This is a genomic window from Aureimonas sp. AU12, assembly GCF_001463705.1.
GTDB lineage: Bacteria > Pseudomonadota > Alphaproteobacteria > Rhizobiales > Rhizobiaceae > Aureimonas.
In genome coordinates this window covers 1-57671 of sequence record NZ_BBWH01000041.1, presented here as the reverse complement: position 1 = coordinate 57671, position 57671 = coordinate 1, and the positions used below count along the sequence as shown (strand labels likewise).

47 protein-coding genes, 1 tRNA gene and 2 pseudogenes are annotated in these 57671 nt (G+C 68.5%); 33 read left to right on the top strand and 17 right to left on the bottom strand.

All coding sequences use genetic code 11. The annotated features are described in order from the left end of the window. Window positions 1-252: 252 nt before the first annotated feature. The 12 genes from rpmI (at window position 253) to AUL33_RS16590 (ending at window position 13166) form a co-directional block, all read left to right on the top strand. Window positions 253-453: a 50S ribosomal protein L35 gene (gene rpmI / locus AUL33_RS16645; protein WP_062210724.1), complete on the top strand. Its 201-nt coding sequence runs from the start codon at window positions 253-255 to the stop codon at window positions 451-453. Window positions 454-489: 36 nt separating this feature from the next. After that, window positions 490-906: a 50S ribosomal protein L20 gene (gene rplT / locus AUL33_RS16640; protein ID WP_062210722.1), complete on the top strand. Its 417-nt coding sequence runs from the start codon at window positions 490-492 to the stop codon at window positions 904-906. 207 nt (window positions 907-1113) lie between these two features. After that, on the top strand, window positions 1114-2196 hold the full coding sequence (pheS, locus tag AUL33_RS16635) for a phenylalanine--tRNA ligase subunit alpha (RefSeq protein WP_062210720.1): 1083 nt from the start codon (window positions 1114-1116) through the stop codon (window positions 2194-2196). A 7-nt stretch (window positions 2197-2203) separates the two neighbouring features. Then, window positions 2204-3256 (top strand): glycosyltransferase family 2 protein, encoded by a 1053-nt coding sequence (locus AUL33_RS16630; RefSeq protein WP_082652678.1) that lies wholly within the window; start codon window positions 2204-2206, stop codon window positions 3254-3256. Window positions 3257-3316: 60 nt separating this feature from the next. Further along, window positions 3317-3733 carry a hypothetical protein gene (locus AUL33_RS16625; protein ID WP_062210717.1) on the top strand — a complete coding sequence of 139 codons (417 nt, stop codon included), beginning with the start codon at window positions 3317-3319 and terminating at the stop codon, window positions 3731-3733. A gap of 59 nt (window positions 3734-3792) precedes the next feature. Continuing rightward, complete coding sequence (gene pheT, locus AUL33_RS16620) at window positions 3793-6219, top strand: phenylalanine--tRNA ligase subunit beta (protein ID WP_062210715.1); 2427 nt, start codon at window positions 3793-3795, stop codon at window positions 6217-6219. Between the two features lie 40 nt (window positions 6220-6259). Next, the gene (locus tag AUL33_RS16615; protein WP_062210712.1) at window positions 6260-7246 is read left to right on the top strand and encodes a Gfo/Idh/MocA family protein; all 987 of its coding nucleotides are present in this window, start codon (window positions 6260-6262) and stop codon (window positions 7244-7246) included. 151 nt (window positions 7247-7397) lie between these two features. Next, entirely contained in the window at window positions 7398-8468 is a 1071-nt protein-coding gene (gene mepA, locus AUL33_RS16610) for a penicillin-insensitive murein endopeptidase (protein WP_156419453.1), read from the top strand. A gap of 126 nt (window positions 8469-8594) precedes the next feature. Further along, window positions 8595-9620 (top strand): glucokinase, encoded by a 1026-nt coding sequence (locus AUL33_RS16605; protein ID WP_062210706.1) that lies wholly within the window; start codon window positions 8595-8597, stop codon window positions 9618-9620. A gap of 136 nt (window positions 9621-9756) precedes the next feature. Beyond that, window positions 9757-11565, top strand: coding sequence for an ABC transporter ATP-binding protein (locus AUL33_RS16600; RefSeq protein ID WP_156419452.1), 1809 nt, complete (start codon window positions 9757-9759; stop codon window positions 11563-11565). Window positions 11566-11671: 106 nt separating this feature from the next. Then, a complete protein-coding gene (gene dapB / locus AUL33_RS16595; protein ID WP_062210702.1) occupies window positions 11672-12490 on the top strand; it encodes a 4-hydroxy-tetrahydrodipicolinate reductase in 819 nt (272 codons plus the stop codon). Window positions 12491-12545: 55 nt separating this feature from the next. Next, window positions 12546-13166 (top strand): 2,3-bisphosphoglycerate-dependent phosphoglycerate mutase, encoded by a 621-nt coding sequence (locus AUL33_RS16590; protein ID WP_062210699.1) that lies wholly within the window; start codon window positions 12546-12548, stop codon window positions 13164-13166. A gap of 95 nt (window positions 13167-13261) precedes the next feature. On the opposite strand, the gene AUL33_RS16585 is transcribed toward AUL33_RS16590, so the two are convergent. From AUL33_RS16585 to nhaA, 3 genes are all read right to left on the bottom strand, one after another. After that, complete coding sequence (locus tag AUL33_RS16585; protein WP_062210696.1) at window positions 13262-15646, bottom strand: EAL domain-containing protein; 2385 nt, start codon at window positions 15644-15646, stop codon at window positions 13262-13264. 555 nt (window positions 15647-16201) lie between these two features. Beyond that, window positions 16202-17392, bottom strand: a complete 1191-nt coding sequence (locus tag AUL33_RS16580; RefSeq protein WP_062210693.1) for an OpgC family protein — start codon at window positions 17390-17392, stop codon at window positions 16202-16204. A gap of 271 nt (window positions 17393-17663) precedes the next feature. Beyond that, window positions 17664-18857 (bottom strand): Na+/H+ antiporter NhaA, encoded by a 1194-nt coding sequence (nhaA, locus tag AUL33_RS16575; RefSeq protein WP_062210690.1) that lies wholly within the window; start codon window positions 18855-18857, stop codon window positions 17664-17666. A gap of 376 nt (window positions 18858-19233) precedes the next feature. Between nhaA and AUL33_RS16570 the strand changes: the two genes are divergently transcribed. Continuing rightward, window positions 19234-19422, top strand: coding sequence for a hypothetical protein (locus tag AUL33_RS16570; RefSeq protein ID WP_062210687.1), 189 nt, complete (start codon window positions 19234-19236; stop codon window positions 19420-19422). 155 nt (window positions 19423-19577) lie between these two features. On the opposite strand, the gene AUL33_RS16565 is transcribed toward AUL33_RS16570, so the two are convergent. Beyond that, window positions 19578-19889, bottom strand: coding sequence for a hypothetical protein (locus AUL33_RS16565; RefSeq protein ID WP_062210684.1), 312 nt, complete (start codon window positions 19887-19889; stop codon window positions 19578-19580). Window positions 19890-19954: 65 nt separating this feature from the next. On the opposite strand from AUL33_RS16565, the gene AUL33_RS16560 reads away from it, so the two are divergent. From AUL33_RS16560 to AUL33_RS16540, 5 genes are all read left to right on the top strand, one after another. After that, a complete protein-coding gene (locus AUL33_RS16560) occupies window positions 19955-20239 on the top strand; it encodes a hypothetical protein (protein WP_062210681.1) in 285 nt (94 codons plus the stop codon). A gap of 362 nt (window positions 20240-20601) precedes the next feature. Next, the gene (locus AUL33_RS16555; protein ID WP_062210678.1) at window positions 20602-21642 is read left to right on the top strand and encodes a LacI family DNA-binding transcriptional regulator; all 1041 of its coding nucleotides are present in this window, start codon (window positions 20602-20604) and stop codon (window positions 21640-21642) included. Between the two features lie 153 nt (window positions 21643-21795). Further along, the gene (gene xylA, locus AUL33_RS16550) at window positions 21796-23085 is read left to right on the top strand and encodes a xylose isomerase (protein ID WP_062210744.1); all 1290 of its coding nucleotides are present in this window, start codon (window positions 21796-21798) and stop codon (window positions 23083-23085) included. Between the two features lie 192 nt (window positions 23086-23277). Continuing rightward, entirely contained in the window at window positions 23278-24339 is a 1062-nt protein-coding gene (chvE, locus tag AUL33_RS16545) for a multiple monosaccharide ABC transporter substrate-binding protein (RefSeq protein ID WP_062210675.1), read from the top strand. A 298-nt stretch (window positions 24340-24637) separates the two neighbouring features. Continuing rightward, entirely contained in the window at window positions 24638-27472 is a 2835-nt protein-coding gene (locus tag AUL33_RS16540) for a PAS domain-containing protein (RefSeq protein ID WP_082652679.1), read from the top strand. Window positions 27473-27626: 154 nt separating this feature from the next. Here AUL33_RS16540 and AUL33_RS16535 read toward each other — a convergent pair whose 3' ends face one another. Together AUL33_RS16535 and AUL33_RS16530 are read right to left on the bottom strand one after the other, a co-directional pair. Next, window positions 27627-29432, bottom strand: a complete 1806-nt coding sequence (locus tag AUL33_RS16535) for a PAS domain S-box protein (protein ID WP_062210669.1) — start codon at window positions 29430-29432, stop codon at window positions 27627-27629. A 468-nt stretch (window positions 29433-29900) separates the two neighbouring features. Further along, window positions 29901-29975 (bottom strand) — tRNA-Gly (locus tag AUL33_RS16530). Between the two features lie 240 nt (window positions 29976-30215). On the opposite strand from AUL33_RS16530, the gene AUL33_RS16525 reads away from it, so the two are divergent. The 4 genes from AUL33_RS16525 to AUL33_RS16510 all read left to right on the top strand — a co-directional run bounded on the left by AUL33_RS16525 (window position 30216) and on the right by AUL33_RS16510 (window position 32920). Then, window positions 30216-30842, top strand: coding sequence for a prolyl-tRNA synthetase associated domain-containing protein (locus AUL33_RS16525; RefSeq protein WP_082652676.1), 627 nt, complete (start codon window positions 30216-30218; stop codon window positions 30840-30842). Then, on the top strand, window positions 30839-31870 hold the full coding sequence (gene trxA / locus AUL33_RS16520; RefSeq protein WP_062210663.1) for a thioredoxin: 1032 nt from the start codon (window positions 30839-30841) through the stop codon (window positions 31868-31870). The genes AUL33_RS16525 and trxA overlap by 4 nt, the downstream gene beginning before the upstream one ends. A 120-nt stretch (window positions 31871-31990) precedes the next feature. Next, the gene (locus AUL33_RS16515; protein ID WP_062210660.1) at window positions 31991-32671 is read left to right on the top strand and encodes an LON peptidase substrate-binding domain-containing protein; all 681 of its coding nucleotides are present in this window, start codon (window positions 31991-31993) and stop codon (window positions 32669-32671) included. 54 nt (window positions 32672-32725) lie between these two features. Then, window positions 32726-32920 (top strand): Trm112 family protein, encoded by a 195-nt coding sequence (locus tag AUL33_RS16510; protein ID WP_062210742.1) that lies wholly within the window; start codon window positions 32726-32728, stop codon window positions 32918-32920. 415 nt (window positions 32921-33335) lie between these two features. Here the strand turns inward: AUL33_RS16510 and cysN are convergent, their stop codons facing one another. From cysN to AUL33_RS16475, 7 genes and pseudogenes are all read right to left on the bottom strand, one after another. Next, entirely contained in the window at window positions 33336-35120 is a 1785-nt protein-coding gene (gene cysN / locus AUL33_RS16505; protein WP_062210658.1) for a sulfate adenylyltransferase subunit CysN, read from the bottom strand. Next, window positions 35120-36049: pseudogene (gene cysD, locus AUL33_RS16500) on the bottom strand (sulfate adenylyltransferase subunit CysD); the annotation flags it as partial. The gene cysN and the pseudogene cysD, both read right to left, overlap by 1 nt. Before the next feature lie 75 nt (window positions 36050-36124). Next, a complete protein-coding gene (locus AUL33_RS16495; protein ID WP_082652675.1) occupies window positions 36125-36922 on the bottom strand; it encodes a phosphoadenylyl-sulfate reductase in 798 nt (265 codons plus the stop codon). A gap of 4 nt (window positions 36923-36926) precedes the next feature. Continuing rightward, entirely contained in the window at window positions 36927-37439 is a 513-nt protein-coding gene (locus AUL33_RS16490) for a DUF934 domain-containing protein (RefSeq protein ID WP_062210652.1), read from the bottom strand. Then, a complete protein-coding gene (locus tag AUL33_RS16485) occupies window positions 37436-39115 on the bottom strand; it encodes a nitrite/sulfite reductase (protein ID WP_062210649.1) in 1680 nt (559 codons plus the stop codon). The genes AUL33_RS16490 and AUL33_RS16485 overlap by 4 nt, the downstream gene beginning before the upstream one ends. A gap of 90 nt (window positions 39116-39205) precedes the next feature. Next, window positions 39206-39544: a DUF2849 domain-containing protein gene (locus AUL33_RS16480; RefSeq protein ID WP_062210645.1), complete on the bottom strand. Its 339-nt coding sequence runs from the start codon at window positions 39542-39544 to the stop codon at window positions 39206-39208. Between the two features lie 216 nt (window positions 39545-39760). Further along, on the bottom strand, window positions 39761-41020 hold the full coding sequence (locus tag AUL33_RS16475; protein WP_062210641.1) for a ubiquinone biosynthesis hydroxylase: 1260 nt from the start codon (window positions 41018-41020) through the stop codon (window positions 39761-39763). A gap of 230 nt (window positions 41021-41250) precedes the next feature. Here AUL33_RS16475 and AUL33_RS16470 point away from each other — a divergent pair, with 230 nt between their 5' ends. The 3 genes from AUL33_RS16470 to AUL33_RS16460 all read left to right on the top strand — a co-directional run bounded on the left by AUL33_RS16470 (window position 41251) and on the right by AUL33_RS16460 (window position 44104). Beyond that, entirely contained in the window at window positions 41251-42132 is an 882-nt protein-coding gene (locus tag AUL33_RS16470) for an acyl-CoA thioesterase II (RefSeq protein WP_062210637.1), read from the top strand. 239 nt (window positions 42133-42371) lie between these two features. Further along, a complete protein-coding gene (locus AUL33_RS16465; protein WP_062210633.1) occupies window positions 42372-42710 on the top strand; it encodes a P-II family nitrogen regulator in 339 nt (112 codons plus the stop codon). Between the two features lie 17 nt (window positions 42711-42727). Then, on the top strand, window positions 42728-44104 hold the full coding sequence (locus AUL33_RS16460) for an ammonium transporter (protein ID WP_062210630.1): 1377 nt from the start codon (window positions 42728-42730) through the stop codon (window positions 44102-44104). 101 nt (window positions 44105-44205) lie between these two features. On the opposite strand, the gene AUL33_RS16455 is transcribed toward AUL33_RS16460, so the two are convergent. After that, complete coding sequence (locus tag AUL33_RS16455; RefSeq protein ID WP_062210628.1) at window positions 44206-44517, bottom strand: GNAT family N-acetyltransferase; 312 nt, start codon at window positions 44515-44517, stop codon at window positions 44206-44208. A gap of 354 nt (window positions 44518-44871) precedes the next feature. Between AUL33_RS16455 and AUL33_RS16450 the strand changes: the two genes are divergently transcribed. The 3 genes from AUL33_RS16450 to AUL33_RS16440 all read left to right on the top strand — a co-directional run bounded on the left by AUL33_RS16450 (window position 44872) and on the right by AUL33_RS16440 (window position 49490). After that, window positions 44872-48186 (top strand): DNA translocase FtsK, encoded by a 3315-nt coding sequence (locus tag AUL33_RS16450; protein ID WP_062210625.1) that lies wholly within the window; start codon window positions 44872-44874, stop codon window positions 48184-48186. A 268-nt stretch (window positions 48187-48454) separates the two neighbouring features. Beyond that, complete coding sequence (locus AUL33_RS16445; protein ID WP_062210622.1) at window positions 48455-49135, top strand: outer-membrane lipoprotein carrier protein LolA; 681 nt, start codon at window positions 48455-48457, stop codon at window positions 49133-49135. A 94-nt stretch (window positions 49136-49229) separates the two neighbouring features. Continuing rightward, complete coding sequence (locus AUL33_RS16440) at window positions 49230-49490, top strand: hypothetical protein (RefSeq protein ID WP_156419451.1); 261 nt, start codon at window positions 49230-49232, stop codon at window positions 49488-49490. Window positions 49491-49524: 34 nt separating this feature from the next. On the opposite strand, the gene AUL33_RS16435 is transcribed toward AUL33_RS16440, so the two are convergent. Then, the gene (locus tag AUL33_RS16435) at window positions 49525-50406 is read right to left on the bottom strand and encodes an alpha/beta fold hydrolase (RefSeq protein WP_062210616.1); all 882 of its coding nucleotides are present in this window, start codon (window positions 50404-50406) and stop codon (window positions 49525-49527) included. A gap of 194 nt (window positions 50407-50600) precedes the next feature. Here AUL33_RS16435 and AUL33_RS16430 point away from each other — a divergent pair, with 194 nt between their 5' ends. The 4 genes from AUL33_RS16430 to AUL33_RS16415 all read left to right on the top strand — a co-directional run bounded on the left by AUL33_RS16430 (window position 50601) and on the right by AUL33_RS16415 (window position 55936). Beyond that, window positions 50601-51404 (top strand): exodeoxyribonuclease III, encoded by an 804-nt coding sequence (locus tag AUL33_RS16430; protein ID WP_062210615.1) that lies wholly within the window; start codon window positions 50601-50603, stop codon window positions 51402-51404. 262 nt (window positions 51405-51666) lie between these two features. Further along, window positions 51667-52506, top strand: a complete 840-nt coding sequence (locus AUL33_RS16425; protein ID WP_062210613.1) for a hypothetical protein — start codon at window positions 51667-51669, stop codon at window positions 52504-52506. Between the two features lie 180 nt (window positions 52507-52686). Then, the gene (locus AUL33_RS16420; RefSeq protein ID WP_062210610.1) at window positions 52687-53430 is read left to right on the top strand and encodes an EAL domain-containing protein; all 744 of its coding nucleotides are present in this window, start codon (window positions 52687-52689) and stop codon (window positions 53428-53430) included. A 367-nt stretch (window positions 53431-53797) separates the two neighbouring features. Continuing rightward, the gene (locus tag AUL33_RS16415; protein ID WP_062210607.1) at window positions 53798-55936 is read left to right on the top strand and encodes a TonB-dependent siderophore receptor; all 2139 of its coding nucleotides are present in this window, start codon (window positions 53798-53800) and stop codon (window positions 55934-55936) included. A gap of 22 nt (window positions 55937-55958) precedes the next feature. On the opposite strand, the gene AUL33_RS16410 is transcribed toward AUL33_RS16415, so the two are convergent. Beyond that, window positions 55959-56438 carry a cyclic nucleotide-binding domain-containing protein gene (locus AUL33_RS16410; protein WP_062210604.1) on the bottom strand — a complete coding sequence of 160 codons (480 nt, stop codon included), beginning with the start codon at window positions 56436-56438 and terminating at the stop codon, window positions 55959-55961. A gap of 249 nt (window positions 56439-56687) precedes the next feature. Beyond that, window positions 56688-57371, bottom strand: coding sequence for a response regulator transcription factor (locus tag AUL33_RS16405; protein ID WP_062210599.1), 684 nt, complete (start codon window positions 57369-57371; stop codon window positions 56688-56690). Window positions 57372-57451: 80 nt separating this feature from the next. Between AUL33_RS16405 and AUL33_RS22265 the strand changes: the two are divergent. Beyond that, a pseudogene (locus AUL33_RS22265) lies at window positions 57452-57671 on the top strand (hypothetical protein); the annotation flags it as partial.

Below are 57671 nucleotides of genomic sequence, written 5' to 3'. Positions count from 1 at the left end.
GCCGATCCCCTCGCCACTCCCCGTCTCGGCTGTGCCGGGGAGTGGCGAGGGGATCGGCCGATGCGCCGGCACGGAGTTGCATCGTCGGTGATCGTCGGCTATGGAGCCCTCGTTCATGTGAACCGGCCGGCAGGGCATGCCGTGCCGGTTCTAATGCTGTCGCGACCCTCGAGCCGTTCGAGGGGTGCCCGACCCGGTCCCTCGCGGGATCGAACCGTGGCCGCTCGCGATCCTAAATCCTAGGAGAGCAAAATGCCCAAGATGAAGACGAAAGCCAGCGCCAAGAAGCGCTTCCGCATGACCGCCTCCGGCAAGGTCAAGGCGGGAGCGGCAGGCAAGCGCCACGGCATGATCAAGCGCTCCAACGACTTCATCCGGAACGCGCGGGGATCGATGATCCTGTCCGACGCCGATGCGAAGATCGTCAAGGTCTACATGCCCTACAACCGCTGAGCGGTTCGGTCTCGAGATTTTTAAGGAGCGACTACCATGGCACGTGTCAAACGGGGCGTAACGTCCCACGCCAAGCATAAGAAGGTTCTGAAGGCCGCCAAGGGTTTCTACGGCCGCCGCAAGAACACGATCCGCGCCGCCAAGGCCGCCGTCGATCGGTCCAAGCAGTTCGCCACGCGCGATCGCCGCGTCAAGAAGCGGAACTTCCGCGCCCTCTGGATCCAGCGCATCAACGCCGGCGTGCGCCAGCACGGCCTGACCTACGCGCGCTTCATCGACGGCCTGTCCAAGGCCGGGATCGAAGTCGACCGCAAGGTCATGTCGGACATCGCCATCCACGAGCCGGAGGCCTTTGCCGCCCTCGTCGAGCAGGCCAAGTCCGCGCTGGGCTACATCAAGGACCACAGCGAGACCGCGCATGCGCGCGCCGTCGGCGAGAAGATCGCGGCTTAAGTTCGCCAGCGACATTTCGCGGACCTGTCTCGGGTTCGAGAGACCGAAGGCCCGCTCCCTGATCCGGGGAGCGGGCCTTTTCCGTTGGCGGAGCCACCCGTCTTTCCATCGGCGGCGCGCCGCGATAGACAGGCCGCCTGTCCGGCGGACCGGCCCGAAGCCGGGCGCCGCCGCCGTTTTCTGGACTCCAAGCCTGAGGGTGATCCGATGAGCGATCTCGCCGACATCGAGACCCGTTTCCTCCGCGACATCGATGCGGCCGGCGACGAGGCCGCGCTCGAGACCGTGCGTCTGGCCGCGCTCGGCAAGAAGGGCGAGATCTCCGAGCGTCTGAAGGGCCTCGGCAAGATGAGCCCGGAGGAGCGCCGCGACGCTGGCCCCGCCCTCAACGGCCTGCGTGACCGGGTGCAGGGCGCGCTCACCGCCAAGCGCGACGCGTTGACCGAGGCCGCCATCGACGCGCGTCTGGCCGCCGAGCGTCTCGACGTGACGCTGCCGGTGCGCGCCTCGCCGGTGTCGCGCGGGCGCATCCACCCGATCAGCCAGGTCATCGACGAGATCACCGCGATCTTCGCCGACATGGGCTTCCGCATCGCGGAAGGGCCGGACATCGAGACCGACCGCTACAATTTCACGGCGCTGAACTTCCCCGACGGGCATCCGGCGCGCGAGATGCACGACACGTTCTTCCTCAAGCCCGACGCCAACGGCGAGCGCAAGCTGCTGCGCACCCACACCTCGCCGGTGCAGATCCGCACGATGGAGACGCAGAAGCCGCCGATCCGCATCGTCATTCCCGGCAAGACCTACCGGCAGGATTCCGACGCCACCCACACGCCGATGTTCCATCAGGTGGAAGGGCTGGTCATCGACACGTCCGCCAACATCGCCAACATGAAGTGGGTGCTGACCGAGTTCTGCAAGGCGTTCTTCGAGGTGCCCTCGCTGAACATGCGCTTCCGCCCGTCCTTCTTCCCCTTCACCGAGCCCTCGATGGAAGTCGACATCCAGTGCGACCGCTCCGGCTCCGAGGTGCGCTTCGGCGAGGGGACGGACTGGATGGAGATCCTCGGCTGCGGCATGGTGCACCCCAACGTGCTGCGCGGCGTCGGGCTCGATCCCGACGTTTACCAAGGCTTCGCCTGGGGCATGGGCATCGACCGCATTGCCATGCTGAAATACGGCATGCCCGACTTGCGCGCCTTCTTCGACGCCGACATCCGCTGGATCGAGCATTACGGCTTCCGCCCGCTCGACATGCCGACGCTGTTCGGCGGCCTCAGCCAGTAGCGGCGCGATGCCGGGCGCCGCTCCCTATCCCCAGCCCGACCCGTCGGCCTGGGGGCCGATCCTTCGCGCCGGCTGGACGGAGCAGCTGGCGCTGCGTCTTCGCGACGGGCGATACCGCCGGCGCGGACGGCGCATCGCCGAGGCCGTGCTGACGCCGGTGGCCGGGACGCCCGCGCCGGTGGCGCCCGACGCCCTCGTGCTGATCTGCGTCGTTCGCAACGCGCGCGCCTATATCGGCGCCTTTCTCGACCATTATCGCGGGCTCGGCGTCGCCCGCTTCGCGATCGTCGACGACCGCTCCGACGACGGCACGCGCGAGATCCTCGACGCTGCTGATGACGTCGACCGCTTCGCCTCCGACCAGACCTACCGCGAGGCGGCGGGTGGCCTCGCCTGGCGCGACGCGCTGATCGAGCGCTACGGGCGCGGACGCTGGTACGTCTCGGTGGATGCCGACGAGTTCCTCGTCTATCCCGGCTCCGAAACCCGCAAGCTCCCGGCCTTCGTCGCCGATCTCGCGCGCGCCGGGCTGACCCGCGCGCTGGCCCCGATGCTCGACCTCTACCCGCAGGGGCGCCTTGCCGACGCCGCCTTCGACCCGGCGCGCCATCGCCATCCCGCGGAGGTCTCGCCGATGATCGACGGCGACGGCTATCATGTGGCGCGCGAGAAATTCTCGCTGGCGATCCGCGGCGGCCCGCGCACCCGGATCTTCGGCGGCGAGAACCGCCTGTCGAAGTTTCCCCTCATCTTCGCCGACCGCGCCACCGCCTATCGCGGCGGCTCGATCCACGGGCCGCTGCCGGTGACGCGCAACTTCTCCGCCCCCGCCGCCGTGCTGCTGCACTTCAAGTTCTCGGCGGCCTCGCTCACCGAGTTCCGCACCTTCGTGGCGGAGGGCGGCCATTTCGGCGGATCGATGTTCTATCGACGGATCACCGAGCGGGCCGATTTCGGCGAGGACCTCTCGCTCGCCTATCCCGGCTCGATCCGCATCGAGGGATCCGCCGATCTCGTGCGCCGCGGCTTCATGGTGGATCTCTCAGGCCCCGCGGTTTGACGCGCGCGCCCAAGCCGGGCATCACAGCCCCGACATGCCCCTCACGAGGAGACCACGCCCATGGCCGGCGGAACCGCTGACAAGGCCCGCTTCGCGATCGTCGAGATCATCGCCGTCGTCGCCGGCGCGGTGATGGGCACGCTCGTCATGGCGCTGTTCGGCTGGCTCTTCCTGTCGCTGGCCTTCGCCACCGTCGCCGCCGTGCCGGGCACCTACATCCTGTCGCTCGTGACGGTCGCGATCTTCGCCGCGCTCTACGCTTACCTCCCGGGCACCCCGGCGACGCTGGCCTCGCTGGCGGTGGGCATCCTCCTGCCGACGGTCATCGTCAAGTTCGCCTTCGACACGGCGATCGGCCTCGGCAACCTGCTTCTCCTCAGCCTCGTCTTCGCGCTCGCCGCGCTCTCGGTCTATCGCTTCGTCCATGCGAGCGGCCTCGTACGCCGCGCCGCCGCCGACGTCGCGGACCGCACCTGATCACCTGACCTTTCGCCGTTTCGCGGCCCCGGCCGCTCTTAAAAATCCCCAGGCCCGTCATGAAATTCACCCTGTCCTGGCTCAAGGACCATCTCGACACCGACGCCCCGCTCGAGGAGATCGCGGAGCGCCTGACCTCGCTCGGCCTCGAAGTCGAGGCGATCGACGACAAGGCGAGCCTTCGCGCCTTCACGATCGCGCGCGTCCTCACCGCCACGCGCCATCCCGACGCCGACAAGCTGCAGGTGCTGAGCGTCGATGCCGGCCCCGCCGTCAACGGGGGGAAGCCGTTGCAGGTCGTCTGCGGCGCGCCCAACGCGCGCGCCGGGCTCATCGGCGTCCTCGGCCTGCCCGGCACCTACGTGCCCGGCCTCGACACGACGCTCGGCATCGGCAAGATCCGCGGCGTCGAGAGCCACGGCATGATGTGCTCGGAGCGCGAGCTGGAGCTTTCCGAGGAGCATAACGGCATCATCGACCTGCCCGAGGATGCGCCGGTCGGCCAGTCCTTCGCGGATTACGCCGATCTCGCCGATCCCGTGATCGAGATCGGCCTGACGCCGAACCGGCCCGACGCCACCGGCATTGCCGGCATCGCGCGCGATCTCGCAGCCGCCGGCCTCGGCACTTGCAAGACCCCTGACGTCGAGGAGATCGAGGGTGAGGGCGACTGCCCCGTCGCGCTTCGGATCGAGAGCGCGGTCTGCCATGGCTTCGCGCTGCGCCTGATCCGGGGTGTGAAGAACGGCCCGTCGCCGGGCTGGATGCAGAAGCGCCTGACCGCCATCGGCCTTCGCCCGATCAACGCGCTCGTCGACGTCACCAACTACCTCACCTTCGACCGCGGCCGTCCGCTGCACGTCTTCGACGCCGCGAAGGTGGCAGGCGTTCTGGTGGTTCGCGGGGCGCGCGCCGGCGAGGAGATCGTCGCGCTCGACGGCAAGACCTACGCGTTGCCCGAGGGCACCTGCGTCATCGCCGACGACAACGGCGTCGAGTCGATCGCCGGCATCATGGGCGGCGAGGCCTCGGGCTGCGACGAGGGCACCACGGACGTGCTCGTGGAATCGGCGCTATGGGAGCCGATCGCGATCGCCCGCGCCGGCCGCGCGCTCGGCATCATCACCGATGCCCGCTACCGCTTCGAGCGCGGCGTCGATCCCGCCTTCGCCGAGCCCGGCCTCGATCTCGCGACCGCGCTGATCCTGGAACTCTGTGGCGGCGAGCCGACGCGCGCGACCGTCGAGGGCATGACGCCCATCGAGCCCAAGCGTCTGCACCTGCCCTTCACGGAGGTGAAGCGCCTGACGGGCCTCGACGTCGAGCCCGAGCGCCAGGCCCGGATCCTGACGCGCCTCGGCTTCACGGTGGAGAGCGCCGACATGGTCATAGGAGGGGGCGCCGAGGTGACGGTTCCCTCCTGGCGCCCCGACATCGACGGCAAGGCCGATCTCGTCGAGGAGGTCATGCGTCTCGTTGGCGTCGATCGCATCGAGCCCCAGCCGCTGCCGGCGCTGGCCGGCGTCGGCGAGCGCATCCTGACGTCCGCGCAGATCCGCGACCACGCGGCGCGGCGCGCGCTCGCCGCGCGCGGCATGGCCGAGGCCGTGACCTATTCCTTCGTCTCAGCAGAGGCCGCCAGCGCCTTCGGCGGCGGATCCGAGGCGCTGCGCCTCGAAAACCCGATCGCCGCGGATCTCTCGGACATGCGGCCCTCGCTCCTGCCGAACCTTCTGGCCGCCGCGCACCGCAACGCGCAGCGCGGCCAGGGCGACACCGCGCTCTTCGAGGTCGCCGCGCTCTACCGCTCGCCCGAGCCCGAGGGCCAGCGCCGGGCCGCCGCGGGCGTTCGCCGCGCCACCGCCGGTCATGCGGGGGCGGGGCGCGACTGGGCGGGCCATGCCGCGCCGGTCGGCGTCTTCGACGCCAAGGCCGATGCCATCGCCGCGCTGGAAGCGGCGGGCGTGCCGGTGGACCGTCTCCAGTTCGAAGCCCCGGCCAGCGCCTGGTATCATCCGGGCCGCTCGGGCAAGATCAAGCTCGGACCGAAGACGGTGCTGGCCGAATATGGCGAGTTCCATCCGCGCACGCTGAAAAGCCTCGGCATCACCGGCGCCTATGCCGGCTTCGAAGTCTTCCTCGACGAGGCGCCGGAGCCGCGTCGCAAGCCGACGCGCACCAAGCCGGTGCTGACGCTCTCGCCCTTCCAGCCGGTGCGCCGCGACTTCGCCTTCGTGGTTCCCGCCGATGTCGACGCCTTGAAGGTGGTGCGCGCCGCCGAGGGCGCCGATCGCAAGCTCGTCGGCGAGGTCCGCGTCTTCGACGTCTTTACCGGCGCCTCGCTCGGCGAGAACGCCAAGTCGGTGGCGATCGAGGTGACGCTCAATCCGCTCGAGCGCACCCTCACCGACGAGGATCTCGACGCGGCGACGCAGAAGATCGTCGCGGCGGTGGCCAAGGCGACGGGCGGAACGCTGCGCGCCTGACGCGCGGCGACGCCGAGGATCGACGAAGGAGGGACGAGCCATGCTGCGTTGGGGCATCCTGTCGGGCGCGAAGATCGCCCGCGAGCAGATGATACCGGCCATCCTGAAGGCGGAGGGCTGCCGCCTCCAGGCGATCGCCAGCCGCGAGCGCGAGCGGGCCGAGCATCTCGCCTGGCACTTCGGCGCGCCCGACGCCTTCGGCTCCTACGAGGCGCTGCTCGAATCGCGCGAGGTCGACGCCGTCTACGTGCCGCTGCCGACCGCCCAGCACGTCGAATGGGCGATCCGCGCGGTGAAGGCCGGCAAGCACGTGCTGGTGGAGAAGCCGCTGGCGCTGAAGGCCGGTGAGATCCAGCCGCTGATCGAGGCCCGGGATGCCGCCGGCGTCCAGGTCGCTGAAGCCTTCATGGTGCGCTACCACCCGCAATGGGAGACGGTGCGCCAGTGGATCGCTGAGGGGCGCATCGGCCGGCTGCGGCACGTGCAGGGCGCCTTCTCCTACTACAACGTCGATCCCGCCAACATGCGCAACCAGCTCGATCTCGGCGGCGGCGCGCTGCCCGATATCGGCGTCTATCCGGTGGTGACGACACGGCTGGCGACGGGGGCCGAGGCCGTCGCGGCGCGCGCGCGCATCGAGCGCGACGCGAATTTCGGCACCGACATCTTCGCCGACTGCGACGTCGATTTCGGTGACTTCCACCTCTCCTTCTACATCTCGACGCAGATGGCGGCGCGCCAGACCATGGCCTTCCACGGCACCGAAGGCTTCATCGAGGTGGACGGCGCCTTCAATGCCGGGCTCTACCAGCAGGCCGCGGTGCATCTCCACGACCGCGCCCACGGCACGACGCAGACCGTTCGCTTCGGCGCCGCCGACCAGTACCGTCTGCAGATCGAGGCCTTCGCGCGCGCCGTGGCGGGCTCGGGCGAGGCGCTGTTCAGTCTCGAGCAGTCCGTGTTGAACCAGCGGGTGATCGACGCGCTCTACGCCTCGGCGGACGCCGGCGAGGCCCGGCCGGTCTGAGCTTAGATCCTCGGATCGCCGCGTTCAGCTTCGAACCACCTGCCGGCCTTAGTTTCGGCCGATCTGTCCGGCTCTCGTGCCGGACGGGACGACAGGGAACTTGAGCATGCGCGGATCGGCACGAGGAAGCGGACGGAACGTTCGGCGCGTGATGGGCGCGGCGCTGCTGGCTGTCGCGAGCGCCTTGCCCGCCGCGGCGCAGACGCCGGCCAAGGACCTCTTTTCCGCCGAGACCGGCCCCTCGGCGGCCAAGCCCCAGAGCATCGGCTTCTATTCGAAGGGCTGCATCGCCGGCGCCCTCGAAATGCCGAAGGACGGGCCGACCTGGCAGGTGATGAAGCCCTCGCGCCACCGCGCCTTTGCCCATCCCACGATGATCGCCTTCCTCCAGCGCCTGTCGCGCGACGCGGCGGCCGAGGCGAACTGGCGCGGGCTCCTGTTCGGCGACATGGCGCAGCCGCGCGGCGGCCCGATGAAGGACGGCCACGCTTCGCACCAGATTGGTCTCGACGCCGACATCTACCTGACGGAGATGCCGAACCGGCGCCTCTCGCGCGACGAACGCGACACGATGCCGCTGCCCTCGGTGATCGATAAGACGACGCGCCACATCGATCTCAGGCGCTGGCGCCCGGAGATGGGCAAGCTCATCCGCACCGCCGCCGAGGAGCCCGAGGTGCAGCGCATCTTCGTGCATCCCGGCATCAAGGAGCAGCTCTGCAAGACCGCCGGGCGCGACCGGGCGTGGCTCAACAAGGTGCGGCCGATGTACGGCCACGACTATCACTTCCACGTCCGCATCGTCTGCCAGCCGGGCTCGCCCAATTGCGAGCCGCAGGAATCGACGGGCACGGGTGATGGCTGCGACAAGCTCGACTGGTGGTTTGACGTGGCGCTCCAGCCGCCGAAGCCCTCGTCGAAGCCCTACCGCAAGCCGCCGCCGATCTTCATGTCCGGCCTGCCGAAGGCCTGCTCCGCCGTGTTGAAGCAGCCCGATGCCGGGGTGTCCGCCTCGGCTCCGTCGCCCGTCCCGGCCGCCGCGCGCGAGCCCGTGCCGGTCACCGCCTTCGAGGCCGCGCCCGAGCGCGCGCCGACACCGGCCCCCGCCGCCGCGCCCCGGCGCCTTCCGCCGCCGCCGGCAGCGGGCGCGCCCGACGGGTTCGACGCCGATGCGCCCGAAGCCGGCGGCATGCCGATGCCGCGGTTCCGTCCGGGCGGCTGAGGGCCGGCATCGATCCTCCGCGATTGTTTTGCACTGCATCAAGGCGGGACTCGATTCCCGCCTTTTGCCGGTCACGCTCGGGTGCTAATCGTCGCGCGGATTCAAACGATGAGATCCGGTGATCCAATGACTCCGACGCTCGACAGCTCCGAAGCGCTGAAATTTCCGATCCTTATCGGCGATATCGGCGGCACGAACGCCCGGTTCGCGATCCTGCTCGATGCCTTCGCCGAGCCGAAATCCTTCCCGATCGTCCAGACCGCCGACTATCCCAACATCGACGAGGCGATTCAGGCGACGGTGCTGGACAAGACCTCGGTGCAGCCGAAATCGGCGGTGCTCGCGGTCGCCGGGCCGATCGACGGCGACGAGATCGACCTGACGAACTGCCCCTGGGTGGTGCGCCCGCGCGTTCTCATCCGCGATCTCGGCTTCGAAGAGGTGCTCGTCCTCAACGATTTCGAGGCGCAGGCGCTCGCCGTCTCCGCCCTGCCGGAAACCGGCCGCAGCCAGGTCGGCCGGGGCACGGTGAAGGAGGGCGCCAGCCGCGTCGTGGTCGGGCCGGGCACGGGGCTCGGCGTCGCCGGGCTGGTGCGGGCGCGCAAGATGTGGATCCCGGTGGCGGGCGAGGGCGGCCACATCGACCTTGGGCCCCGCACCGAGCGTGATCGCGCGCTCTGGCCGCATCTCGAAGCGATCGAGGGCCGCATTTCGGCCGAGCAGATCCTCTGCGGTCGCGGCCTCGTCAATCTCTACCGCGCCATCTGCGCCGCCGACGGGACGGCTCCCACGCACACGACGCCCGCCGAGGTGACGGAGGCCGCCGTCAACAACAGGGACGCGGCGTCCGGCGAGGCGGTGCAGCTCTTCGCCGTTTATCTGGGGCGCGTCGCGGGCGATCTCGCCCTCGTCTTCATGGCGCGCGGCGGCGTCTACATCGCCGGCGGCATCTTCCAGCGCATCATTCCCATCCTGAAGGCTGCCGAAATGCGCGCCGCCTTCGAGGACAAGGCGCCCCACACCGCGTTGATGCAGGACATTCCGCTCTTCGTCATCACCCAGCCGCTGGCCGCGCTGGCCGGGCTCGCCACCTTCGCCCGCACCCCGCGCTTCTACGGGCTCGAAACCGCCAACCGACGCTGGACCCGCTGAAGCCCGGCGCAGCTCTCGCACGGAACGGCTCCATCGTGCCCGAGAGGCTCGCCGTCCGTGCCGGCGCGAGGGCGGTAGCCGCTCCCGCCGAGAGACGCTATAGAGCGGGCAATCCCGCAACCAGCCGGCCCGTGCGTTGACGAAGAAGAAGAGCCTTTCCCTGTCCGACAAGAGCGAGCGCGGGCAGGCGATCCGGCTGCTGCGTCGCATCATCGCCGAGAACGGGCGAGAGCATGTGCGCGGCTATGTGGTCGCGGGCATCTGCCTCGTGCTCGTGGCGCTGTCGACCGCCTTCCTCGCGTGGATCATGCGCGACGTCATCGACCGTATCTTCGTCGAGGGCGACCGGACGGTGTTGTTCACGCTGCCGTTTGCGGTGTTCCTGTCGTTTCTCGTGCGGGGCCTCGCCACCTACGGGCAGGGCGTGATCCTGGCGCGCATCGGCAACGACGTGGTGGCGCGCTACCAGCGGCGGCTGTTCGCCCATCTCACCGAGCTCTCCGTCGATTTCTTCGGCCAGAACCGTTCGGCCCAGCTCGCCGCGCGCATCAACCAGAACGTCTCGGGCGTGCGCGACACGCTGAACCTGACGATCACCTCGCTGGCGCGCGATCTCCTGACGCTGATCTTCCTGATCATCGCGATGATCTGGCAGGACTGGGTGCTGTCGCTCATCGCGCTGCTCGCCGGCCCGCCGATCGCCATCATGATCTCGGGACTCTCGAAGAAGCTGCGCAAGGCGACGCGCCAGTCGATCGACCTCAATGCCCGCGTGCTCGGCTCCATGCAGGAGACGGCGCAGGGCATCCAGGTGGTCAAGGCCTTCACGATGGAGCGCCTGCTGCGCGATCGCACCGAGGTGCTGATCCAGTCGGCGGAGGAGCGCTCCAACCGCATCGCCGTGATCACCGAGCGCTCCGGCCCGATCACCGAGACGGTGGCGGGCATCGCGGTCGCCGCCGTCATCGCCTGGTCGGGCTACCGCTCGATCGCCTACGGCTATTCGCCGGGCGCGATGTTCGCTTTCATCACGGCGCTACTGCTCGCCTACGACCCGGCGCGGCGCCTCGCCAAGCTGCAGGTGCAGATGGAGCGCGCGCTCGTCAACGCCGCGATGATCTACGAGATCCTCGACGAGGCGCCGCGCCAAGCCGACCGCGCCGGTGCCTCGGCGCTGATCGTCACCGGCGGCGAGGTCGCGTTCGAGGACGTCGTCTTCGGCTATCATCCCGGCGAGCCGGTGCTGCGCGGCATCTCGTTCACGGCGCAGGCCGGGCGCACCACGGCGCTGGTCGGGGCGTCGGGCAGCGGCAAGTCGACGATCGTGGCCCTCATCGAGCGCTTCTACGATGCTTCCGGTGGGCGCATCCTCATCGACGGGCAGGAGATCGGCGGCGTCACCAAGGCCTCGCTGCGCGGCCAGATCGCCTACGTGCCCCAGCACCCCACCCTCTTCGAGGGCTCGATCCGCGACAACATCCGCTTCGGCCGGCCCGAGGCCGACGATGCCGAGGTGGAGGAGGCGGCGCGCCGGGCGCAGGCCGAGGAGTTCATCCTCGCCCAGCCGCTCGGCTACGACACGCCCGTCGGCGAGAACGGCGTCACGCTTTCGGGCGGCCAGCGCCAGCGCCTGTCGATCGCCCGCGCGCTCCTGCGCGATGCGCCGATCCTGCTCCTCGACGAGGCGACCTCGGCGCTCGATACCCGTTCGGAGACGCTGGTGCAGCGCGCGCTCGACGCCGCGATGGCCGACCGCACCGTGATCGTCGTGGCGCATCGCCTCTCGACCATCGTCAAGGCCGACCAGATCCTCGTGGTGGATCGCGGGCGCATCGCCGAGCGCGGCAACCATGCCGAACTGGTGCGCCGCCCGAACGGGCTCTATGCCCGCTTCCACGGGCTTCAGGCGAGCGGCGACGAGGACCGGGTGGACGCGGCGCTCTAGGAGCCGAGACGGCCGAACGGCGGTTCCCGCGACAGGGGGCGGCCGGGCGCGCTAGACTGCGCATCCGCCGGGGAGCGATCCCGAGGCAAGGGTTGAGGAGACGGTGATGGACGCGATGAAGCTGGTGATCGTCGGGGCGGCGGGCCGCATGGGCCGCACCCTCGTTCGCGTCGTCGCCGAGACTCCCGGCGTTCGCGTCTCGGCCGCCGTGGAGCGCACCGGCTCGATCGCGCTCGGCAGCGATTGCGGAGAGCTCGCGGGCGCCGGCCATGCCGGCATCACCATCACCGAGGATCTCGACGCCGCGCTGGCCGGAGCCGACGGGGTCATCGACTTCACCGCGCCGGCCTTCAGCGTCGCCCTCGCCGCGCTCGCCGCACGGCGCGGGCTCGTCCATGTCATCGGCACGACCGGGCTCGGCCCCGCCAACGAGGCGGCGATCGGCGAGGCGGCGCGGGGCGGGGCGCGGGTCGTCAAGTCCGGCAACATGAGTCTCGGCGTCAACCTCCTGGCCGTGCTCGTGGAGCAGGCGGCACGGGCACTCGGCCCCGACCTCTTCGACATCGAGATTCTCGAGATGCATCACCGCCACAAGGTCGACGCGCCTTCCGGCACGGCGCTGCTGCTCGGCGAGGCCGCCGCCACCGGGCGCGGCGTCGATCTGAGCGAGGCTTCGGTGCGGGTGCGCGACGGCCACACCGGCGCGCGGGAGGCCGGCACGATCGGCTTCGCTACCCTTCGCGGCGGCTCGGTGATCGGCGAGCACAGCGTGGTGCTGGCCGGCGAGGGCGAGCGGATCGAACTCGTCCACCGCGCCGAGGACCGCGCGATCTTCGCGCGGGGCGCGGTGCGCGCTGCGCTCTGGGCGAACGCGCAGGCGCCCGGCCTCTATTCCATGCGCGACGTTCTCGGCCTCGCGCGCTGACCCCTCGACGCCCCCTTCTCAACGACCCCTTCCCCGCGCTCAAGGAGCCCCCGCGATGTCCCGAACCCTCGTCCTCGTCCGCCACGGCCAGAGCGAATGGAACCTCAAGAACCTCTTCACCGGCTGGCGCGACCCGGACCTGACCGAGAAGGGCGTGGAAGAGGCCAAGGCCGCCGGCCAGCGCCTGAAGGCCGCGGGCCTGCATTTCGACATCGCCTTCACCAGCGTCCTGTCGCGCGCCCAGCGCACGCTCTCGCTGATCCAGGGCGAACTCGGGCAGGAGGATCTGGAGACGATCCGCGATCAGGCGCTCAACGAGCGCGACTACGGCGATCTGTCCGGTCTCAACAAGGACGACGCGCGCGCCAAGTGGGGCGAGGAGCAGGTCCATATCTGGCGCCGCTCCTACGACGTGCCCCCTCCGGGCGGCGAGTCGCTGAAGGACACGGGCGCCCGCGTCTGGCCCTACTACATCCACCGCATTCAGCCGAAGGTGCTGGCGGGGGGCACGGTGATCGTGGCTGCCCACGGCAACTCGCTGCGCGCCCTCATCATGGCGCTCGACGGCCTCACCGGCGAGGAGATCGTGGCGCAGGAACTCGCCACCGGCGTGCCCGTCGTCTACCGGCTCAACGCCGACTCGACCGTCGCCTCGAAGGATATCCTGACGGCTTGACACCGACCCGCGAGCGGGCGGCCGCATCCCGGCCCTCCGCTCGCCACCGCCGTCACCGCCGTCACCGCGCACTTGTCGTACGGCGGCGAGCGAGATCAGGCCCGCCGGGCCTGCGCCGGTCTGGCGACACGATGCGCCAGCTCACCGGCCGCCTTCGCGTCCATCGGGCGCCCCAGGAAGTAGCCCTGGCCGGTGCCGCAGCCGAGGGCCACGATCCGCTCGAGCTGCGCGGCGGTCTCGATGCCTTCCGCCGTGGTCTCGATCGACAGTTCGCGCGCCATGCCGACCACCGCGCGCACCACCGCCGCGGCGCCGGCATCCTCGTCGGCGTCCAGACCCCCGCCACTGACGAAGCTGCGATCGATCTTGATGCGATCGATCCTGAACTCGCGCAGGTGCGCGAGCGAGGAATAGCCGGTTCCGAAATCGTCCATCGCCAGCCGGATGCCGAGCGCCCGGAACCCCGCCAGGAGGGTCGCGATCTGTCCGCCGTTGTCGACCATGGCCGTCTCGGTGATCTCGATCTCGATCTGCTTCGGCGACAGACCGTAGTCCGTCATCGCCCGGTGGATATGGGCGAGGATGGCGGGCGTGCGCAGCTGGACGGGGGAGACGTTGACGGAGACGTAGAGGCCGCTCGGCCAGGACGCGGCTTCGCGCAGCGCCTCGTCGATCACCCAGGCACCGATCCGGTCGATCGCGCCGCTGGTCTCGGCGATCGGAATGAACTGGGCCGGCGAGATCATCCCGCGCTCGGGATGGCGCCAGCGGATCAGCGCCTCGTAGCCCGCAAGATGGCGATCGGGCAGCGCATACAGGGGCTGATAGTGGAGTTCGAGCTCGCCTCGCTCCACGGCCGTCGCGAGATCGTCGGCGAAGGCCTGACGCTCGGCGGCTTCCTCGAACATGCCGTCCTGATAGACCTCGACCCGGCCACGTCCGCTGGTCTTGGCCTTGTAGAGCGCGAGATCGGCGCGCCGCTGCACCGTCGAGGCATCGTCGGAGGCGAGGATCGAAGCGATGCCGATGCTGCAACCGATCCTGACGACATGGGTTGCGATCGCGAACGGCATCGCCATCGTATCCACGATCCGGTTCGACAGGTCGACCGCCCGGTCTGGATCCATCGGCAGGAGCACGGCGAACTCGTCGCCGCCGAGACGAAAGGCCTGGTCGTCCCCCGACAGGGCCATCCGCAGCCGCACGGCGACCTGAACGAGAAGATCGTCGCCCGCCGCATGCCCGAACTTGTCGTTGACGCCCTTGAAGCCGTCGAGGTCGATCATCAGAAGATTGAAGGCGCCGACGCCCGTCGCATCCTCGATCGTGTCGGTGAAGAGGCGGCGGTTGGCGAGGCCCGTCAGGGCGTCGTGATAAGCCATGTGGGTGATCTTCTTCTGGCCTACGCGCGCTTCCGTGACGTCCTCGTAGGTCAGGATCGCACCTCCCGCGCGCAGCGGTCGGCAGACGATAGCGATGACCCGTCCGTCGTCGAGTTCCTGCTCCAGCCGCGTCGTCTCGGATCCCGCGAACCATGCGGCATGGTTCTTGACGACCCGCTGGATGCGGTCGGCGTCCCACCCGAAGCGCAGGCCGATATGGGCGAGAAACGTGGCAAGCGGCATCTCGAGGCGGATGTCCTGATCGGACAGGCGGAAGATCTCGCCGACGCGGGCATTGAAAAGCGTGATGCGGCCCGTGGACGATACGGCGACGAGACCGTTCGACATGTTGGAGAGCGCCTCGCTCGCATTGGCCCGCGAGCGATCGTCGATCATGCCGCTGGCGAAGCCCGCGCCGATGATGACGAGGGCGACGCCGGCGACGGCGAGCGCCAGCGCGCGAAGGGCGGCGGGATTGGAGAAGGATCCGTCGATCACCATCGGCTCGACGCGGAACGCGGTCATTCCCGTGAAGTGCAGGCCGACGATCGCCAGCACCAGCAGCGCCGTGCCGATGCGCGCGTTGCGCGGGGCGCGCGCGAGGCGGATCACGAAGAGGGCGGCCGCGGACAGGCTGCAGGAGATGACGATGGACGCCACGAGGTAGGGCAGGTTCCAGCTCGCGATTCCCTCGACGCGGTACCCGAGCATGCCCGTATAATGCATCACGACGATCGCCAGCCCCACGATGGCCCCCCCGGCGAGGGACGCGGAGCGACCCGCCGAGGAGGCGATCAGGAAGCCGATGCCTGCGCCGACCATGGCCACGAGCAGGGAGACGATCGTCAGGACGGGGTCGAAGCCGATGGATATGCCGGGATCGTAGCCGAGGATCGCGATGAAGTGGGTGCACCAGATCGATCCGCCGGTGATGAGCGCGGTCAGGACCAGCCAGGCCCCTCGTTCCGGCCACTGCGTGTCCGCCGCCCGATGGAACAACCGCACCGTGACCCATGAGCCGACCACGCAGACGAGGGCCGCAAGCGCGATCAGCCACGGATTGTGGTCGTTCGCGATGCAGGAAAGGACGGTCATCATGGGCAGGCGGTTCCGCGAGTGGTGCGTGCCCACCCTCGCCAAACCGAGTTGACATAAGTTGAAGCGATCATCGGCCGTGCGGACTTGTCTCGGTCGAGCGAGGCGTCTTCGAGATGATCGCGTTCGATCCACTGGGCAGCAACTGGATCAATGAACCCAGCTGCGCTCAGTTACGGCCTGAAATCTGGCGCGTTCACTCAAGAATAAAAAGCCCGTCGATCGAAGATCCGCATCAGATCGGATCGGTCGCGCAAGCGCCTGCTCGGCGAAAATCGAAAATCGACCGTACCCTTCTTGCGCCGCTCTCTCACCGCCTGTCTTGAAGCGTCGACTGGGAGGAACGTTGTTCATCTCCTGACGATCAGCAGGCCTGAAGGTGATGCGGTCCAACACTGGAGAACCATGCGCTGCTAACGGAATTGTGTTGGAAAAGTTCGGTTTCCGATCGCGATCCGGAAGTAATGAGCAACTCCCACGAGAGTATCGCATCTCTGGGTTCTGTTTTTTATCAGCAACGATCGCATGGAAACTCAGCCGACACCGAGCGACTGTCTCTCAAGCCTGGCGCGCTCCGGGGCCGAGGCGACCGAAGAGGCGGGCGCGTTCGCGGTAGAGCGCCGGCAGGGCGAGGAGCGCGATGCATCCGAGGGCGATCGCGGTCTTCAGCGGCTGGCCGAACTTCGGCGTCTCGAAATCCACGAAGCGCACGAGATAGACGATGACGACGTGCCAGACGTAGACCTGCAGCGAATGTCGGCCCAGCAGTCGCAGGAACGGCAGCCGGAAGAGGCGCGAGAGAAGGGCGGCGAAGGCGCGCACCCGCCGCGAGGCGTGGCCCGGTCCCGCAACGAGGAGCCATGCGATCCCGGAGGCAGCGGCGGCGAAGTTCAGGAAGTAGACGAGGCCGAATTCAGAGCGGTTCTCGTAGCTCTGGAAGGGGCCGAGCATGTCGATCGGCATGGAGTCGTGGGCGGTCGCGAAACGGAAGGGCAGGAAGAAGAGGCAGACCGAGAGCGCGGCCAGCGGAACGAGCCTGTCGTCGGACCGAAAGACCCGGGTCCAGTCGATCCGGTTCGTCGCCGTGAGGACGCCGAAGACGAGGCCGAACGTGAACACGACCTGCCAGGCCATGAGGTTGAAGTTGACGCGAAGGCCATGGCCGCTGTCGCCGGCGAGCCATGTGTTCAGCGCCGCCGTGACCGGACGCTGGATCGCGAACTGCGCCGCCAGCCACAGGAGCAGCGAGCCGATGAGAACCTCTGGCCAGCGCTGGGCGAGACAGGCCCGAACGAGGAAGGGCGCCGCCAGCATGTAGACGATGTACTGGGGCAGGATGTCCATGTAGGTCGGCTGAAACAGGAGCAGCGCCGCACTGGCCATGCGGACGGGATTGCGCCAGTCGAGATCGCCGATCCAGTCGACCCAGGCCAGCTGGGCGGCGGGCACCAGCAGGACCATGGTCATGGCGAAGGCCAGAAGCAGCAGGGTCCGGCGGTAGAGGTCGCCCGCGCGCCGCCAGATGGTGCGCGCCGTGGCGGCAAAGCCGAGGCGCTCCATGCGGGCTGCATAGACGAGACCGACGAGCAGGCCGGACAGGAAGACGAACCCCTGCGCATCCTCGACGAAGGCAAGCTGGCGGTGGTTGATCTCCACCAGCCAATAGCCGCCGTCGAATGCGAGGTGGTTGATCAGCATGAAGACGAGGAAATAACCTCGCAGCCCGTCGATCACGTCCAGTCGCTTCATCGTTCTACCGTTCAAGGGGCGGCTCGCGTCTCGTCTCGCCCGGACCTCTTCTTCGCGTTGTCGACGACCTTCGATCCGCTGGGTTCTTCGGGGCTCGGGGCCGCTTCCCGCGGTGAAGCGATCCCGCTCCTGTTGGAGACGCTCTAGCTCACGCCGACGGCGAACCGCAACCGCGGATCGAACTGTGGTTCCCCGTGCCTTGCCGCAGGACGCCGAAACCCGAGCCCTCGCGCCGGGTTTCGAATGCGTACGGCTGGGTCCGGCCCGACCCTCAAGCGCGAGACCCATGGTTTGCCCGTCCCGGGGCCGACGCCAGGACCGCCGCCCCCATGATGCCTGAGAGAACGGAGCCCATGATGACGCCGAGCTTCACTTCGTCCTGAAGAAGGGGCGAAGTCGGGAAGGCGAGGAGGCCGATGAAGAGGCTCATGGTGAAGCCGATGCCGCACAGCAGCGCCACACCGTAGAACTGGCGCCACGTCGCGCCCTCGGGAAGCTTGGCGAGCCCCGCTCGGATCGCGATCCACGACACCCCGAACACGCCCGCCTGCTTACCGAGGAAGAGCCCGGCGGCGATGCCGAGCGGCACGGGATCGAGCAATGCGGCTGGCGTGAAGCCGGCAAACGAGACGCCGGCATTGGCGAAGCCGAAGATCGGCACGATGACGAAGGCGACGGCGGGCTGGATGGCGTGTTCAAGACGGATGAGCGAGGAGTTGCCGGTCCGCCGGTCGACGGCGAGCGGGATCGTCAGCGCGAGAACGACGCCCGCCAGCGTTGCGTGGATGCCCGACAGGAAGACGAGGACCCAGAGCGCGACGCCCGGCACGAGATAGGCCGAGAGACGATGCACGTCGAGGCGGTTCATCACCATCAGCCCGGCAACGACGAGCCCGGCGCCGGCGAGCGCCGGGACGTTCAGGTCGGCCGTGTAGAAGAGGGCGATGATGACGACGGCGCCGAGATCGTCGATGATGGCGAGCGCCGTCAGAAACACCTTCAGCGACAGGGGCACGCGCGGCCCGAGCAGCGACAGGACGCCGAGCGCGAAGGCGATGTCGGTGGCCGCAGGGATGGCCCAGCCGCGCAGCGTCTCGGGCGAGCCGCCGTTGAAGGCGAGGTAGACGAGCGCCGGCGCGGCCATGCCGCCGAGCGCCGCCAGCCCCGGAAGAACGCGCTGCGGCCAAGTGGCGAGCTGACCGGTCAGCACCTCCCGCTTGATCTCAAGTCCGACCATCAGGAAGAACAGCGCCATCAGCGCGTCGTTGATCCAGTGCAGCACGGAAAGGCCGCCGACATCGGCGTGGAGCGTGTCGAAATAGGCGGTGCCCCAGGGCGAGTTCGCGACGACGAGGGCGAGCGTCGCGGCCGCCATCAGGATAATGCCGCCGAACGCGGCATTCTCGACGAAGGCGCGCAGGAGCGATCGCTTCCGCGGCTGCGGCGCAGGGGTGTGTCTGGACATGGGTCTGCAGTCCCTCGGAAAAGGTTTCGCCGTTCTCCGTCGGTTTAGGGGGCATCCCATGGCGCACGCAGCACACGCCAGTGGCTACAATTCTATCGTCGAACCGGCTGAAAAGCCATCGAAAGCGACGTCGATCGCGTGTGACCACCCGCAAGCGAGAGAATGGCCTGGTACACGTCTCGCCTCGGCTGAGAACTCCCGAACCCTCGGAAAGCCTGCCTCACGCAAACCCGTCAATTTGCCGCAGAGCCGCCGGCCCGGCTTTCCCGCGGTTGCCGGACGAGCGGCCGACCGGGACGCGGGTCGGGCCTTTATCGCCGGGACGAGGCCGGTTATCGTCACCGATCGATGTCGTCGATGCGACAGGAGGCCGGCCATGTATGTGGATTATCGAAACTGGCGGCCACCCGAGCCCTGGAAGCCCGAGCGCCCGAAGCGGCGCCTGACGAAGCGCCAGGAAAAGACGATCGTCGGCATCGTCGGCTTCAACATCCTGATGCTGCTGTTCGGACCGCTCGCCGGCTTCACCCTGTTCGACGCGGCCTGGGCTCTCTTCACCCGCTGACGAGAGCGGCGGCGCGACCCAACATCGCGGCGCCAGAGCAGGGCCAGAGCAAGGCCAGAGCAGGGAATGCATCGGGCTGGACGACGCCGCTCGCTGCATCCCATGGGGTTCTTCGCCGTCGATCGGCAAGGCGGTGGTCAGTCGGTCACGCCCGTTCAGGCCAGATCGAGGGTCGAGCGTTCGATCCGGGCCGTCGTCTCGTCTTCGCCGTCGATCTCGCCGGACTCCGGCTTCAAGTCGTCCATCGCGGGATCGTCCGCCTGCTCGTCGCCGAGCAGATCGCGCTCGTTGCGATCGGAATGGCGGATCTCCTCGATATCCGGAGTGATCGGGCTGATGCCGGGGGTGTTGCTCATGATGGTCTCCAGCGCGGGTTGGCTTTCGATCAAGCGCGATTTGCGCTTCATGGTTCCGCGCGCGGGCTCGCGGGATTGGGTGCAACGCAGCGAGCGGGGCGCCGTCGCCATCCGCGCCGTCCGACCCATCTATCGCCGTCGAACCCGCGCGGCACGCGCGTCAGGAGACGATCGCGATGACCCCCGAGACCCACGTCTATTTTCCACGCACCGGAGCCGAATCCACCCGCTTCATCCTTGTTCGCCTGTTCGAGAAGTCCGGCGAGGCCAAGGCCGAAGCCTCGATCGCCGGTCCCGTCGGAGACGGCGAGGACGTGCGCGAGGCGCCGGTCGAGGGCGATCCGCAATCGGTGTTGCGCGACGCGCGCGAGCGGGCCGGGCTGACGGGCCTCGATCTGCGGATCGAACTCGACGGCGTCGAATGGAACGGTGATCTGGGGTCGCTCGTCGATCCCCAGTAAGCGGATCCTCGTCGCGCGGTCGCCGGATGGAAACGCTTCCTTCATCATAATCGGGCTATTCCTGTGTCGGCGAGCGGAAGTGGTGTTGAGTACCGCTCGCCCCTCTTCCCTTCCGGAAAGAGACGTCGGCTTCGCCGTTGCGGCGACCCGTTTTGCGAAGGGGCCGCCTTCCCATGGGAACCCGGGTACGCCCGGTTTCGGCCCGTTGCGCGAAGCCCGTTCCCTTCATCCCATCCAGAGCCGGCTCGAAGTCGAATCGGGCGCCGAAGCGGCGGAAACGGTTGAGCGAGCGTGCGCGGGGCTTCATGCTGGGCACGACCCGTTTCCTTCGGGAACCGGGTGAAGTGGCAGGAGACATCGGCATGGCGGAACGGGAGGAGGGCGGCGTCGCCACGTTGCGCGACGTGGCGCGGGAGGCCGGCGTCAGCCTGGCGACGGCCGATCGCGTCGTCAACCGGCGGCCCGGCGTGCGGGCGGCGACGATCGCCCGCGTCGAGGCGGCGGTGGAGAGCCTGCGCTTCGAGCGCCATCCCGGCGCCGCGGAACTGGCGCGCCGCGTGCGCTTCAAGGTCTCCGCGGTGCTGCCGCGGGGCACCAACCCGTTCATGGCGCGGCTGGCCGAGGAGTTGCGGCAGGCCGCGCGCACGCTCGGCGCCCGCCGAATCGATCTCGCGCTGATCGAGGCGGACGGCTTCCGGCCGGACCGGCTGGCCGCGGCGATCGCGCGCGCGGCGGCGGCAGGCGACGCGGTGATCGCGGTCGGTCTCGACGATCCCGGCGTCCTGGCCGCGATCGATGCGGCGCAGGCCTGCGGCGTTCCCGTAGTGACGCTCGTCTCCGACGTGCCGGGCTCGGCCCGCCATCGCTATGTCGGCATCGACAATCGGGCGGCGGGACGCGTCGCGGGCGCGCTGGCGGGCCGCTTTTTGGGTGCGGCGCCGCGCAGCGTCGCCGTGCTGCTCGGCGCCCGCGCGCTGCGCGATCACCGCGACCGGCTCGACGGATTTGCGGAGGCGCTGACTGAGCGCTTTCCGCATCTCGCGATCTCCGGCATCGTCGAGGGGCAGGACGATGCCGACGCCGCGCATGCCGCGATATCGGCGCTTTTCGCCTCGGGCGCGGCGCCCGCCGCCGTCTACAGCGCGGGGGCCGGCAATGCCGGCCTCGTGCAGGCGCTTCGTGATGCCGGCTCGACGGCGCTGGTGATCGCCCACGAACTGACGGCCGAGACGCGCCCGCTGCTCGAAGACGGTGCGCTCGACGCCCTCATCGTCCAGGATCCCGGCCACGAGGCCCGCTCGGCGGTGCGCGTCGTGCTCGCCGCCCTCAACGGTACCGGGGTCGACGAGGACCAGGAGCGCATCCGCATCGAGATCCTGCTGAAGGACAATCTGCCGTTCTGAGCGAACGCGACCCTGCCCGACCTGACATCGCGAGGAGGGGGATTGCCGTCCCGATCCAGTTTGAGGTACGTAACTCAAGACGGCGAATCCGCAGAGGTGTCGTCGAAACGGTTTCGGGAGGACGGCATGGCGGGCGCAGACAATTTCTTCGACATGGGCGAGGCCGCGCGCTTCGTCGGCGAAGGCTCGACCGATCCGCTGCAGTTCCGCTTCTACGACAAGGACCGCACGGTCATGGGCCGGCGGATGGAGGACCAGCTCCGCTTTGCCGCCTGCTACTGGCACTCGTTCACCTGGCCGGGCGGCGATCCCTTCGGCGGCGAGACCTTCCTGCGCCCCTGGATGGCGGCGGGCGACCCGATGGCCCGCGCCCGCGAAAAGGCAGACGTCGCCTTCGATCTCTTCCGTCTGCTCGACGTGCCCTTCTTCACCTTCCACGATGCGGACGTCGCGCCCGAGGGCGAGACGCTGCAGGGCTCGATCGACAATCTCAACGCCGTCGCCGACCTCTTCGAGGAGAAGATGGCGAGCGCCAAGGTGCGGCTCCTCTGGGGCACGGCGAACCTCTTCTCGAACCGCCGCTACATGGCGGGCGCCGCCACCAACCCCGATCCCGACGTCTTCGCCTATGCCTGCGGACAGGTGAAGGCGGCGCTCGACGTGACGCACCGGCTGAAGGGCGAGAACTACGTCTGCTGGGGCGGGCGCGAGGGCTACGAGACGCTGCTGAACACCGACATGGGCCGCGAGCTCGACCAACTCGGTCGCTTCCTGTCGATGCTCGTCGAGTACAAGCACAAAATCGGCTTCCAGGGTCCGATTCTCATCGAGCCCAAGCCCAAGGAGCCCTCGAAGCACCAGTACGACTTCGACACGGCGACCGTCTTCGGCTTCCTGCAGAAATACGACCTCACCGCCGACGTGAAGCTCAACCTCGAGCAGAACCACGCCATTCTCGCCGGTCATTCCTTCGACCACGAGGTCAAGCTCGCCTATGCCAGCGACCTGTTTGGCTCGCTCGACATCAATCGTGGCGACGATCTCCTGGGCTGGGATACCGACCAGTTCGCGATGGACGTGAAGGAGATGACGCTCGTCTTCCACGAGGTGCTGAAGCACGGCGGCATGACCACCGGCGGGCTGAACTTCGATGCCAAGATCCGGCGCCAGTCGATCGATCCGCAGGATCTGGTGATCGCGCATGTCGCCTCGATGGACGCCTGCGCCCGCGCGCTGCTGGCCGCCGAGCGCATGCTGACGGACGGGGCGCTGGAGACGCCGCTCGCGGCGCGCTACGCGGGGTGGGACGCGGCGGAGAACCGTGCGATCCTCGCCGGCGAGCGCACGCTGGAGGCGGTGGCGAGCCGGGGCCTGACGCTCCAGCCGCAGCCGCGCTCGGGCCGGCAGGAATATCTCGAGGGTGTCCTCAACCGCTACGTTTGAGCGAGGGAGGACGGGTCGGGCGGATGCGGGGGCATGGGCCCGCCTTCGCCGGACGCCGAAGGGACTGGAATTCGTTCGCCGCGATGGCGTCCATGGAGGGACGCCAGCGTCGCGGACGGGGCAGTGGTTGGACGAAACCTTGAGGGGCGAGGCGGGAAACCTCGGCCCCTGATCTCTGGGAGGAGACGCATCATGACATCCATCAGGACACTTCTGGCCGGCGCTGCGATGGCGCTGACGCTTGCCGCGCCTGCGCTGGCGCAGGACAAGGGCGCCATCGGCGTCGCCATGCCCGACAAGACGGTCGCGCGCTGGATCGACGACGGCAACAACATCGTCAAGCAGCTGACCGAAAAGGGCTACGCGCCCGACCTGCAATATGCCGACGACGACATCCCGACGCAGCTTAGCCAGATCGAGAACATGGTGACGAAGGGCGCAAAGGTCCTCGTGGTCGCCTCGATCGACGGCACGACCCTCACGGACATCCTTGGCCAGGCGCATGCCAAGGGCATCAAGGTCATCGCCTATGACCGCCTGATCCGCAATTCGCCGGATGTCGACTACTACGCGACGTTCGACAACTTCCAGGTCGGCGTCATCCAGGGCACCTCGATCGAGCAGAGCCTCGGCCTGAAGGACGGCAAGGGCCCGTTCAACATCGAGCTCTTCGGCGGCTCGCCGGACGACAACAACGCCTTCTTCTTCTACAATGGCGCGATGAGCGTGCTGCAGCCCTACGTCGATTCCGGCAAGCTCGTGATCGGCTCCAAGCAGGAAGGCATGGAAACGGTCGGCACGCTGCGCTGGGATGCGGCGACTGCGCAGTCGCGCATGGACAACATCCTGTCGGCCTACTACTCCGACAAGGCGGTGGATGCGGTGCTGGCGCCCAACGACGTGATCGCGCGCGGCGTCATCTCCTCGCTGAAGGGCGTCGGCTACGGCTCGGGGACCCGCAAGATGCCGGTGATCACCGGCCAGGACGCCGAGCTGCCCTCGATCAAGTCGATCATCGCCGGCGACCAGACCTCCACCGTCTTCAAGGACACGCGAGACCTCGCCAAGGTGACGGTCGACATGGTGGACGCGATGGCGGCGGGCACCGAGGTCACCGTCAACGACACCAAGAGCTACGACAACGGCTCGAAGGTCGTTCCGTCCTACCTGCTGAAGCCCGTCCTCGTGACGAAGGAGAACTACAAGCAGATCCTCGTCGACGGCGGCTACTACACCGAAGACCAGCTGAAGTAGGCATTTCTCGACATGTCGAGGCGCCGGTTCCGGATCCGTCCGGGGCCGGCGTTTCGCGTTGGGGCCTTCGCCGAATGGCGCGCGGAACGCCAGGGCCGGCGGCCGGGAGTGTCGCGGCCCGCATCCGCATGCAACGAAGTGCGGCGCTTCGCATTCGCCGCAGAGGAGATCGCCACGGACGGGGCGGGCAGCGCGACGCGCGAGGGGGCGCCGTCGATTGGCGTGGCCTGCGGTTGCTGATAGGTCGCTTCTCGGCGATCGCGAATGGGGGGACGGCGTGGGCGAAGAGACAGAAGCGGTGTCCTGGCCGACCGATGCTTGGAAGGGCGAGACCGGGGCCCTCGCCCGCGACTTCGACTGGAGCGCGACGCCGCTCGGCCCCCTGTCCGGATGGCCGCGGGCGCTTCTCGCCATCGTCTCCTTCGCGTTCGAATCCGCCCAGCCCGCCTATATCGCATGGGGGCCGGACCTCACCTCGATCTACAACGACGGCTACATCCCGTTTCTCGGCACGAAGCACCCGCAGGCCTTCGGCACGCCCTACCGCTCGACCTGGGCCGAGATCTGGGAGGAATACGCCCCGGTGGTCGAGGCAACGCTCGAGGGGCGCTCGCAGCGGTTCGACGACCAGCCGATCGCGCTCGCCGGGCGCGAGCGCGACGTCACCTATTTTTCCTTCTCCTATACGCCGCTGCGCGACGACGAGGGCCGCGTCGTCGGGCTCCTGACGATCGCCACCGAGACCACCGAGAAGGTGCTGGCGCTGCGATCGGTGGAGGACGAGCGCGGGCGTCTGGCGCAGATGTTCGAGCAGGCGCCGAGCTTCATGACGCTGCTGCGGGGCCCCGAGCACCGGTTCGAGCTGGCCAACGCCGCCTATCTGCGCCTCATCGGCGAGCGCGACGTCGTCGGGCGCACCCTGCGCGAGGCACTGCCGGAAACGGTGGCGCAAGGCTATGCCGATCTCCTCGACCGGGTGCGCGCCAGCGGCGAGGCGTTCTCTGCGGCCGGCGCCGCCTATGCGGCTCAGGAAGAGCCCGGCGGCCCCCTGGTCGAGCGCTTCGTCGACTTCGTGTTCCAGCCCGTCCTCGATGGGGAAGGCCAGGTCGATGCGATCTTCGTCGAGGGCTCCGACGTCACCGAGCGGATGCGCGGCATCGCCGCGCTGAAGGACAGGGAGCAGCGCCTCAGCGCGCTGGCCGCGGCCTCGTCCGAAGCCTTCTTCTCGATGGATCCGGACTGGCAGCGGCGGCGACCGCTTCTGGACGGCAGGATCCTGCCGGATCAGGTCGAACCCGACGCGAATTGGCTCGACGATCTCGTCCACCCCGACGACCACATCCTCGTTGTCGCCGCGGTCGGGCAGGCGATCGGCACCAAGGGCCTGTTCCAGTGCGAGCACCGGGTGCTACGCGGCGACGGCAGCACCGGCTGGACGCTCGCGCGTGCCGTGCCGCTCCTCGATGCCGACGGCACCGTGCGCGAATGGTTCGGCGCGGCCACCGACGTGAGCGAGCGACGACAGGCCGAGGAGGACCTGCGGACGCTCACCGCGGCGCTGGAACTGCGCGTCACCGAGAGAACCCGGGAGCGCGACCTCATGGCGCGTATCCTGGAAAACACAGACGCCTTCGTCCATGTGGTCGATCTCGACTATCGCTGGCTGGCGATCAATCCGGCGGGCGCGCGCGAGTTCGAGCGGGTCTTCGGCGTCTGGCCGAAGGTCGGTGACCGCATGCTCGACCTTCTCGCCGACCAGCCCGACCAGCGGGCGGGGGCAGAGGCCGTCTGGTCGCGCGCGCTGGGCGGCGAGGAGTTCACCGCGGTCGCCCGCTTCGGCGATCCCGAGACCGCCGGCGGCTACTACGAGATGAAGTTCAGCGTGCTCCTGGACGAAAGCGGACGGCGCGTCGGAGCCTCGCAGATCGTCACCGACGTCTCCCGGCGCATCGCCGACGAGACTGCGCTCGCCGACGCGCAGGAGCAGCTGCGCCAGTCGCAAAAGATGGAGGCCGTGGGCCAGCTCACCGGCGGCATCGCTCACGACTTCAACAATCTTCTCGCCGGGATTTCCGGCAGCCTCGACCTCATGCAGGCGCGCATCGCGCAAGGGCGCGTCAACGATCTCGACCGCTACATGGTGGGGGCGCAGGGCGCGGCCAGGCGCGCCGCGGCACTGACCCACCGCCTTCTCGCCTTTTCACGCCGCCAGACGCTCGAGCCCAAGGCCACCGACGTCAACCGTCTGGTGTCGGGGCTGGAGGATCTCGTGCGGCGCACCGTCGGCCCGGCGATCACGCTTGAGACGGTCGCCAGCGGCGGGCTCTGGTCGACCCTCGTTGATCCCAACCAGCTCGAGAACGCGCTTCTCAACCTCTGCATCAACGCCCGCGACGCCATGCCCGATGGCGGCCGCCTGACGATCGAGACCGCCAACCGCTGGCTGGACGAGCGTGCGGGCCGCGAGCGCGATCTGCCGCCCGGCCAGTACGTCTCGCTCTGCGTTTCCGACAACGGCACGGGCATGGCCGCCTCGATCATCGAACGGGCCTTCGACCCGTTCTTCACCACCAAGCCGATCGGCGTCGGCACCGGTCTCGGCCTGTCGATGATCTACGGTTTCGTGCGCCAGTCCGGCGGTCAGGTGCGGATCTATTCCGAGGTCGGGCAGGGCACGATGGTCTGCCTCTACCTGCCGCGCCACCATGTCGACGAGGTCGCGGACGCGCCGATAGCAGCCCTGGTGCCATCGTCGGCTGATGCCGGCGAGACCGTGCTGGTGATCGACGACGAGCCGATCGTGCGCATGCTCGTGGTCGATATCCTCGAAGATCTCGGCTACGTCGCGCTCGAGGCCGGCGACGGGCCGCAGGGCCTGAAGGTCATCGCCTCGGATGCGCGCATCGACCTCCTCGTGACAGATGTCGGCCTGCCCAACGGCATGAACGGACGGCAGGTCGCCGACGCCGCACGCGAGCTGCGCCCCGGTCTGAAAGTTCTGTTCGTCACCGGCTATGCCGAGAACGCCGTTCTCAGCCATGGCCATCTCGACCCCGGCATGCAGGTGGTGACGAAGCCCTTCGACGTGAACGCGCTGGCGACCCGCATCAAGACGATGATCGCCGGCGGTTAGAGCATTTCCAACGAAAGCCGAGCCGGCTTTCACGTTGGGGCAGTGCGACAAACGGCAACCGCTGTCGGCCCCAGGATCTGGATCGGATATCAGGTTTGCCGGCTTATCGATGTGCGAAGCGAGCGACCAGCCGTTTTCGAACGCTTCTCGTCCGTCAGCCGGCGGTCGGCTTGATCGCACCCTGCAGGTGATAGTGCAGGCCCGTGGCTTCGAAGCCGATCGCGCTTTCGCCGGAGAAGTAGCTCGGCACGATGCGCTCCATCAGCCGCGAGCCGAAGCCGCTGCGGGTGCGCGGGATCACCGACGGGCCGCCGCTCTCGCTCCAGTCGAAGGCGAATGCGCCCTCCGGCGACAGCGTCCACGACACGTCGACGCGGCCCTGCGGCGTCGACATCGCGCCGTATTTCACGGCGTTGGTGCACAGTTCGTGCAAGGCGAGCGACAGCCCGAGGGCCTGCTGGGCGGTCAGGGTGAGGCTCGGGCCGGACACGCGGATCTGTTCGTCGTCGGGGCGGTGCGGGCGCAGCGCGCCCTCGACGACGTCGTGGATCTCGGCCTCTTCCCAACTCGTGCGGAACAGGATGTCCTGCGCCAGCGACAGGGCGCCGAGCCGTCCGCCGATCGCCTGCGCGGCATCGGGCAGCGTCGGCGCGCTGCGCAGCGTCTGCGAGACGATCGCCTGCACCATCGCCAGCGTGTTCTTCATGCGATGGGCGACCTCCTGGGCCAGCTCGTCGCGCTGCTCCTCGGTCCGCTTGCGATCGGTGATGTCCACGGCCGCGCCCGAGAATCGGATCGGCTTGCCCGCGGCATCGCGCACCAGCTTGCCGCGCGCCAGCAGCCAGCGGACGGACCCGTCGTCCTGGAAGACGCGATACTCGGACGAGAAATCCGACGCACCGTCGAAGAGGCGCGCCAGTTCCACCTCGAAGGCGGGCATGTCGTCGGGATGGAAGTTGCGCGTGTAGTCGGCAAGCGGCGCGCCTTCGGCAGCGCGTGCGGGATCGACCCGGTAGATGCGGGCGAAATGCTCGTCGGCATGGACGAGGTCGGTCTCGAGATCCCACTCCCAGGTGCCGATCATGCCGGCGGCGCCGAGCGCGAGGTTCAGCCGTGCCTGGCTGCGGGCGAGGAGGGTCTGCGCCTCGCGGGTCTGCGACACGTCGCGTGAGACCGACAGCAGCTTTTCCGGCTTGCCGTCGGGCCCGGGGATCGCGGTCACCTGAACGTCCCAGGTCCGCGTGTTGCCCTTCATCGTGTCGGCGATTCCCTGGAAGCGACCGACGCCGCCGGCGCGCGCCGTCTCGAGCGCCGCCTTCGCGGCGGCGTTGCCCTCGTTCTGCCAGAAGTCGGGCCAGGGGCAGCCGACGATGGCGTTGAAGTCGGACACTTCCATGACACGCTGGCCGCCCTCGCTCATGAAGGTGAGGTTGGCGTCGAGATCGAGGACCTTGATGCAGTCGTCGGATGCCGCCAGGACCGAGCGCATGAACTCGGCGTCCGCGCGCTGGCGCTCGGCGTCGAGGCGCTGCTTCGTGCGATCGCGCAGAATCTTGAGATAGCCGACATGGCGTTCGTCGGCATCGCGCAGCAGCATGATCTCGCCCGAGGCGAAGAAGCGGCTTTCGTCCTTGCGCTGGTGCCAGCGCTCGTCGGCACCGCGGCCCGCCTGGCGCGCCGTGCGCATCTCGCGTTCCGGCACCCCCTCGTCGGCATCCTCGGGAATGAAGAACAGGCGCGCGGGCTTGCCGCGCATCTCCTCTTCCGTCCAGCCGAGGATCCGCTCCGCGCCGATATTCCAGGACGTGACGAGACCATCGAGATCGAAGGTGATGATGGCGAAATCGATGGCGCTGTCGACGATCTGCCGGTGCAGGGCCTCGCGCGCCTGCGCCTCGCGCAGCGCCTGCTTCAGCGCTTTGACGGACTGTCCATCCCCGCTGCTCTTCGAAACGTCCAAGATCGATGTCTCCGCGGGGTCTGCGCTTGCCCCCGCTGCGGTTTACACCGCGACCGGGGCAGGTGGCAAAGTTTCGGCACGATTTTTCACGGCGATCCGCCCGCCTCGACGATTTGGTTGCGGCCGATCCCCGAATGCCGCGCGAGCGGCGAGGCGCCGGCGTCGACCTCGCACCAAAGCGGCATCGCCTTCGCCTCGAAACGGGCCCAAGCCAGCCGAACCGCTTCGTCCCTAGAGGCTGCCATGCGCGGCGGTTCTACGTCCCGCACGGCAAACGATTCATCTCGGCCGCAGGCGGCGACAAGCCGAACGCGTCGACAGCGAAGCTGCTCGCATCCTTGACTCGAGACGAGGCCGCCGATCGCTCATCGACCAAAGCCGGCTCGACGTTCAGCGCTCACGGACAACATCCGCCATCACCAGGACAATGGCAGAACCTGCAAAAATTTTTGAGTGAGATTTTTGAATTGGAGCGGGCGATGGGATTCGAACCCACGACCCCAACCTTGGCAAGGTTGTGCTCTACCACTGAGCTACGCCCGCCCGCTCCCCGCTGCCGTCGCCCTGTTGAGCGTCCGCTGCGGATGAGCGGCTTATCGCCGATTCGATCGGGCTTTGCAACAGGGAAATGACGTCGATCGTCGGAGATCGTCGCGGTCCCGTGCGGCGGGCTTGAACACCCGCTCCAGAGGCGCCTTGACGCCGCAAGCAGAGACGGCAGATCTGAAGTCTCGTCGGGACGGTCCGCTCGGCTTCCCACAGGTTCTTCGACGGAGACGCAGCATGAAGCCCCATTCACCGCCGGAAACAGATCCCGCGTCCGGCGCAGCGGCAGCGCTGCCGGATGGCGGAGATCGGGCCTGCCCCGACCCGGTGCTTGCTGCATTGGCGCCGTCGCTCGCCGCCTTCCTCACCGAGGTCGGCCTGAAGACGCGCACGCTCGAACACGAGCCCGTGCACACGGTGGACGAGTCGCAGGCGCTGCGCGGGGCGATCCCCGGCGCCCACACGAAGAACCTCTTCCTCAAGGACAAGAAGGGCCGGCTGTTCCTCGTGGTGGCCGACGAGGACTGCGCGGTGGACCTGAAAGTTCTGCACACCCGGATCGGCGGGCAGGGGCGTCTCTCCTTCGCCAGCCCCGACCAGATGCGCGAGCGGCTCGGCGTCGAGCCGGGCTCGGCCACCGCCTTCGCCCTTCTCAACGACCGCGAGGGCGCGGTGCGGCTGGTGCTTGATGAGGGGCTGCTTGTATCCGATATCTGGAACTGTCATCCCCTGACGAACCGGGCGACCACCTCGATCGCCCGTGACGATCTCATGGCCTTCTTCGCGCGCACCGGGCACGAGCCGCTCATTGCCATGCTGGGAACGGCCGACCACGACGACGCTTCGAACGGACGGTCCTCATGAGCAACAACCCCTACGGTGCCGGCCTTGGCGGCGGATACGGGCAGCAGACCACCAGCACCGCCGGGGCACAGCCCGGCCGCGCCGCGCCCGTGAGCGCGGCGGGCGGTGGCTTCGCTGCCGCCGGATCGACCGGTCCGGCCCCCGCCGGCGACCTCGTCATAGAGACGACCACCGCGACCTTTGCCGCCGACGTCATCCGCGAATCGCGCAATCAGCCGGTGCTCGTCGACTTCTGGGCGCCCTGGTGCGGGCCGTGCCGGCAGCTGACGCCCATCATCGAGCGCGCCGTGCAGGCGGCGGGCGGGCGGGTCAAGCTCGTGAAGATGAACATCGACGAGCATCCCTCGATCGCCGGGCAGCTCGGCGTCCAGTCGATTCCCGCCGTGTTCGCCTTCGTCGACGGCCAGCCGGTGGACGGCTTCATGGGCGCGCTGCCCGAGAGCGAGGTGAAGGCCTTCATCGATCGACTGACGGGCGGGGCCGCGGGTGCTCCCGGCGGCGATCCGGTGGCCGAAGCGCTGACGCAGGCCGGCGAACTCCTCACCTCAGGCGATGCGTCGGGGGCGGCCCAGATCTTTGCGGCCGTTCTCCAGCACGACCCCGAGAACGCCAAGGGCGCGGCGGGCCTCGCCGAGTGCTATCTCGCGGCGGGCGATACCGAACGCGCCAAGGCGGTGGTCGACCAGCTGCCGCCGGAGATGCTGAACGACGCCGCTTTCGCCACGGTGAAGACCAAGCTGAAGCTCGCCGAGGAACTCGCAGGCCTGGGCGATGCCGCGACGCTGCAGGCGCGCCTCGAAGGCGACGCCGACGATCACCAGGCGCGCTACGATCTCGCCCTCATCGCGCAGGCCAAGGGCGACCGTGCCACCGCCGCCGGGCATCTTCTGGAGATCATCCGCCGCGACCGCGCCTTCGACGACGATGGCGCCCGCCGCAAGCTCCTCGAGTTCTTCGACGTCTGGGGGCCGACCGATCCGGCGACGAAGGATGCGCGCCGTCATCTGTCGTCGCTGCTGTTTCGCTGAGCGCGCCGCCCCCTTGTCGGGTTCGATCCGGCGAGGGGGCGGCCGGCTGCGTCGAGGTCGCATGCCCTTGAGTTCGGCGACGGGCGCGCCAGTTCCGGGGTTCGACGAGGGAGAAGCGCTTTGGTTCAGGCTGGAAACATCAACTACCGCAGGGAAAGCGATCTTCCCGCGACGGTCGCGGTCTTTCCGTTGTCGGGAGCCCTCCTGCTGCCGGGCGGGCAGATGCCGGTCAACATCTTCGAGCCGCGCTATCTCGCGATGATCGACGAGGCGATGGCGGGCGGGCGCATCATCGGCATGATCCAGCCCCGCCTCGACGGCGGGATGAACGAGGCCGGCGAACCCGAACTTTGCGCCGTCGGCTGCCTCGGCCGCATCACGTCGCTGACCGAGACCGGCGACGGTCGCTATCTCCTCAACCTGCAGGGCATCGTGCGCTTCCGCATTCTCGAGGAACTCGGCGAGAAGAAGCCTTACCGTGTGTGCCGCGTCGCACCCTTCGCAGCCGATCTCGATCCGGGCGAGGGCGCCGAGGATGTCGATCGTGATTCGCTTCTCAAGGCGTTCCGGCTCTATCTCGACGCCAACCAGCTGGAGGCGGACTGGGAGAGCGTCGTGAAGGCATCGAACGAGACGCTGGTGAATGCGCTGTCGATGATGTCGCCCTATGGCGCCGCCGAGAAGCAGGCGCTGCTCGAAGCGCCCGACCTGAAGACCCGGGCCGCGACGCTCGTGGCGATCACAGAGATCTCGTTGGCGCGCGAGAATTCCGAGGACGGCGGTGGCCAGATCCTGCAATAGGCGTGGGGGCTTCGCGCGCCTGCGCCGATGCTGCGCAAGACGGGAATGACGATCATGAGTGAGCACATCGCGCAAACCAGCCGGCCCGATCCCAAGCTCCTGGAGCTTCTGGTCTGCCCGTTGACGAAAACGACACTGCATTACGATGCCGAGCGCAGCGAACTCGTGTCGCAGGCCGCCCGTCTCGCCTATCCCATCCGCAACGGCATCCCGATCATGCTGCCGTCCGAGGCGCGCGAACTCGATTGAGATCGTGTCGGGTCGCGTGATTCGATCGGAGATCGCATGCCGGCGGGCGAGCGGGACAAGGTGACGACGGACCGCAAATGACAGTCAGTGCCGTGGCCCCACCATAGCTGGCTAAAACGAGCGGGATCTGTCGCACGCGTGCCCTCTAGCGCAGCCGTCAGCCAACCGGGACGCCGGATGCGACGGCACAACGATCTGAACCGTTCAGATCGCCCAACCCACAACCCCCAACCCCGACGACCGGAGACCCTGTTCATAGGTTGCCATGGAAGCGCGGCTTTCTTCGAAGACCTGATGGGCGCTTCTACCCGCCCGAGCTATCCCGGCGGCCATCAAGTCTGCCGCCGCCTGTTCGGCATCTTGAGGCATCGTCACCGACGCCCCGATCTCAGTTCGTCTCCGATCCGCGACGCGGTCAGATGCCGGCGCCGTCGCCGACGTCGGTGGGATCGAGCGGGCGCGTCTCCGTTTCGGCGGGCACCATGATCCGGCGCAGGAGCGGACGCAGCGCGAAGTCGAGCGCGCCGAGCAGCACCGCCTTCCAGAGCGCCAGCCCCAGGATCAGCGCGATGATCGCGACGCCGATCGCAGCGGCGGCCCGGAAGGCCGTGACGCCGCGCGCGCGCGCCGCGTCGGCAGCGAGGGAGGGGCCGAGCCATTCCGCCTTCAGGCGCTCGCCCGCCGTGCGCGGCGGAGCCGTGCTCGCCAACGGCGGCGGCACGGGCGCGGCGGGGGCGACGTCCGGCTCGCGCGGCACGCTGGTGACGATGCCGAGCGCCACCGTCTCGTTCGTCAGTTGGTCGACGAGAATGAAGGCGCCGAGTTCGCGGCTTTCCGCGTAGGTCGTCGAGACCGGGGGCCGGTCGAAGGCCAGCGTGATGCGGCCGATCTCGTTCATCAGGAGCGCGTTGGCCGGGCGCGGCTCGTAGGAGTGAATGTCCACCGCCTCGTTGAGCGAGCGCACGTTGGCCGGCGTCTGCGCCGAGCCGATGCGCGCCACGAAGCGCCCACCCGGGATCAGCGGCCGCTCCACCATCCAGAGGATCTCGGCTTCAACCACCTTGTGGGCGGCGATCGGATCGTCGGCCCGCACGATGACGTCGCCGCGCGAGGCGTCGATCTCGTCGTTGAGGGTGAGCGTCACCGCCTCGCCGTCGGCGGCCGAGTTCACCTCGCCGTTCGGCCCGTAGACGGCGCGCACCGTCGAGCGGGCCCGGCTCGGCAGCGACAGGACCGTGTCGCCCTTGGCGATGCGTCCGCCCGCGATCGTGCCGCAGAAGCCGCGGAAGTCGAGATTGGGGCGGTTCACCCACTGCACCGGCAGGCGGAAGCGGTCGGAGCCCGAGACGAGCGTCTTCGGCTGCACGCTCTCCAGCGTCTCGAGCAGCGTCGCGCCCCGATACCAGGGCGTGTTGACGGAGCGGGAGATGAGGTTGTCGCCGTTCTTGGCCGAGAGCGGGATGTAGGTGACCTCGGTGAAGCCGAGGAGCGGACGCAGCGCCTCGTAGCCGGCGACGATGGCGTCGAAGGTCGCCTGGTCGAAATCGACGAGGTCCATCTTGTTGATCGCCACCACCACCGACTTGATGCCGACCATGGAGGTGATGAAGGAGTGCCGGCGGGTCTGCGGCAGGATGCCCTTGCGGGCGTCGACGAGGATCACCGCCAGTTCGGCCTGGCTCGCGCCGGTGGCCATGTTCCGGGTGTACTGCTCGTGGCCGGGCGTGTCGGCGATGATGAAGGCGCGGTGCGCCGTCGAGAAGTAGCGATAGGCGACGTCGATCGTGATGCCCTGCTCGCGCTCGGCGGTCAGCCCGTCGACGAGGAGCGCGAAGTCGAGATCCTCGCCCGTGGTGCCGAACTTCTTCGAATCGCGCTTCAGCGCGTCCATCTGGTCGTCGAAGACCGAATTGGTGTCGAAGAGCAGGCGCCCGATCAGGGTCGACTTGCCGTCGTCCACCGAGCCGCAGGTGATGAAGCGCAGAAGCGAGGCCTTCGGCGCGGTGATCGCCAGCGCATCGGGGATGAGCGCCGCGGAGATCACGGCCTCGTCCGGGGCGGGGCCGGCGAAGATCTCGGCTTCCGCGATGGCGGCGGGGCGGGCCACCGTGTCCAAGACGGCGTCGCCCTCCGGCGAAGCGTCGAAGTCACGTGCCGGATCGAGGTCGCGGGAGGTGTCGGGCCGGATCGTGGCGGACATCAGAAATATCCCTCCTGCTTCTTTTCTTCCATGGAGGCGCCGCCGTCGCGATCGATGACGCGGCCCTCCCGCTCGGAGGAGCGCGAGGCGCGCATCTCGGCGATGATCTCGGGCAGCGTCGCGGCGGTGGAGCGGACCGCGCCCGTCAGCGGATAGTCGCCGAGCGTGCGGAAGCGCACCACCATCTCCTCGATCTCCTCGCCCGGCAACAGCTTCATCCGGTCGTCGTCGCGCATGATCAGCGTCCCGTCGCGCTTCACCACGGGGCGCGGCTTGGCGAAGTAGAGCGGCACCACCGGAACGTTCTCGAGCGCGATGTAGTCCCAGACGTCGGCCTCGGTCCAGTTCGACAGCGGGAAGACGCGGAAGCTCTCGCCCTGGCGCTTGCGCGTGTTGAAGAGGTGCCAGGGCTCCGGGCGCTGGTTCTTGGGCTCCCAGCGGTGCTCGGCCGAGCGCAGCGAGAAGACGCGCTCCTTGGCGCGGCTCTTCTCCTCGTCGCGCCGCGCGCCGCCGAAGGCCGCGTCGAACTTGTGGATGTTGAGCGCCTGCTTCAACGCCTCGGTCTTCATCACGTCGGTGTGGACGCGCGAGCCCGAATCGAACGGATTGATGCCGGCCTTCAGGCCTTCCTCGTTGGTGTAGACGATGAGGTCGAGGCCGTAATCCTTGGCGATACGGTCGCGAAACTCGATCATCTCCCGGAACTTCCAGGTCGTGTCGACATGCATGAGCGGGAAGGGCAGCTTGCCCGGGGCGAAGGCCTTCATCGCCAGATGCAGCATCACAGCCGAATCCTTGCCGATCGAATAGAGCATCACCGGATTCTCGGCGGTGGCCGCCACCTCGCGGATGATGAAGATCGATTCGGCTTCCAGCCGCTGCAGATGGGTCATCGGGTTCATCGGTGGTGCATCTCCGGCCGTCGGCGCCCTTGCGGCGCGTCCGGCATCATCGCGGAAGCGCCCGACCGGGAAGGGCCGGGCGAGAAAGGGGTCAAGGCGGGGTCAGGACGGGATGGTCTCGAATGCGCTGTCGCCCGGGGCGGGCCCGCCGTCCTCGGCGCGCACCGGCTGGCCCTCGCCGTCGACATGGAGGCCGCATTCCTTGCGGGTCTCCTCCTCCCACCACCAGCGGCCGGCGCGCTCGACCTCGCCGGGGCGGATCGCCCGCGTGCAGGGAGCGCAGCCGATGGAGAGGAAGCCTTGCGCATGCAGTTCGTTGACGGGAACCGCGTTGTCGTCGGCAAAGACGCGGATCTCGTCACGCGTCCAGTCGAAGAGCGGGTTGGCCTTCACGATCTGCCGGGCGCCGTCGAAGGTCACGAAGTCGAGCCGCTCGCGGTTGACCGACTGGTCGCGGCGAAGACCGGTGATCCAGGCCGCCGCACCCTCCAGCGCGCGGGCCAGCGGCTCCACCTTGCGCACGCCGCAGCAGGCCTTGCGCATTTCCGGCGCGAAGTAGAGCCCGTTGATGCCCTGGTCGTCGATCAGCTCTTCGAGCGCCTCGGCCTGCGGGTACTTGGCCTTGATGCGGCGCCCGTATTTCTCTTCCGTGCGCTGCCAGAGCGTGTAGGTCTCGGGAAAGAGGCGGCCGGTGTCGAGCGTGACGACGCTGATCGGCAGGGCGTTCGAGAAGATCAGATGGGTGATCATCTGGTCTTCCAGGCCGAGGCTGGTGGTGAAGACGATGCGGCCGGGCACCTCCGCCACGAGCCGCTTGAGGCGGTCGAGCGGCGAGAGCGCCGCGAAGGCCTCGTTGAGGCCGGCTGCGATCGCATCGAGCGGATCGGAACGGTGGTCCATGACGTCAGGCTCCCCGTGCGGCGGCGAGGCGCTTCTGAAGGATGCTCGCATCCTCGCCGTAGCCGGTCTGGTAGTGGTCGTGGACGATGGATCGGGCCTTGGTCCACTGCTCGGCGGGCTGGCGCGCGGCCATCTCGGGCGGCAGCGCCACCTCGTCGAAGCCGCAGGCGAGCGCCTCGGCGAACTGGTCGGCGATGATCGGCCCGCTGGCGCGCAGCGTGCCCGAGAAGCCAGCACGCCGCAGACGCTTGGCGAGCGACAGGCCGCGCCCGTCGGAGAAGGACGGGAAGCCGATCGAGATCAGCGCCAGCGCGCCGAAATAGGGCTCGATGGCCGAGACCTGCGTGTCGTTGGCGACGTGCAGCCCGAGCGGGGTGTTGCGCCGGTCGGCGATCGCCTGGTCGATCACCGTCAGCGGCACGATCACCGCGCCGGCCTGCAGCGAGAGTTCGGTGCCGTCCTCGATGCGTACGAACGCGTCGTCCTTCGGCCCGGCGGCATCCAGAAGCAGGCTCATGCCGGCTCTCCGACGCGAGCGACATAGGCGGTGAAGCCCTGCTTGAAGGGCTCGAGGCCCGTGCGGCGCACGGTCTCGATGAACTCTTCGCCGCCTTGCCGCTCGCTCATGTAGACGGCCACGAGCGCCTCGATGGCGCCGGGCACCTGGTCGCCGTCGATGCCGGGCCCGACGCGCTCGCCGAGCGCCGCATGCTCGGAGGCGTCGCCGCCCACCGTGATCTGGTAGTTCTCGCGGCCGGACTTCTCCAGCCCGAGAATGCCGATATGACCGACATGGTGGTGGCCGCAGGCGTTGATGCAGCCGGAGATCTTGATCTGCAGGGGGCCCAACTCGCGCTGGCGCTCTTCGCTCGCAAACGTGGTGGCGATATCCTGCGCGATGTTGATCGAGCGGGCGGTGGCGAGCGCGCAATAGTCGAGGCCGGGGCAGGCGATGATGTCCGTGACGAGCCCGGCATTGGCGGTGGCGAGCCCCGACGCCTTCAGCGCCTCGAACACGGCCGGGACGTCGTCCTGGCGCACATGCGGCAGGACGAGGTTCTGGACATGGGTGACGCGAAGCTCGTCGAAGGAATAGCGCTCGGCGATATCGGCGAAGGCGCGCATCTGCTCGTCGCTCATGTCGCCGGGCACGCCGCCGACGGGCTTCAGCGACACGGTGAGCGCGATGTAGCCGGGCTGGCGATGGGCGAAGCCGTTCTGTTCGACGAAGCGGTCGAGCTCCGGGTTGCCGGCGCGGGCCGCGGCCAGCGCGTCGGAGGCGGCCGGCAACGTCTCGTAGGCGGGCGGGGCGAAGTAGCGGGCGATGCGCTCGACCTCTTCGGCCGGCGCGTTGATCGTCGGGCCGTTCAGCTGCGCGTATTCGTGCTCGACGCGGGCCTTGAACTCGTCGGTGCCGATCTCGTGGACGAGGATCTTCACCCGCGCCTTGTACTTGTTGTCGCGGCGCCCTTCCGAATTGTAGACGCGCATCACCGCCTCGAGATAGGCGAGGAGCTCGGCCTTCGGCAGGAAGTCGCGGATCACCTTGCCGACCATCGGCGTGCGACCGAGACCGCCGCCGACGATCACCTCGTAGCCGACCTCGTTGGTCTCGCCGTGGCGCAGGACCCGCAGGCCGATGTCGTGGACCTTGATCGCCGCGCGGTCGTGCTCGGCGCCGGTCACCGCGATCTTGAACTTGCGCGGCAGCCAGGAAAATTCGGGGTGGAGGCTCGACCACTGCCGGATCAGCTCGCCGGTCGGGCGGGGATCCTCGACCTCGTCGGCGGCGACCCCGGCGAACTGGTCGGCCGTGACGTTGCGGATGCAGTTGCCGGACGTCTGGATGCAGTGCATCTCGACGTCGGCGAGGAGATCGAGGATCTCCGGCACGTCCTTGAGCTTGGGCCAGTTGTACTGGAGGTTCTGGCGCGTGGTGAAATGCGCGTAGCCCTTGTCGAACTTCTCGGCGATGAGGGCCATCTGGCGCAGCTGCTTCGAATTCAGCGTGCCGTAGGGCACGGCGACGCGCAGCATGTAGGCGTGCAACTGGAGATAGAGACCGTTCTTCAGGCGCAGTGGCTTGAACTCGTCGTCGGACAGCGAGCCGTCGAGGCGACGTTCCACCTGGTTGCGGAACTGCGCCACCCGCTCGCGCACGAAGCGCTCGTCGAACTCGTCGTAGCGATACATCTCGTCGTCCTTGCCTCGCGCCGCCTTCAGCCCGGCGTCGCACCTGTCATCGGGGGGCGGCGCGTCCGCCGCGTCCCCAGCCGAATATGGTCAGAAATCCGCCTGCTTGCCGTATTGCGGGAGCACCGTCGGCCCCTTCTGCCGGATCGCCTCGCGAAAGTGCGAAGCCACCGGAAATCCATCCGCCGCGCGTTCAACCGGCACCAGGTAGGGATCGACGATCCGGTTGGCCTTGAAGCCGGCCCGGCCTTCCTCTTCCATCCAGGCGGCGGTCTCGGCGTCGTCGGCGATGAGCGCTGCGTGCGGATCGAAGCTCCAGCCCTCGCGCGTCAGGAACACGACTTCGCCGTCGAGGAGGTCGTTGGCGGTCATGATCACCGGGAGCTTCGGTCCCTTGGTCTTCGCGTTCGCCTTGACGTCGGTTGCCATGCTGCGTTCGGTCCCCTCGTGCCCGCCGGCCGAGCGATCCGACCCATGCCGAATGCCCGCCGCCCCGTCGTGTTCGGTGCTGCGAGCGCTTGTACAGGTTCTAAATAGGCCAACGCCAGATGGGTTGCGCCGACGCCTGTTCCAAAGCCGAGCCCCGCAGCGGATGATTTTGCCCCGTCCCGCGCTCCCGGCGCAACCGGCGGGGCGCGGGGCTCCTCAGATCGGCTCTCCCTTCAGGAGGCGTGGGGAGGGCCCGCTGGTCAGGCCCGACGCCTGCTTGATGAAATGGGCCTTGGCAAACGGCGCGCGATCGACGAGCGACAGGCCGAAGGAGCGGATGCCGCGCAGCAGCGCGTTGTCGTTGGAGAAGAGGCGATTCAGGAGGTCGGTGGTGATGCCCATCTGCACCGTGTCGAAGCGGCGCCAGCGGCCGTAACGCTCGAGAACGTCAAGCGCACCGATGTCGAGCCCGAGGCGGGCGGCGTCCACCACGACCTCGGCGAGGGCCGCTGCGTCCTTGAAGCCCAGATTGAGGCCCTGTCCGGCGATCGGGTGGATGCCGTGCGCGGCGTCGCCGGCCAGCGCGATGCGCGGGCGCACGAAATCGCGCGCCAGCGTCAGGCCGAGCGGGAAGGCCCGCGGCTTGCCCTCGACCTCGATCTTGCCGAGCTTGAGGCCGAAGCGCTGCTCGAGCTCCAGTTCGAACACCATCTCGTCGGCGCGCAGCAGGCGCTCGGCCTCGCCGGTCGATTCGGTCCAGACGAGCGAGGACCGGTTGTTCTTCAAGGGCAGGATGGCGAAGGGGCCGGCGGGCAGGAAATGCTCCTCGGCGCGCCCGTTGTGCGGGCGCTCGTGGCGCACGGTGGCCACGATCCCGGACTGGCCGTAGTCCTGATGCACGGTGCGGATGCCCGCCATGTCGCGGATCGCCGACTTGACGCCATCGGCGGCGACGAGAAGCCGTGTCTCGATGATCTCTTCGCTTAAGTGCACCGCGAGGCCGACCGGGCGCTCCTCGATGGCGGTGACGGCGGTGCCGGAGCGGATGGTGATGCCGAGCGCGGCCGCGCGGGCGCGCAACGCGCCGTTGAGCGCGACGTTCGGCACCATGTGGGCGAAGGGCTCGCCCGGCTCGGCCTCGCCGCCAAAGGTCAGGAACACCGGGCGCACGGGATCGCCGGCGCGCGAATCGGTGACGATCATCTCGCGGATCGGTTCGGCCTCGTCGCGGATCTCGCTCCAGACGCCGAGTTCGTCAAGCATGCGCACGGCCGCCGCGGCCACCGCCGAGGCCCGCCCGTCGCGCCGCCAGACATCCTCGGGCGCGGCGTCGACCACGGTGAGGATCAGGCCAGGCGCCGCCTGCTTGATCGCCACCGCGACGGACAGCCCGACATAGCCGGCGCCCGCGACGACGATGTCGGTGCGGGCCAAGCCGGGCCCGGCCTGATGATCCTGGAAGGAGGCGTCGGACATCGTGGATCTTCCGTTCGGGTCGGTGCGCCGCGCCGGGCCTCTCGGCCTCCCACGCGCCTGGGAATCGTGATGACCTGCATCTAGAGACTGCAACCCGCCTTGCACAGGGTGCGCGCCGCGCATGCGCTGGCCTGCGGCGCCTTGCCGGACGGCGTGCGAGCGGACAGTTAAGGTCAGGAGCCACCCACTTCGCCAAGGGGCGTGGCCGGGCCGAACGGGAAGCATCATCGATGAACGACAGCGTGGCCGGCCTTCTCGAAACCCTCGATCTGGAGCGCCTGGAGGAAAACCTCTATCGCGGCACCAGCCCGGATGTCGGCTGGCAGCGCATCTTCGGCGGGCAGGTGATCGCGCAGGCGCTCATCGCCGCGCAGCGCACGGTGCCGGCGGATCGGCCGGTGCATTCGCTGCACGGCTACTTCGTGCGGCCCGGCGATCCCGGCGTTCCCGTGATCTACGAGGTGCGGCGCATCCGCGACGGCGGCTCCTTTACCACGCGCATCGTCGTCGCCATCCAGCACGGGGCGGCGATCTTCACGCTCTCGGCCTCGTTCCAGCGCTTTGAGGAGGGGCTCGACCACCAGATCACGCGGCCCGACGTGCCCGGCCCCGACGCGCTGCCCTCGGGCGAGGCGCTCACAGTCGAGATCCTGGCGCGGGCGCCCGAGGCGATCCGGCGCTACTGGACGCGCCCGCGCCCGATCGAATTCCGCCCCGTCTCGACCGAGCACTACTTCACCGACGCCAAGCTGGCGCCCGAGCAGCGCATCTGGGTGCGCGTCCTCGGCGAGATCGGCGACGACCCCGCGCTCAACGCCGCGGCGCTGGCCTATCTCTCGGACATGACGCTCCTCGACACCTCGCTCTTCGCCCACGGACTCTCGGTCTTCGACGCCCGCATCCAGGCGGCGAGCCTCGACCACGCCATGTGGTTTCACCGGCCGGTGCGGGTGTCGCAATGGCTGCTCTACGCGCAGGACAGCCCGAGTTCGTCGGGCGGGCGCGGGCTCACCCGCGGCTCGCTCTTCGACGAGGCCGGCGTGCTCGTCGCCTCGGTGGCGCAAGAGGGCCTGATCCGTCCGCGCCGCTCGAAGCCTGGCGAGACGGCATAAAAAAAAGGCAAATGCCGTTTAATGAGGCGCCCGATCGATGTCGGCACCTTGGCGACTGACTACCGCGCGGGCAGCGAAGCCGCTTCGCACCGCACAATTGCGGCGGGATCCGGGCGGCCGCCCAATTGGCACGCATCTTGATTGATGAACCCTTGTTCCCGGTCGGCATGCCGTCCGCCGGGTCATGTCTTGGCCGGACCCCCGACGGGCGGTTCGTTCGCTACGGGTTCGAGGTGCACATGAAAATCGTGATGGCCATCATCAAGCCATTCAAGCTCGACGAGGTGCGCGAAGCGCTCACCGCCGTCGGGATCCAGGGTCTGACCGTGACCGAGGTCAAGGGCTACGGCCGCCAGAAGGGCCACACCGAGATCTACCGCGGCACCGAATATGCCGTCAGCTTCCTGCCGAAGCTGAAGATCGAAGTCGCCGTCGCCGCCGACATGGTGGACCGGACGGTGGAAGCGATCGCGGCCGCGGCCAAGACCGGCCAGATCGGCGACGGCAAGATCTTCGTCTTCGGGATCGACCAGGCGGTTCGCATCCGCACGGGCGAAACCGACTCGAACGCGCTCTGAGGGGATACGAGATCATCATGCGTCTTCTGAAGACATTGACCCCGGCCTTCGCCGCGAACGCGCTGTTCGCCGCCGCGGCCTTCGCCCAGGACACCGGCATCGCGCCGGCGCCCGAAGCCGTACCGGCCGATGCCGTCGCGGTGGTCGCCGATGCGATGGACAAGGGCGACGTCGCCTGGATGCTCATCTCCACGGCGCTCGTGCTGTTCATGATCATCCCCGGCCTCGCGCTGTTCTACGGCGGCCTCGTGCGCGCCAAGAACATGCTGTCGGTGCTCATGCAGTGCACCATGATCACCGCCGTGGTGATCATCATGTACGTCCTCTACGGCTACTCGATGGCCTTCGGCGGCTCGACGAGCCCCTACTGGGGCGGCCTTGCGAAGGTCTTCCTCTCGGGCGTCGACGCGTCCTCGATGTCGGCGACCTTCACCAAGGGCGTGGTCATTCCCGAATACGTCTTCATCGCCTTCCAGATGACCTTCGCCTGCATCACGCCGGCGCTGATCGTCGGTGCCTTCGCCGAGCGCATCAAGTTCTCGGCGGTGATCCTGTTCACGATCCTGTGGGTGACCTTCGCCTACTTCCCGATCGCGCACATGGTGTGGGACGCCAACGGCCTGATCTTCGGCTGGGGCGCGCTCGACTTCGCCGGCGGCACGGTCGTCCACATCAATGCCGGCATCGCCGCGCTCATCGGCGCCTTCCTCGTCGGCAAGCGGGCGGGTCTGGGCCGTGACAACATGGCCCCGCACTCGATGACGCTGACCATGGTCGGCGCCTCGATCCTCTGGGTCGGCTGGTTCGGCTTCAACGCCGGCTCCAACCTCGAAGCCAACGGCGGCGCCGCGCTCGCCATGATGAACACCTTCACCGCCACCGCCGGCGCCATCGTCGCCTGGGGCCTCATCGAGACCTTCGCCCGTGGCAAGGCCTCGATGCTCGGCGCCGCGTCCGGCCTCGTGGCCGGTCTCGTCGCCGTCACCCCGGCGGCCGGTACGGTCGGTCCGGTGGGTGCGATCGTGCTCGGCGCCATCGCCTCGGGCGTCTGCTACTTCTTCGTGGCTGTCGTGAAGCCCAAGGCCGGTTACGACGACTCGCTCGACGTCTTCGGCATCCACGGCATCGGCGGCATCATCGGCGCCGTCGGTACCGGCATCTTCACCGCGCCTTCGCTCGGCGGCACGGGTGCGGCGGCCGGCGCGGACTACGCCATGGCCGCGCAGACCGTCACCCAGATCTGGGGCATCGGCGTCACCGTTCTCTGGTCCGGCGTCGTGGCGTTCATCGCCTACAAGATCGTCGACGTCGTCATCGGCCTGCGGCCGAGCGTCGAGGCCGAGCGCGAGGGTCTCGATCTCACCTCGCACGGCGAGGTCGCCTACCACTCTTGATGCGCGCTTGAGCGATCAGGACTTGAACGAAAGGCAGGCGGAGCGATCCGCCTGCCTTTTTCCGTTTCCGCGCCGAGCGATGCCGGGCCGCGATCGAGCCGTCAGATCCGTCCGAACGGCTTCTTCTCGCGCACCGAGATGTCGGCATAGCGCTCGGGATGGCGCTCGAAGAGCCGGCGTACGTAGGAGCAGGCCGGCACCACCTTCAGCCCCTGTGCCCGGGCGTACGTGACGCCTGCTTCCACCAGCTTCTCGGCGATGCCTTGGCCGCGCAGGCTCTCGGGCACGAAGGTGTGGTCGAAGACCAGCGCGTCCTGCAGGCCCGCCGGCGAATAGGTCATCTCGGCCTGGTTTTCGCCTTCGCCGGCAATGAATCGGCCGCCGCGACCGCGATCCTCGCGAACGATGTCCATGATATCTCTCCTTTTCGAGCCCGCCACGCGCAGCACGTGACAGCTCAACGCGTCTGGCGAAACGACGCGCCGGGGGCCGTCGGGGTTCCCGATCGGGCGTTGAACTCGCCGTGTGCGGCAAGTCGTTCCCGGTCCGTTTCGCGGTGGAGGCGCGCCCTGCCGAACCCGTCCGCAGGGTCAGGGTTAAAGGCGCCTTAACCAGCTTCGTTTACCGTTCGACGCAACGCACCACGACGTGATGGTCGAGCGGCCGGCCTCTCCTTCGGGAGGGGCGGGGCCGCCCGCGTCGGCGCTGCGAATCAGACCAACGGGCGGGCGGCCTGCGCGCCCGCAAAGCTTTTAGGGCTTAAGGGCATGACGATGGCATCGATCGACGCGAGGGACGAAACCACGGGCGCTCTCAGTCGTCCGGCGCGCCTGGCGCTGGGCACGGCGCTGGTGCTGGCCGCCGGCTGGCTGGCGCTCGCCTTCGCCACCTGGACGATCGACGACCCGTCGCTGAGCTATGCCAACGGCAATCCCGTGCGCAATCTGGCCGGCGGCGCCGGCGCGGTGGCGGCCGACATCGGCATGCAGGTCTTCGGCCTCGCCGCCGTGCTGCTGCCGCTGGTGCTCGCCATTCGCGGCATCCTGCTCTTCGCCGGACGGCGCGTCGGGCGCACCGGCGGCCGCGCCTGGTGGGCGCTGGGGGGGCTCATTCTCGCCGCCGCCGCGCTCGGCTCCATCGAGGCGCCCGCCGGCTGGCCGCTGCCGATCGGTCTCGGCGGCATCTCCGGCGACCTCATCCTCAAGATCCCGGCGCTCGCCACCGGCGCCTATCCCACCGGCACGTTCGGCCTCGTGCTCGCGGTCCTCTTCGCCCTGCCGGCGCTCTGGTGCATCCTCAACGGTGCCGGCCTCGTCGGCCGGGTGCCCGAGCCGATGCCGCTGAGCGCCAGCCGGTCCAAGGCCGCAGGCGCTGCCGCCTACGGCGACGAGGAAGACGAACGCGAGGGCGGTCGGCTCCAGCTTCTCGCCGGCATTGCCGGCCATTGGGCCTACTCCGCCCGCTCGGCCGTCGCGCGCCGGATCGGCGACGTCTCCGAGATGCGCCGCCGCCGCGAGGATCCGTTCGCGCACCGCACTTGGGACGCCGACGCACCGCTGCTGCCGCCCGCGCCCGAGCCGCGCATGCGCGATCCCCGTCAAGCGCCGACCGCCGCCGCAGCCGCCGCTGCGCCGCGTGAGGTCCGCGTCGTGCAGCCGCCCTATTTCGACGATCCGTTCGAGGTGGCCGATCCCGATCCGCAGGAGGAGCCGTCCTTCGTCATGCCGACGGCGAACACCCGTGGCTTGGCTGCGGAGGGCCGCGCTGTGGCCGCGCCGCGCGCCGCCGCTCCGGTCGAGTCCGCCGCCGTGCCGCGTCGCACCGTCGACACCAGCCGCGCCACCGTTCGCCACGGCCGCTCCGACTGGAACGGCTCCTACAAGATGTCGCAGCGCGAGGCCCGCGAGGCCGCCGCGAGCGGCCGGTCCGATCCGTCCTTCGGCGCGGCAGCCGACGACGAGGGTCGCTTCGACGACGAGCGTTTTGATGACGAGCGTTTCGACGATGGGCGCGATCAGAACGAGGCTGGCTACGGCAACGGCCCCATGGACGATGCCACGGATTACCGCGACGACGAGGACGCCGACCGGCGCGCTGACGCGTTCGAGGCCGAAGAGGGCGACGACAACCCTTACGAGTTCGGCGCCCGGCCCGATCTCGGCGACGAGGACGCCCCGACGCTGGAGGAGCGGATCGCGCTCGAAGCCGCGGCGCACGAACCCGACGAGCATCTCGGGTCGCCCGGCGAGCGGCTGGCCGCATCCGGCGGCGAGGAGGAGACCGGCGGCTGGCGCGGCTTCATCGCCAACAACATCGTGGCCTTCCCCGGTCTGAAGCGGAAGGTGGAGCCCGAGATCGTCCGCGCGCCGGCCCAGGTCGCGCCACCCGCCGCACCCTCGATGCGCGCGCCCGTGCAGCCGGCGATGCGCCCGGTCGCCCCGGCCCGTCATGAACCCGCTTCGCCGCCGGCCCGCGTCGTGATCCCCTCGCGCAACGATGCCCAGTCCGGCCAGTCCTCGCGCGCCCGGCTCGCCGAGCTCGGCCATCCCGAGATGAACGCCCGGTTCGAGCTGCCGCCGATCGACCTCCTGTCGCCGCCGCGCCCGCGCAACCGCGACAACTCGCTGACGCCCGAGATCCTCCAGGAGAACGCGCGGCTCCTCGAAGGCGTGCTCGACGATTTCGGCGTAAAGGGCGAGATCATCGAGGTGCGGCCGGGCCCGGTCGTCACCCTCTACGAACTCGAGCCCGCGCCCGGCATCAAGTCGAGCCGCGTCATCGGCCTCGCCGACGACATCGCCCGCTCGATGTCGGCGATCGCCGCGCGCGTCGCCGTCATTCCCGGCAAGAACGCCATCGGCATCGAACTGCCGAACCAGCGCCGCGAGACCGTCTACTTCCGCGAGATGCTGGCTTCCGAGGCTTTCACCAACACCAAGGCCAAGCTCGCCTTGGCGCTCGGCAAGACGATCGGCGGCGAGTCCGTCATCGCCGATCTCGCCAAGATGCCGCATCTGCTTGTGGCCGGCACCACCGGCTCGGGCAAGTCGGTGTCGATCAACACGATGATCCTGTCGCTCCTTTACCGGATGACCCCGGCGGAGTGCCGGATGATCATGATCGACCCCAAGATGCTGGAACTCTCGATCTACGACGGCATCCCGCACCTTCTCTCGCCGGTGGTCACCGACCCGAAGAAGGCCGTGGTGGCTCTGAAGTGGACGGTCCGCGAGATGGAGGACCGCTACCGCAAGATGTCGAAGGTGGGGGTGCGCAACATCGACGGCTTCAACTCGCGCGTCGCCACCGCCATCGAGCGCGGCGAGACGATCTCGCGCACCGTGCAGACGGGCTTCGATCGCGAGAGCGGCGAGCCGATCTTCGAGTCGGAGGAGTTCGACCTCCAGCCGCTGCCCTACATCGTCGTCATCATCGACGAGATGGCCGACCTGATGATGGTCGCGGGCAAGGATATCGAAGGCACCGTCCAGCGCCTCGCGCAGATGGCGCGCGCCGCCGGCATCCACGTGATCATGGCGACGCAGCGCCCCTCGGTCGACGTCATCACCGGCACGATCAAGGCCAACTTCCCGACCCGCATCTCTTTCCAGGTCACCTCGAAGATCGACAGCCGCACCATCCTGCAGGAGCAGGGCGCCGAGCAGCTGCTCGGCATGGGCGACATGCTCTTCATGGCCGGCGGCGGTCGCATCCAGCGCGTCCACGGCCCCTTCGTCGACGATGCCGAGGTCGAGGAGGTGGTGCGCCATCTCAAGGCGCAGGGCGTGCCGGACTATCTCGACGCGATTCTGGAAGACGACGACGAGGACGGCGCGGCGGCAGCCGGCGCCAAGGACGGCGGCGCGGCCGGCGGCACCGACGAGGGCGCCGACCTCTACGACCAGGCGGTGGCCGTGGTGCTGCGCGACGGCAAGGCCTCGACCTCCTACGTCCAGCGCCGCCTGCAGATCGGCTACAACCGCGCCGCCTCGATCATCGAGCGGATGGAGCGCGAGGGCATCGTCGGCCCCGCCAACCACGCCGGCAAGCGCGAGATCTTGGTGCCGACGGACAATGCCTGACAGCCAAGGCCGGGCCGTGGCCTGACCGCAGTGCGGGACCCGCCGGCGATCACTGAAAGCATCTCGCTAAGGATCGCAAATGAGGGCGGCCGGGCTTTTCGAAGCGCCGGCCGCGTCCCATCTCACGAGAAAGCGATGGCCGCCGCCGCATTCGCGCCGAAGCCCTGTCCTAGACCCGGGACACGTGCCGAACGCCGAGCCGCGCGGCCCCCACGAGACGCGCCGACCACGCCCAAGGTGGGCGGCGCGATGCCAGCGAGGATCTTCGATGACCAGCCCCACCACCGCGACACGCGCCCGTTCGAACCTGCGCCGCCGGATCGCCGGAGCCCTCTGCGCAGCCGCGCTCGCCGTGCCGGCCACGATCGGGGCCGGGGCGGTGCTGGCGCCGATGCCGGCCCATGCGCAGGCGGCCGCGACGGCCCAGCGCGTCGCCGACCATTTCTCCGCGGTGAAGTCGATGAAGGGCAACTTCGTCCAGTTCGACGCCGCCGGAAACCAGACCGAGGGCTCGTTCTTCATGGAGCGCCCCGGCAAGATCCGCTTCGACTACAAGGGCTCGCCGGTGCGCGTCATCTCCGACGGCAGCCAAGTCGCGGTGAACAACCGCAAGCTCAACACCTGGGACCTCTATCCCCTGTCGAAGACGCCGCTGAAGCTGCTGCTCGACCAGCGCATCGATCTGTCAGCCGCCAACATTCAGAGCGTCAAGGAAAGCTCGGACCTCACCACGATCGTGATGGGCGACAAGTCGGTCTTCGGCAATTCGCGGATCACCATGATGTTCGATCCCTCGACCTACGATCTGCGCCAGTGGACGATCCGCGACGCGCAGGGCAAGGACACGACGGTGATGGTCTACGACGTGCAGGACGGTGTCTCCGTCGACAACGACCTCTTCGCCATCCCCTACTCGGCGATCGCCACCGGCCAGACCGGCAGGCGCTGATGTCAGAGGCGCCGCACCGATCGCCCGCAAGTGGACGATGCGGCACGACGCCTATCTAAAGGTGGACCGTTCCCTCAGACCTTCGAGCGATCCGATGCGCGTCCTCCCCCGTCTCGTCCTCCTCGCTTCGCTGGCAGGGCTCACGGCCTGCACCACGATCACGCCCGAGGAGCGACGCGGACAGGACGAGGCGCGCTGCGCCGGTTACGGGTTCCGCCGCGGCACGGACGCTTTCGCGGCCTGCCTGCAGCGCATCGATCTGGCCCGCTACGCCGATCGCCGCGCCCGGCTCTACGACGACACCTGGTATCCCGGGGGCGTCGTGCCAGGTTCGGGCTACGGACGCGTCTGGTAGGCTCCCAGCCCCGCAGGTGTGGGGCCCTGAGACCTCAGCGTTCGAAGAAGGACCGCATCGCCCGCAGCGTCGGCTTGGGCGCCTCCTCCACGAGAAAGTGCCCGCTTTCGATCGCCTCGCCCTCGACGGTCTCGGCCCAGTTGCGCCAGATCGCCAGTGGGTCGCCGGTCGAGGCCGGCGTGCCCTCGGTACCCCAGAGAATGAGCGTCGGGCAGGTGATGCGCCGGCCGCTCGCGCGGGTTTCTTCGTCGTGCGCCCGGTCGAGCGTCGCGCCGGCGCGGTAGTCCTCGCAGGCGCCGTGCACCGCGCTCGCGCTCGAGAAGCACTTGCGATACTCCGCCAGCGCGTCCGGGGCGAAGGCTGCGGTGGAGCGGCCCTTCGTCCAACTCGCCAGCGTGTGGTCGAGATAGAACACGGGATCGGCCGAGATCAGGCGCTCGGGCAGCGGGTTGGGTTGGGCGAGGAAGGCCCAGTGATAGGTCGACAGCATGCGGGCGGCATCCACCCGGTCCCACATTTCGAGAGTGGGGATGATGTCGAGAAGCACCAGCTGCTCGACCGTACCGGGATGGTCGAGTGCCATCCGGTAGGCGACGCGGGCGCCGCGATCGTGGCCGGCGACGCGGAAGCGCTCGAAGCCCAGACCCGCCATGACCGCCACCATGTCGGCGGCCATGCGGCGCTTCGAATAGGCTTCGCCTCCGGTGGACTCAGGTGTCGAGGACTGCCCGTAGCCCCTGAGGTCGGCGACGACCACCGTGAAGCGCTGCGCGAGATCGCCGGCGATGCCGGCCCACATCGCGCCGGTCTGCGGGTAGCCGTGGAGGAGGAGGAGAGGAGGTCCGGACCCGGCGATGCGGCAGGAAATCTCGGCACCCTCGCCGGGCAGGATGCGCGTCTCGAAGCCTTCGAACATGATGCGATGCCGTCTCCCGTTCGCGGCGGCGCCGATCCGCCGCGCGCGCCTCCTGTCGTTCAACGCCAACCCCGACGTTCCGTTGCGCGAGGGGCGTCGCCGGACGGCGATGGACGCAGCGTCCCGGCCCTTGTGGCGAGGGGGCGCATCGCCTAACCCACCGGCTTCGAGCCTCGCCTCTCCGAAAGTCGCCGATGCCCTTCACGATCGCCACCTGGAACATCAACTCGGTTCGGCTGCGGCTGCCGATCGTGGAGGACTTCCTGCGCCGCTTCGATCCCGACGTCCTCTGCCTGCAGGAGACGAAGTGCCCGAACGACCTGTTCCCGCACGCCGCCTTCCATGCGCTGGGCTACGATCATGTCGCGATCCACGGGCAGAAGGGCTATCACGGCGTCGCGACGATCTCGAAGCGGCCGTTCGACGACGTGGTACGGCAGGATTTCTGCGCCATCGGCGACGCGCGCCACCTGTCGGTGCGTCTCGATGCCGGCGAGCGTCGGATCCGCATCCATAACCTTTACGTGCCGGCCGGCGGTGACGAGCCCGATGCCGCGATCAACCCCAAGTTCCGCCACAAGCTCGATTTCCTCGAGGAGATGCGGGCGATGCGCGCTTCCGGCGAGCCGGACGTTTCGGCTATCCTCGTCGGCGATCTGAACATCGCGCCGCTGGAAGCCGACGTCTGGTCGCACAAACAGCTCCTCAAGATCGTCTCGCACACGCCGGTCGAGACCGAGGGCATGACGCGGGTCATCGCAGAGGGCGGCTGGTCCGACCTGATGCGTCACCACATTCCCGAACCCGCGAAGCTCTACACGTGGTGGAGCTACCGGGCTAAGGATTGGGACGCCGCCGACAAGGGACGCCGTCTCGACCACATCTGGGGATCCGGCGATCTCGTGGCCGACCTCCGGGACATCGAGGTCCTGCGCGAGGCGCGCGGCTGGGAGCGCCCGTCCGACCACGTCCCGGTCATCGCCCGCTTCGCCTTCTAGCCGCGCGGCCGCAAACCCGCCTCATCGCCCCTTCACGCCCCGCGGCCGCGCCTTCGCAGGCATGGCTGCAAAAGGGCGCGGGCATGCAGCGCGCGCGGAACTGGCCGTGGCTTACGATCAGTCTGTCTTGCAAAATTAGGAGACCCGCAACCACGTCCTCGAACTTCGAGGCCGGGGGTGCCGACACACGCTGGAAAAGAACCTTGGGTTGCCTGATATGTCTCTGGGTTACATCCCAGCAGACATCGTATGGAGGCATATTATGCTACTCGACAATGTTCTCGGCAATACGGTCAACCTCATCGACCTCTTGGCAGGTCTGGGCGGCGGCACGTCCGGCGGCACATCCGGCGGCGCGTCCCCCAATCTTTCCAGCATCCTGAACCCTTCGGCCGTCAGCCTTCTCGACCTCAAGGCGTCGCTCCTGTCGGGCGGCAGCCTCGTCGTGGTCGATGGCAACGTTCTGCAGAAGGCTGCGAACGGGGCGCTCATCGATGTCGGTCTCGACATCGGCGGCAGCACGTCGAACAGCCCGCTCGTCTCCGTCGGCGGCAAGATCCTCGCGCATGGTGCGAACGGGTCCCTCATCGACCTCAACCTCGGCATCGGGGCGGGGGGCGCCATCATCGAGGTTCCGCCCACGGGTGGAGCCGGTGCGGCCCATGACGACGTCTACCGCTTCTACAACGTCGAGACGGGCGTCCACTTCTACACGGCGAGCGAGAGCGAGCGGGATATCGTCATCGCCCAGTCCCCGCAGTTCCACTTCGAGGGCAATGCCTTCGACGTCGCGGCGAATGCCGATGCCGGCCCCGAGGTCTTCCGCTTCTACAACCGCGACACCGGCACCCACTTCTACACGGCGAACGAAGCCGAGCGCGACCTCGTGAAGGCCACCCTTCCGAACTACCAGTTCGAGGGCGTCGCCTACACGGCCTATGCCGACGACGGCGGCGGCGCGCACGAGGCACTCTATCGCTTCTACAACACCGAGACCGGTGCGCATTTCTACACGGCGAGTGAAACGGAGGTCGCGCTGACCAAGCAGAATCTTCCGCAATATCACTACGACGGCATCGCCTATTACGTCGATGCCGCGTGAGGGCTGCGGCCCTCCGGTGAACGACAAGGCTGCTCCCGGCCGGCCGGGGCCGGGAGCACGAATGCCGCGGGGATCCCGCCGCCGCGAAAACCGGCGTCGGCATCGCCGCCCGCCCGATCCCCCCACGCCCTTGCTGCGATCCCGAACGAACGAGCCATCCGCACCCCGTGGAGACCGATCATGCAGCCCATTCTCAAGACCGCCGCCGTTCGACCGGGCCACGAGGCGACCACTCGCCTCAAGCGATCCCGCATTCGCCAGATCATCGAATCCCACGCCTTCCGGACCGCCTACCAGCCGCTCTTCAGCCTCGCCGACAACCGCATCGAAGGCCTCGAATGCCTGACGCGGTTCGACGTCGAGCCTTATCAGTCGCCCGACCAGTGGTTTCAGGAAGCCGACGAGGTGGGGCTCGGGCTCGAACTCGAGTTCGATACGATGGCGGCCGCCCTCGGCGGCCTGCGCGCCATTCCCTGCAGCGACTATCTCGCCCTCAATGTCTCCCCAGAGGCGCTGTGCGATTTCCGGCTCGCCACCGTCCTCTCCGCCGTCGATCTCCGCCAGATCGTGCTCGAACTGACCGAGCACACGCGGATCGACGACTATGCGTCCATCGTGCGTGCCCTGAGGCCGCTTCGCGAGCGAGGCGTGCGGGTGGCCGTCGACGATGTCGGCGCGGGCTACGCCAACATGCGGCACATCCTCAGCCTGCAGCCGGACCTCATGAAGCTCGACGTCAGCCTGACGAAGGACATCGATCGCTGCCCCGCCCGCGTCGCGCTCCTCACCGGCCTCGTGCATTTCGGCCGGGCGATCGGCGCCCGCACGGTGGCTGAAGGCGTCGAGACGGTGCTCCAGCTTCGCACCCTGCGAACGCTCGGCGTCGACGCGGTGCAGGGCTACCTCTTCGGTCATCCCGTCTGATCCTTCTCGGCCGTCTGATCCCTTTCGGTTCGGAAGGACGTGTGCGCCGCGGATCGGCTCTGGAATGGGTTCCGGAACCTGTGGCCTGATCGCATCGGAGACCCAGCGAAACGACGAGCTGCAAGCGCATCTCGTTGCTACCCCCGGTCGCCAAGTTGTTGACCGGACCGCCGAATCGCGCTCGAACGGGCTCTTTTGGGAGTGCCCTCATCCCAGGTTCTGAAATTGACTCGTTTACTCATGTTTACGTAGCGATAGGCGGTCCGCCGGAGCATCGGGTCCCGGCCAACCGGCAGCGATGCTCATGTCCTCTCGTCCGATTCGTCCCGTCCTGGCCTTCTCCCTTGTCCGGCGATCGGAAAAACGGATGCGCAGGGTTCGGCTGGGCACCAGCGTCCTCGCGCTGCTGGCGGCAGGCGCACCCGCATTCGCGCAGGATGTCGTGCTCGACACCGTGACGGTGGATGCCGGTGCCGAGGTCACGGGCAAGGGCAAGGGCGGCGGTGTCGCCGGCGCCTCGGCGGACGGCTTCGTGACCGACGGCTACGTCACCACCACTACCGCCAGCGCCACGAAGACGAACACGCCGCTCCTCGAAGTGCCGCAGGCGGTCTCGGTCGTCACCGAACGCCAGCTCGATGACCGCAATCCCCAGACGCTGGCCGATGCGATCGGTTATGTGCCGGGCGTGCGCATCGGCGCCTACGGCCTCGACCCGCGCTTCGACGCCTTCTTCATCCGCGGCCTGCCGGCGACCTATACCGGGCTCTTCCGCGACGGCCTGCGCGAGTTCAACTTCGGCTTCTCGACCTTCGACATCGAGCCCTACGGACTGGAGGGCCTGTCGATCCTCAAGGGTCCGTCGGCCGGCCTCTACGGTTCCTCCAACGCCGGCGGCATCGTCGATCTGCGCTCCAAGCGCCCGACCGTGGCGCCCTTTCGCGAGGTGGAAGCGCAGGTCGGCTCCAACAGCCGGGCGCAAGTCAACTTCGATGCCGCCGGCCCGCTCGGCGGGTCCGAGATCGCGCAGTACCGCGTGACGGGCGTGGCGCGCGATGCCGACACCGACTACGCCTTCGCCTCCGACGACCGGCTGACGATCGCCCCCGCCTTCTCGATCCAGCCCGATGGCGACACCTCGCTGACCATCCTCGGCGAACTGACGCGCTCGCGCTCGGGCGGCACCTTCGCCTATGTCAACGACAACAACCGCGTCACCGACGTCGCGGCCGGCGATCCCGCCTTCAACGATCTCGACCAGACGCAGGGGCGCATCGGCTTCGAACTCGAGCGCAAGCTGGACGACACCTTCACCTTCCGCCAGAAGGCCCGCTATCAGGCGCTCGACGTCTACGGCGAGTATGTCTACGCCTTCGGAGCGCCGGTGAACGGCGTGGTGTCGCGCGGCTCGGGCAATCTCGACCAGACGCTGAAGGGCGCGGTCTCCGACACGCAGCTGCAGGCCGATTTCGACACCGGCCCCCTGCGGCACAAGCTGCTCGGCGGCGTCGATGCCTCGATCGCTTACTTCAAGGATCTCGAAGGCTATGGTTCGGCGCCCTCGCTCGTCGTCTCGGCGCCGCGCTATCCCGGCCCGGTGCCGACGCCCGCCTATTCTGTCGCCTCCGAGCAGACCCAGTCGCAGGTCGGGCTCTATCTCCAGGACGAGGTGGCGATCGACCGGGTGCGGCTGACCTTCGGCGGGCGCCACGACTGGGTGTGGACGAACACCGCCGCGGGCACGCCGGAGACGCTGACGGATGCGCCCGAGCAGCGCGATTCGAAGTTTTCGGGGCGGGTCGGCGCCAGCTATCTCTTCGACAGCGGCATCGCCCCTTACGTCAGCTACTCCACCGCCTTCACCCCCAACATCGGCACCGGCCCGAGCGGCGAGGCCTTTGTGCCGACCACCGCCGAGCAGGTCGAGGCGGGCGTCAAGTACCAGATCCCCGGCTGGAACACGCTGCTCACCGCCTCGGTCTTCGACATCACGCAGAAGAACGGCGTGTTCTTCGACGTGAACCAGCAAACCGGAACGAACGAGGCGGTACAGCGTGGCGAGCTTCGCTCCCGCGGCTTCGAGCTGGAAGGGACGGCCTCGCTGATGGAGGGGCTGAACGCGACGCTCGCCTATGCCTATACCGATCTCGAGATCGTGGAAGGGACGGCGTCGACGACCGGCAATACGCTCTCTTCGACGCCGCGCCACACCGTGTCGCTCTGGGGCGACTACACGATTCAGGGCGGCGCGGCCGAGGGGCTCGGCTTCGGCGCGGGTCTCCGCTACCTCTCCACCAGCTTCGGCGACGACGAGAACAGCTTCGAGAACGACGCGCGCATCTTCGTCGATGCGGTGGCCCATTACGACGTGCCACAGGTCGAGGGGCTGCGACTGCAGGTGAACGGCACCAACATCTTGGACGAGGATGCGCAGGTCTGCTCGTCAAGCTTCTGCTACAAGGAGCCCGAGCGCAACGTCATCGGCTCGGTGCGCTACCGCTTCTGACGAGGACGACGTCCCGGCCAGCTCAGGCGGCCGGGACGTCGTCCTCGTCGTCCTCGAACACGTCGGCCAGCGCCAGGATGCGCGCGGCCATGTCGAGGAAGTCGGCGCGGATGCGATCGTGCAGCGCGCCGGCGATCTCGGGATATTCCTGCAGCATGCGCCGGAACAGCGGGCGCGAGATGCGGATGAGGTCGCAATCGGTGGCCGTTACCGCCGAAGTCGGCCGGCGCGTGTCGGCCATCAGCGCCATCTCGCCGAGCAGCGTACCGCGGCCGACGGTGCGCACGACACTTCTGGCCTCGCCCTCGCCGGTCACCAGATGGACGTCGCCCGAGGCGACCACGAAACCGGCATCGGCGCGGGCCTCGGCGCGGAACAGGATCTCGCCGGTGCGCAGGAACCGGTGCTCGGCGCCGAAGGCGAGGAGGCGGAGCTGGTCGCGCGTCAGATCCCGAAACAGGGAGACCTCGCCCAGAACCTCCATGTCGCTTTCGAGGCTCATACCGGACCGTTCAACCCCTTGCCGCGCCCCCGCCGGGAGGCGTCACCGTCGCGAGGTCGTCCCGACACCGCATCGCATGCGCGAAGCCGGGAAACGCCTCCTGTCCGACATCGCAAGAAACCGCGTGATCCGAAAGCCCTTTCGAACGCTGACGCCCGCAAAGTCCCAAAACGCCACTCTGGCGTTTCCCCGATGCCACAAGGGCCGGAGCGCGCCGACCAAGCGACCCGGGCGGCGACCCGGAGGCCGTCAGGGCATCAGCTTGTAGCCGCCCGATTCCGTGACGATGAGCCGGGCGTTCGAGGGCTCGGGCTCGATCTTCTGGCGCAGGCGGTAGACGTGGGTTTCCAGCGTGTGGGTGGTGACGCCGGAATTGTAGCCCCAGACCTCCTCGAGCAGCACGTCGCGCGTGACCACGCGGCGATCGGCCCGGTAGAGATAGCGGATGATCGCCGTCTCCTTTTCGGTCAGACGGATCTTGCCGCCCTTCTCGTCGATCAGCACCTTCTGGCTCGGCTTGAACACGTAGGGGCCGACCTGGAAGGTGGCGTCCTCGCTCTGCTCGTGCTGGCGCAACTGGGCGCGGATGCGCGCCAAGAGCACCGCAAAGCGGAAGGGCTTGGTGACGTAGTCGTTGGCGCCGGCCTCGAGCCCGAGAATGGTATCGGCATCCGCATCCTGCCCCGTCAGGATGATGACGGGCGCCTTGAAGCCGGACTTGCGCAGCACCTTCACGGCCTCGCGTCCGTCCATGTCGGGCAGACCGACATCCATGAGCACGAGATCGACGATGCCGGTTCGGGCGGCGTTGATGCCGCGCGTCGCGTTCGACTCCTGCGAGACGGCGAACTCCTCGTGCAGAGAGAGCTGTTCGACGAGGGTGTTGCGAAGCTCGTCGTCGTCATCGACGATCAGGATGCTACGTGCGCTCATTCAAGGTTCCCGGTTATAGCCGTGGGTGCCGCCGGAAATGGCAAGAGGCGGCAGCCTGTCTGAAACAATTTGTGAGCGCGATGGCGATTTTTCCAGTCTCCGGGTCCCGAAATCCGCAAAACGCCGGCGAAATCGTCGTTCGTGCCGCCCCGATGGACAAAAATCAGGGCATTCTCGTCGCCGGGCCGCTGCGGATCCGCTGCGCGCTCGGCCGCTCCGGCATCGGGACGGCCAAGCGCGAAGGAGACGGGCGCACGCCGCTGGCCGTGATGCGCCTTCTGTCGGCCTACCGGCGGGGCG

Excerpts from the sequence above, each read along its gene's own strand:
- rpmI (WP_062210724.1), top strand. The coding sequence starts at position 253 with ATGCCCAAGATGAAGACGAAAGCCAGCGCCAAGAAGCGCTTCCGCATG.
- rplT (WP_062210722.1), top strand. The coding sequence starts at position 490 with ATGGCACGTGTCAAACGGGGCGTAACGTCCCACGCCAAGCATAAGAAG.
- pheS (WP_062210720.1), top strand. The coding sequence starts at position 1,114 with ATGAGCGATCTCGCCGACATCGAGACCCGTTTCCTCCGCGACATCGAT.
- AUL33_RS16630 (WP_082652678.1), top strand. The coding sequence starts at position 2,204 with ATGCCGGGCGCCGCTCCCTATCCCCAGCCCGACCCGTCGGCCTGGGGG.
- AUL33_RS16625 (WP_062210717.1), top strand. The coding sequence starts at position 3,317 with ATGGCCGGCGGAACCGCTGACAAGGCCCGCTTCGCGATCGTCGAGATC.
- pheT (WP_062210715.1), top strand. The coding sequence starts at position 3,793 with ATGAAATTCACCCTGTCCTGGCTCAAGGACCATCTCGACACCGACGCC.
- AUL33_RS16615 (WP_062210712.1), top strand. The coding sequence starts at position 6,260 with ATGCTGCGTTGGGGCATCCTGTCGGGCGCGAAGATCGCCCGCGAGCAG.
- mepA (WP_156419453.1), top strand. The coding sequence starts at position 7,398 with ATGGGCGCGGCGCTGCTGGCTGTCGCGAGCGCCTTGCCCGCCGCGGCG.
- AUL33_RS16605 (WP_062210706.1), top strand. The coding sequence starts at position 8,595 with ATGACTCCGACGCTCGACAGCTCCGAAGCGCTGAAATTTCCGATCCTT.
- dapB (WP_062210702.1), top strand. The coding sequence starts at position 11,672 with ATGGACGCGATGAAGCTGGTGATCGTCGGGGCGGCGGGCCGCATGGGC.
- AUL33_RS16590 (WP_062210699.1), top strand. The coding sequence starts at position 12,546 with ATGTCCCGAACCCTCGTCCTCGTCCGCCACGGCCAGAGCGAATGGAAC.
- AUL33_RS16585 (WP_062210696.1), bottom strand. The coding sequence starts at position 15,646 with ATGATGACCGTCCTTTCCTGCATCGCGAACGACCACAATCCGTGGCTG.
- AUL33_RS16580 (WP_062210693.1), bottom strand. The coding sequence starts at position 17,392 with ATGAAGCGACTGGACGTGATCGACGGGCTGCGAGGTTATTTCCTCGTC.
- nhaA (WP_062210690.1), bottom strand. The coding sequence starts at position 18,857 with ATGTCCAGACACACCCCTGCGCCGCAGCCGCGGAAGCGATCGCTCCTG.
- AUL33_RS16570 (WP_062210687.1), top strand. The coding sequence starts at position 19,234 with ATGTATGTGGATTATCGAAACTGGCGGCCACCCGAGCCCTGGAAGCCC.
- AUL33_RS16565 (WP_062210684.1), bottom strand. The coding sequence starts at position 19,889 with ATGGCGACGGCGCCCCGCTCGCTGCGTTGCACCCAATCCCGCGAGCCC.
- AUL33_RS16560 (WP_062210681.1), top strand. The coding sequence starts at position 19,955 with ATGACCCCCGAGACCCACGTCTATTTTCCACGCACCGGAGCCGAATCC.
- AUL33_RS16555 (WP_062210678.1), top strand. The coding sequence starts at position 20,602 with ATGGCGGAACGGGAGGAGGGCGGCGTCGCCACGTTGCGCGACGTGGCG.
- xylA (WP_062210744.1), top strand. The coding sequence starts at position 21,796 with ATGGGCGAGGCCGCGCGCTTCGTCGGCGAAGGCTCGACCGATCCGCTG.
- chvE (WP_062210675.1), top strand. The coding sequence starts at position 23,278 with ATGACATCCATCAGGACACTTCTGGCCGGCGCTGCGATGGCGCTGACG.
- AUL33_RS16525 (WP_082652676.1), top strand. The coding sequence starts at position 30,216 with ATGAAGCCCCATTCACCGCCGGAAACAGATCCCGCGTCCGGCGCAGCG.
- trxA (WP_062210663.1), top strand. The coding sequence starts at position 30,839 with ATGAGCAACAACCCCTACGGTGCCGGCCTTGGCGGCGGATACGGGCAG.
- AUL33_RS16510 (WP_062210742.1), top strand. The coding sequence starts at position 32,726 with ATGAGTGAGCACATCGCGCAAACCAGCCGGCCCGATCCCAAGCTCCTG.
- cysN (WP_062210658.1), bottom strand. The coding sequence starts at position 35,120 with ATGTCCGCCACGATCCGGCCCGACACCTCCCGCGACCTCGATCCGGCA.
- AUL33_RS16495 (WP_082652675.1), bottom strand. The coding sequence starts at position 36,922 with ATGGACCACCGTTCCGATCCGCTCGATGCGATCGCAGCCGGCCTCAAC.
- AUL33_RS16490 (WP_062210652.1), bottom strand. The coding sequence starts at position 37,439 with ATGAGCCTGCTTCTGGATGCCGCCGGGCCGAAGGACGACGCGTTCGTA.
- AUL33_RS16485 (WP_062210649.1), bottom strand. The coding sequence starts at position 39,115 with ATGTATCGCTACGACGAGTTCGACGAGCGCTTCGTGCGCGAGCGGGTG.
- AUL33_RS16480 (WP_062210645.1), bottom strand. The coding sequence starts at position 39,544 with ATGGCAACCGACGTCAAGGCGAACGCGAAGACCAAGGGACCGAAGCTC.
- AUL33_RS16475 (WP_062210641.1), bottom strand. The coding sequence starts at position 41,020 with ATGTCCGACGCCTCCTTCCAGGATCATCAGGCCGGGCCCGGCTTGGCC.
- AUL33_RS16470 (WP_062210637.1), top strand. The coding sequence starts at position 41,251 with ATGAACGACAGCGTGGCCGGCCTTCTCGAAACCCTCGATCTGGAGCGC.
- AUL33_RS16465 (WP_062210633.1), top strand. The coding sequence starts at position 42,372 with ATGAAAATCGTGATGGCCATCATCAAGCCATTCAAGCTCGACGAGGTG.
- AUL33_RS16460 (WP_062210630.1), top strand. The coding sequence starts at position 42,728 with ATGCGTCTTCTGAAGACATTGACCCCGGCCTTCGCCGCGAACGCGCTG.
- AUL33_RS16455 (WP_062210628.1), bottom strand. The coding sequence starts at position 44,517 with ATGGACATCGTTCGCGAGGATCGCGGTCGCGGCGGCCGATTCATTGCC.
- AUL33_RS16450 (WP_062210625.1), top strand. The coding sequence starts at position 44,872 with ATGACGATGGCATCGATCGACGCGAGGGACGAAACCACGGGCGCTCTC.
- AUL33_RS16445 (WP_062210622.1), top strand. The coding sequence starts at position 48,455 with ATGACCAGCCCCACCACCGCGACACGCGCCCGTTCGAACCTGCGCCGC.
- AUL33_RS16440 (WP_156419451.1), top strand. The coding sequence starts at position 49,230 with ATGCGCGTCCTCCCCCGTCTCGTCCTCCTCGCTTCGCTGGCAGGGCTC.
- AUL33_RS16435 (WP_062210616.1), bottom strand. The coding sequence starts at position 50,406 with ATGTTCGAAGGCTTCGAGACGCGCATCCTGCCCGGCGAGGGTGCCGAG.
- AUL33_RS16430 (WP_062210615.1), top strand. The coding sequence starts at position 50,601 with ATGCCCTTCACGATCGCCACCTGGAACATCAACTCGGTTCGGCTGCGG.
- AUL33_RS16425 (WP_062210613.1), top strand. The coding sequence starts at position 51,667 with ATGCTACTCGACAATGTTCTCGGCAATACGGTCAACCTCATCGACCTC.
- AUL33_RS16420 (WP_062210610.1), top strand. The coding sequence starts at position 52,687 with ATGCAGCCCATTCTCAAGACCGCCGCCGTTCGACCGGGCCACGAGGCG.
- AUL33_RS16415 (WP_062210607.1), top strand. The coding sequence starts at position 53,798 with ATGCGCAGGGTTCGGCTGGGCACCAGCGTCCTCGCGCTGCTGGCGGCA.
- AUL33_RS16410 (WP_062210604.1), bottom strand. The coding sequence starts at position 56,438 with ATGAGCCTCGAAAGCGACATGGAGGTTCTGGGCGAGGTCTCCCTGTTT.
- AUL33_RS16405 (WP_062210599.1), bottom strand. The coding sequence starts at position 57,371 with ATGAGCGCACGTAGCATCCTGATCGTCGATGACGACGACGAGCTTCGC.